The sequence below is a fragment of the Vibrio sp. Y42_MX_L11 genome (assembly GCF_024181785.1).
Classification (GTDB): domain Bacteria; phylum Pseudomonadota; class Gammaproteobacteria; order Enterobacterales; family Vibrionaceae; genus Vibrio; species Vibrio diabolicus.
The window spans coordinates 288,357-344,940 of sequence record NZ_JAMZAP010000002.1 but is presented as its reverse complement, the minus strand read 5'-3'; the positions used below and the strand labels follow the sequence as shown (position 1 = coordinate 344,940).

At 46.0% G+C, this 56,584-nt stretch carries 61 protein-coding genes and 1 pseudogene (2 of these 62 only partly in view); 20 read left to right on the top strand and 42 right to left on the bottom strand.

Going from position 1 to position 56,584, the window contains the following annotated elements:
* The 27 genes and pseudogenes from flhB to NL643_RS03320 all read right to left on the bottom strand — a co-directional run.
* Window positions 1-377, bottom strand: partial view of a flagellar biosynthesis protein FlhB gene (gene flhB / locus NL643_RS03450; protein ID WP_006741705.1) — the 5' portion only. 754 nt of this gene lie to the left of the window's left edge; the window shows 377 of its 1,131 coding nt (coding positions 1-377); it begins with the start codon at window positions 375-377; its stop codon lies beyond the left edge, outside the window.
* A gap of 3 nt (window positions 378-380) precedes the next feature.
* Entirely contained in the window at window positions 381-1,163 is a 783-nt protein-coding gene (gene fliR / locus NL643_RS03445) for a flagellar biosynthetic protein FliR (protein ID WP_046875542.1), read from the bottom strand.
* 8 nt (window positions 1,164-1,171) lie between these two features.
* Window positions 1,172-1,441 (bottom strand): flagellar biosynthesis protein FliQ, encoded by a 270-nt coding sequence (gene fliQ / locus NL643_RS03440; RefSeq protein WP_012841532.1) that lies wholly within the window; start codon window positions 1,439-1,441, stop codon window positions 1,172-1,174.
* Between the two features lie 24 nt (window positions 1,442-1,465).
* Window positions 1,466-2,335 carry a flagellar type III secretion system pore protein FliP gene (fliP, locus tag NL643_RS03435; RefSeq protein ID WP_253643905.1) on the bottom strand — a complete coding sequence of 290 codons (870 nt, stop codon included), beginning with the start codon at window positions 2,333-2,335 and terminating at the stop codon, window positions 1,466-1,468.
* A complete protein-coding gene (gene fliO, locus NL643_RS03430; protein WP_046875540.1) occupies window positions 2,322-2,735 on the bottom strand; it encodes a flagellar biosynthetic protein FliO in 414 nt (137 codons plus the stop codon). Before fliO ends, fliP begins: the two co-directional genes overlap by 14 nt.
* Before the next feature lies 1 nt (window position 2,736).
* Window positions 2,737-3,147, bottom strand: a complete 411-nt coding sequence (gene fliN, locus NL643_RS03425) for a flagellar motor switch protein FliN (protein ID WP_012841530.1) — start codon at window positions 3,145-3,147, stop codon at window positions 2,737-2,739.
* 59 nt (window positions 3,148-3,206) lie between these two features.
* On the bottom strand, window positions 3,207-4,253 hold the full coding sequence (gene fliM, locus NL643_RS03420; protein WP_006741703.1) for a flagellar motor switch protein FliM: 1,047 nt from the start codon (window positions 4,251-4,253) through the stop codon (window positions 3,207-3,209).
* 7 nt (window positions 4,254-4,260) lie between these two features.
* Complete coding sequence (gene fliL / locus NL643_RS03415; RefSeq protein WP_012841529.1) at window positions 4,261-4,764, bottom strand: flagellar basal body-associated protein FliL; 504 nt, start codon at window positions 4,762-4,764, stop codon at window positions 4,261-4,263.
* A gap of 85 nt (window positions 4,765-4,849) precedes the next feature.
* Window positions 4,850-6,733: a flagellar hook-length control protein FliK gene (locus NL643_RS03410; RefSeq protein WP_253643904.1), complete on the bottom strand. Its 1,884-nt coding sequence runs from the start codon at window positions 6,731-6,733 to the stop codon at window positions 4,850-4,852.
* Window positions 6,734-6,917: 184 nt separating this feature from the next.
* A complete protein-coding gene (gene fliJ / locus NL643_RS03405) occupies window positions 6,918-7,361 on the bottom strand; it encodes a flagellar export protein FliJ (protein ID WP_012841527.1) in 444 nt (147 codons plus the stop codon).
* 6 nt (window positions 7,362-7,367) lie between these two features.
* Complete coding sequence (fliI, locus tag NL643_RS03400) at window positions 7,368-8,687, bottom strand: flagellar protein export ATPase FliI (protein ID WP_046875538.1); 1,320 nt, start codon at window positions 8,685-8,687, stop codon at window positions 7,368-7,370.
* 3 nt (window positions 8,688-8,690) lie between these two features.
* On the bottom strand, window positions 8,691-9,491 hold the full coding sequence (gene fliH, locus NL643_RS03395; RefSeq protein ID WP_006741700.1) for a flagellar assembly protein FliH: 801 nt from the start codon (window positions 9,489-9,491) through the stop codon (window positions 8,691-8,693).
* Window positions 9,492-9,562: 71 nt separating this feature from the next.
* Window positions 9,563-10,618 carry a flagellar motor switch protein FliG gene (gene fliG, locus NL643_RS03390; protein WP_253643903.1) on the bottom strand — a complete coding sequence of 352 codons (1,056 nt, stop codon included), beginning with the start codon at window positions 10,616-10,618 and terminating at the stop codon, window positions 9,563-9,565.
* Window positions 10,611-12,353, bottom strand: coding sequence for a flagellar basal-body MS-ring/collar protein FliF (gene fliF / locus NL643_RS03385; protein ID WP_006741698.1), 1,743 nt, complete (start codon window positions 12,351-12,353; stop codon window positions 10,611-10,613). The genes fliG and fliF overlap by 8 nt, the downstream gene beginning before the upstream one ends.
* A 14-nt stretch (window positions 12,354-12,367) precedes the next feature.
* Complete coding sequence (gene fliE, locus NL643_RS03380; RefSeq protein ID WP_012841525.1) at window positions 12,368-12,679, bottom strand: flagellar hook-basal body complex protein FliE; 312 nt, start codon at window positions 12,677-12,679, stop codon at window positions 12,368-12,370.
* Window positions 12,680-12,801: 122 nt separating this feature from the next.
* On the bottom strand, window positions 12,802-14,211 hold the full coding sequence (locus NL643_RS03375) for a sigma-54 dependent transcriptional regulator (protein WP_046875536.1): 1,410 nt from the start codon (window positions 14,209-14,211) through the stop codon (window positions 12,802-12,804).
* Window positions 14,212-14,247: 36 nt separating this feature from the next.
* Entirely contained in the window at window positions 14,248-15,279 is a 1,032-nt protein-coding gene (locus tag NL643_RS03370) for a PAS domain-containing sensor histidine kinase (protein WP_253643902.1), read from the bottom strand.
* Window positions 15,280-15,475: 196 nt separating this feature from the next.
* Window positions 15,476-16,941 (bottom strand): annotated as a pseudogene (locus NL643_RS03365) (sigma-54 dependent transcriptional regulator).
* A 289-nt stretch (window positions 16,942-17,230) separates the two neighbouring features.
* On the bottom strand, window positions 17,231-17,641 hold the full coding sequence (fliS, locus tag NL643_RS03360; RefSeq protein ID WP_012841524.1) for a flagellar export chaperone FliS: 411 nt from the start codon (window positions 17,639-17,641) through the stop codon (window positions 17,231-17,233).
* Between the two features lie 12 nt (window positions 17,642-17,653).
* Window positions 17,654-17,959, bottom strand: coding sequence for a flagellar protein FliT (locus tag NL643_RS03355; RefSeq protein ID WP_012841523.1), 306 nt, complete (start codon window positions 17,957-17,959; stop codon window positions 17,654-17,656).
* Between the two features lie 3 nt (window positions 17,960-17,962).
* Window positions 17,963-19,954 carry a flagellar filament capping protein FliD gene (gene fliD / locus NL643_RS03350; RefSeq protein WP_253643901.1) on the bottom strand — a complete coding sequence of 664 codons (1,992 nt, stop codon included), beginning with the start codon at window positions 19,952-19,954 and terminating at the stop codon, window positions 17,963-17,965.
* A 21-nt stretch (window positions 19,955-19,975) separates the two neighbouring features.
* A complete protein-coding gene (flaG, locus tag NL643_RS03345; RefSeq protein ID WP_047008849.1) occupies window positions 19,976-20,410 on the bottom strand; it encodes a flagellar protein FlaG in 435 nt (144 codons plus the stop codon).
* Between the two features lie 92 nt (window positions 20,411-20,502).
* A complete protein-coding gene (locus tag NL643_RS03340; protein WP_065645184.1) occupies window positions 20,503-21,633 on the bottom strand; it encodes a flagellin in 1,131 nt (376 codons plus the stop codon).
* Between the two features lie 288 nt (window positions 21,634-21,921).
* Window positions 21,922-23,055 carry a flagellin gene (locus NL643_RS03335; protein ID WP_005393103.1) on the bottom strand — a complete coding sequence of 378 codons (1,134 nt, stop codon included), beginning with the start codon at window positions 23,053-23,055 and terminating at the stop codon, window positions 21,922-21,924.
* Window positions 23,056-23,318: 263 nt separating this feature from the next.
* Complete coding sequence (locus NL643_RS03330; protein WP_046875529.1) at window positions 23,319-24,452, bottom strand: flagellin; 1,134 nt, start codon at window positions 24,450-24,452, stop codon at window positions 23,319-23,321.
* Between the two features lie 143 nt (window positions 24,453-24,595).
* Window positions 24,596-25,498 (bottom strand): Dyp-type peroxidase, encoded by a 903-nt coding sequence (locus NL643_RS03325; protein WP_048625862.1) that lies wholly within the window; start codon window positions 25,496-25,498, stop codon window positions 24,596-24,598.
* A gap of 45 nt (window positions 25,499-25,543) precedes the next feature.
* A complete protein-coding gene (locus NL643_RS03320; RefSeq protein WP_253643900.1) occupies window positions 25,544-26,029 on the bottom strand; it encodes a DUF2919 domain-containing protein in 486 nt (161 codons plus the stop codon).
* A gap of 143 nt (window positions 26,030-26,172) precedes the next feature.
* On the opposite strand from NL643_RS03320, the gene NL643_RS03315 reads away from it, so the two are divergent.
* Together NL643_RS03315 and NL643_RS03310 are read left to right on the top strand one after the other, a co-directional pair.
* Complete coding sequence (locus NL643_RS03315; RefSeq protein WP_253643899.1) at window positions 26,173-26,526, top strand: DUF2956 domain-containing protein; 354 nt, start codon at window positions 26,173-26,175, stop codon at window positions 26,524-26,526.
* Window positions 26,527-26,529: 3 nt separating this feature from the next.
* The gene (locus NL643_RS03310; protein ID WP_082244950.1) at window positions 26,530-26,862 is read left to right on the top strand and encodes a DUF4156 domain-containing protein; all 333 of its coding nucleotides are present in this window, start codon (window positions 26,530-26,532) and stop codon (window positions 26,860-26,862) included.
* Between the two features lie 34 nt (window positions 26,863-26,896).
* Here the strand turns inward: NL643_RS03310 and NL643_RS03305 are convergent, their stop codons facing one another.
* Complete coding sequence (locus NL643_RS03305; RefSeq protein ID WP_005380433.1) at window positions 26,897-27,184, bottom strand: helix-turn-helix domain-containing protein; 288 nt, start codon at window positions 27,182-27,184, stop codon at window positions 26,897-26,899.
* Window positions 27,185-27,476: 292 nt separating this feature from the next.
* On the opposite strand from NL643_RS03305, the gene NL643_RS03300 reads away from it, so the two are divergent.
* Genes NL643_RS03300 through NL643_RS03285 form a run of 4 tightly spaced genes read left to right on the top strand, consistent with a single transcriptional unit; the run spans window position 27,477 to window position 29,895 of the window.
* Window positions 27,477-27,827 carry an ArsC family reductase gene (locus tag NL643_RS03300; protein WP_048625863.1) on the top strand — a complete coding sequence of 117 codons (351 nt, stop codon included), beginning with the start codon at window positions 27,477-27,479 and terminating at the stop codon, window positions 27,825-27,827.
* An 18-nt stretch (window positions 27,828-27,845) separates the two neighbouring features.
* Window positions 27,846-28,982, top strand: coding sequence for a succinyl-diaminopimelate desuccinylase (gene dapE, locus NL643_RS03295; protein ID WP_047008854.1), 1,137 nt, complete (start codon window positions 27,846-27,848; stop codon window positions 28,980-28,982).
* A 14-nt stretch (window positions 28,983-28,996) separates the two neighbouring features.
* The gene (locus NL643_RS03290) at window positions 28,997-29,695 is read left to right on the top strand and encodes a M15 family metallopeptidase (RefSeq protein ID WP_253643898.1); all 699 of its coding nucleotides are present in this window, start codon (window positions 28,997-28,999) and stop codon (window positions 29,693-29,695) included.
* Window positions 29,692-29,895 (top strand): DUF2897 family protein, encoded by a 204-nt coding sequence (locus NL643_RS03285; protein ID WP_012841517.1) that lies wholly within the window; start codon window positions 29,692-29,694, stop codon window positions 29,893-29,895. The genes NL643_RS03290 and NL643_RS03285 overlap by 4 nt, the downstream gene beginning before the upstream one ends.
* Before the next feature lie 106 nt (window positions 29,896-30,001).
* Here the strand turns inward: NL643_RS03285 and bamC are convergent, their stop codons facing one another.
* Complete coding sequence (gene bamC, locus NL643_RS03280; RefSeq protein ID WP_253643897.1) at window positions 30,002-31,021, bottom strand: outer membrane protein assembly factor BamC; 1,020 nt, start codon at window positions 31,019-31,021, stop codon at window positions 30,002-30,004.
* A gap of 80 nt (window positions 31,022-31,101) precedes the next feature.
* Window positions 31,102-31,980, bottom strand: coding sequence for a 4-hydroxy-tetrahydrodipicolinate synthase (gene dapA, locus NL643_RS03275; protein ID WP_012841516.1), 879 nt, complete (start codon window positions 31,978-31,980; stop codon window positions 31,102-31,104).
* Between the two features lie 477 nt (window positions 31,981-32,457).
* Between dapA and NL643_RS03270 the strand changes: the two genes are divergently transcribed.
* Window positions 32,458-33,000 (top strand): glycine cleavage system protein R, encoded by a 543-nt coding sequence (locus NL643_RS03270; RefSeq protein WP_012841515.1) that lies wholly within the window; start codon window positions 32,458-32,460, stop codon window positions 32,998-33,000.
* A gap of 16 nt (window positions 33,001-33,016) precedes the next feature.
* Window positions 33,017-33,487 (top strand): thioredoxin-dependent thiol peroxidase, encoded by a 471-nt coding sequence (bcp, locus tag NL643_RS03265; RefSeq protein WP_005380418.1) that lies wholly within the window; start codon window positions 33,017-33,019, stop codon window positions 33,485-33,487.
* A gap of 78 nt (window positions 33,488-33,565) precedes the next feature.
* On the opposite strand, the gene NL643_RS03260 is transcribed toward bcp, so the two are convergent.
* Window positions 33,566-34,639 carry an AI-2E family transporter gene (locus tag NL643_RS03260; RefSeq protein WP_006741685.1) on the bottom strand — a complete coding sequence of 358 codons (1,074 nt, stop codon included), beginning with the start codon at window positions 34,637-34,639 and terminating at the stop codon, window positions 33,566-33,568.
* A gap of 1 nt (window position 34,640) precedes the next feature.
* The gene (locus NL643_RS03255; protein ID WP_046875522.1) at window positions 34,641-34,877 is read right to left on the bottom strand and encodes a sulfurtransferase TusA family protein; all 237 of its coding nucleotides are present in this window, start codon (window positions 34,875-34,877) and stop codon (window positions 34,641-34,643) included.
* Between the two features lie 257 nt (window positions 34,878-35,134).
* Here NL643_RS03255 and NL643_RS03250 point away from each other — a divergent pair, with 257 nt between their 5' ends.
* The 4 genes from NL643_RS03250 to NL643_RS03235 are packed head-to-tail and all read left to right on the top strand — an operon-like array spanning window position 35,135 to window position 37,986.
* Window positions 35,135-36,586: a M48 family metallopeptidase gene (locus NL643_RS03250; RefSeq protein ID WP_253643896.1), complete on the top strand. Its 1,452-nt coding sequence runs from the start codon at window positions 35,135-35,137 to the stop codon at window positions 36,584-36,586.
* 16 nt (window positions 36,587-36,602) lie between these two features.
* Complete coding sequence (arsC, locus tag NL643_RS03245) at window positions 36,603-36,953, top strand: arsenate reductase (glutaredoxin) (protein ID WP_005380410.1); 351 nt, start codon at window positions 36,603-36,605, stop codon at window positions 36,951-36,953.
* Window positions 36,954-37,523: an NAD(P)H:quinone oxidoreductase gene (wrbA, locus tag NL643_RS03240; RefSeq protein WP_253643895.1), complete on the top strand. Its 570-nt coding sequence runs from the start codon at window positions 36,954-36,956 to the stop codon at window positions 37,521-37,523.
* A 22-nt stretch (window positions 37,524-37,545) separates the two neighbouring features.
* Window positions 37,546-37,986, top strand: a complete 441-nt coding sequence (locus tag NL643_RS03235; RefSeq protein WP_012841511.1) for a DUF2069 domain-containing protein — start codon at window positions 37,546-37,548, stop codon at window positions 37,984-37,986.
* Between the two features lie 140 nt (window positions 37,987-38,126).
* Here the strand turns inward: NL643_RS03235 and NL643_RS03230 are convergent, their stop codons facing one another.
* Window positions 38,127-39,335: a DUF2066 domain-containing protein gene (locus NL643_RS03230; protein ID WP_065645522.1), complete on the bottom strand. Its 1,209-nt coding sequence runs from the start codon at window positions 39,333-39,335 to the stop codon at window positions 38,127-38,129.
* 365 nt (window positions 39,336-39,700) lie between these two features.
* Between NL643_RS03230 and NL643_RS03225 the strand changes: the two genes are divergently transcribed.
* Window positions 39,701-40,954: a uracil-xanthine permease family protein gene (locus NL643_RS03225; RefSeq protein WP_047008859.1), complete on the top strand. Its 1,254-nt coding sequence runs from the start codon at window positions 39,701-39,703 to the stop codon at window positions 40,952-40,954.
* Window positions 40,955-41,075: 121 nt separating this feature from the next.
* On the opposite strand, the gene upp is transcribed toward NL643_RS03225, so the two are convergent.
* The gene (gene upp, locus NL643_RS03220; RefSeq protein WP_041852906.1) at window positions 41,076-41,702 is read right to left on the bottom strand and encodes a uracil phosphoribosyltransferase; all 627 of its coding nucleotides are present in this window, start codon (window positions 41,700-41,702) and stop codon (window positions 41,076-41,078) included.
* Window positions 41,703-41,881: 179 nt separating this feature from the next.
* Between upp and purM the strand changes: the two genes are divergently transcribed.
* Together purM and purN are read left to right on the top strand one after the other, a co-directional pair.
* Window positions 41,882-42,922: a phosphoribosylformylglycinamidine cyclo-ligase gene (purM, locus tag NL643_RS03215; RefSeq protein WP_054867197.1), complete on the top strand. Its 1,041-nt coding sequence runs from the start codon at window positions 41,882-41,884 to the stop codon at window positions 42,920-42,922.
* A 151-nt stretch (window positions 42,923-43,073) separates the two neighbouring features.
* On the top strand, window positions 43,074-43,730 hold the full coding sequence (purN, locus tag NL643_RS03210) for a phosphoribosylglycinamide formyltransferase (protein ID WP_253643894.1): 657 nt from the start codon (window positions 43,074-43,076) through the stop codon (window positions 43,728-43,730).
* A 372-nt stretch (window positions 43,731-44,102) separates the two neighbouring features.
* On the opposite strand, the gene NL643_RS03205 is transcribed toward purN, so the two are convergent.
* Window positions 44,103-44,948, bottom strand: coding sequence for a class II glutamine amidotransferase (locus tag NL643_RS03205; RefSeq protein ID WP_006741678.1), 846 nt, complete (start codon window positions 44,946-44,948; stop codon window positions 44,103-44,105).
* A 51-nt stretch (window positions 44,949-44,999) separates the two neighbouring features.
* Window positions 45,000-45,575, bottom strand: a complete 576-nt coding sequence (lpcA, locus tag NL643_RS03200) for a D-sedoheptulose 7-phosphate isomerase (protein ID WP_005380392.1) — start codon at window positions 45,573-45,575, stop codon at window positions 45,000-45,002.
* Between the two features lie 376 nt (window positions 45,576-45,951).
* On the opposite strand from lpcA, the gene fadE reads away from it, so the two are divergent.
* Window positions 45,952-48,396: an acyl-CoA dehydrogenase FadE gene (gene fadE, locus NL643_RS03195; protein ID WP_253643893.1), complete on the top strand. Its 2,445-nt coding sequence runs from the start codon at window positions 45,952-45,954 to the stop codon at window positions 48,394-48,396.
* A 211-nt stretch (window positions 48,397-48,607) separates the two neighbouring features.
* Window positions 48,608-50,383, top strand: coding sequence for a SulP family inorganic anion transporter (locus NL643_RS03190; RefSeq protein ID WP_253643892.1), 1,776 nt, complete (start codon window positions 48,608-48,610; stop codon window positions 50,381-50,383).
* A gap of 73 nt (window positions 50,384-50,456) precedes the next feature.
* Here NL643_RS03190 and NL643_RS03185 read toward each other — a convergent pair whose 3' ends face one another.
* The 5 genes from NL643_RS03185 to dnaQ all read right to left on the bottom strand — a co-directional run bounded on the left by NL643_RS03185 (window position 50,457) and on the right by dnaQ (window position 54,137).
* Window positions 50,457-50,867, bottom strand: a complete 411-nt coding sequence (locus NL643_RS03185; protein WP_085342912.1) for a GNAT family N-acetyltransferase — start codon at window positions 50,865-50,867, stop codon at window positions 50,457-50,459.
* An 83-nt stretch (window positions 50,868-50,950) separates the two neighbouring features.
* A complete protein-coding gene (locus tag NL643_RS03180; RefSeq protein ID WP_114323538.1) occupies window positions 50,951-51,343 on the bottom strand; it encodes a DUF1353 domain-containing protein in 393 nt (130 codons plus the stop codon).
* A 51-nt stretch (window positions 51,344-51,394) separates the two neighbouring features.
* Window positions 51,395-51,952 carry a hypothetical protein gene (locus NL643_RS03175; protein WP_199803513.1) on the bottom strand — a complete coding sequence of 186 codons (558 nt, stop codon included), beginning with the start codon at window positions 51,950-51,952 and terminating at the stop codon, window positions 51,395-51,397.
* A gap of 203 nt (window positions 51,953-52,155) precedes the next feature.
* Entirely contained in the window at window positions 52,156-53,406 is a 1,251-nt protein-coding gene (locus tag NL643_RS03170; RefSeq protein WP_253643891.1) for a TIGR03503 family protein, read from the bottom strand.
* A gap of 8 nt (window positions 53,407-53,414) precedes the next feature.
* Window positions 53,415-54,137 carry a DNA polymerase III subunit epsilon gene (dnaQ, locus tag NL643_RS03165; protein ID WP_005380385.1) on the bottom strand — a complete coding sequence of 241 codons (723 nt, stop codon included), beginning with the start codon at window positions 54,135-54,137 and terminating at the stop codon, window positions 53,415-53,417.
* 59 nt (window positions 54,138-54,196) lie between these two features.
* Between dnaQ and rnhA the strand changes: the two genes are divergently transcribed.
* A complete protein-coding gene (gene rnhA / locus NL643_RS03160; protein ID WP_012841509.1) occupies window positions 54,197-54,661 on the top strand; it encodes a ribonuclease HI in 465 nt (154 codons plus the stop codon).
* On the opposite strand, the gene NL643_RS03155 is transcribed toward rnhA, so the two are convergent.
* On the bottom strand, window positions 54,658-55,404 hold the full coding sequence (locus NL643_RS03155; protein WP_253643890.1) for a class I SAM-dependent methyltransferase: 747 nt from the start codon (window positions 55,402-55,404) through the stop codon (window positions 54,658-54,660). The two genes, rnhA and NL643_RS03155, sit on opposite strands and share 4 nt — an antisense overlap.
* A 37-nt stretch (window positions 55,405-55,441) precedes the next feature.
* On the opposite strand from NL643_RS03155, the gene gloB reads away from it, so the two are divergent.
* Both gloB and NL643_RS03145 read left to right on the top strand, forming a co-directional pair.
* A complete protein-coding gene (gloB, locus tag NL643_RS03150; protein WP_048626002.1) occupies window positions 55,442-56,200 on the top strand; it encodes a hydroxyacylglutathione hydrolase in 759 nt (252 codons plus the stop codon).
* A gap of 255 nt (window positions 56,201-56,455) precedes the next feature.
* On the top strand, window positions 56,456-56,584 hold the 5' end (the start) of the coding sequence (locus NL643_RS03145) for a LysM peptidoglycan-binding domain-containing protein (protein ID WP_104969700.1). The gene runs 1,455 nt beyond the window's last position; only the first 129 of its 1,584 coding nucleotides appear in the window; its start codon is at window positions 56,456-56,458; the stop codon falls past the right edge of the window.

Below are 56,584 nucleotides of genomic sequence, written 5' to 3'. Positions count from 1 at the left end.
GACAGCTTTGGCATAGCCGCTTGAGCAGAAAAACTGATTCCTCCCACACCCGCAGCACCAATCATGGCGGCAGTAAATAACGTAGCTAGCACCAAAAATAGAGGGAACAACAAATCGGTCATCGCCCCTAAAGCAATGTCAAATAGCTTTGCCGTATCGAAAATCTCTTCTCGTTGAAGATCAAATAAACGGCTCATGATGGAAAACAGTGAGCGTGCTAACGCCTCGCCAAACCACATCAGTGAAATGGCGCCAACGATCAGTACAGATGCTGATGCGAGTTCTTTAGACCGAGCAACCTGCCCCTTTTCTCTGGCTTGTTGTAACCGCCGGGGCGTGGCTTCTTCGGTGCGTTCCTGACCGTCTGATTCTGCCAATTCTTAGCACTCCAAGCGAATGAGTCGACAAATCTGCGCCTCACCCACTGTCCAGAACATTTCATAATGACTATAAAGGCCAGCCAGTATGTACCAACACAGTAATAGACCCACCATCAACGCAAACGCAAAACCAAGCGAAAAGATATTCAGCTGTGGTGCAGCACGGGTCATTACACCAAACGACAAGTTAATGGTAAGTAGCGCAATAATGCCAGATAGCGACATACTCAGTGCCGTTTGGAACATAATACCAAGCCAGCCTGCCATTTCACGAAAATCGACCGCAGTAAGCGTCCCGGACCCAATTGGCAAGGTTTTAAAGCTGAACACTACCAGTTGCAGCATTTTCAAGTGCCCATCGGTGGCAAGGAAAAACATTGTCGTCAAAAACATGAATAGCTGACCAAGCAATGGCGTGTTCTGACCATTTGCGGGATCAACCATAGAAGCGAAACCCAAACTTGACTGCATACCCAATATTTGTCCCAACAAGACAAAGGTTTGAATCATAAATTGAGTGACCATACCCATCGCAATACCGATGATCATTTGCTCGGCAATGGTCATAAAACCCCGAAACGAGAGCAACTCAATGTCTTGAGGCACTGCAGGGATCGCTGGCATGACGGCAAAAGTGATGGCTAACCCGAGGTAAAGGCGGATTCGTGGTGAGACAAATCGAGCCCCAGTTACCGTCATCACCATCAGCATGGAAGAGATACGAACGTAGGGCCAGAAATAGTTTGCGATCCAATCTAAGACAACGCTAGTGGGGTACTCCATAGGCGCCTCTAATAAAGCACCTGAGGTAAGCGCTCAATCAAGCCATAGAAATATTCCATCAACATTTGCGTCATCCAGTGACCAAATAGCATTAGAGCCAAAAGCGTGACTATCAAACGCGGCAAGAAGCTCAATGTTTGCTCGTTGATGGAAGTCGCAGCTTGGAAAATCGCAACAATAAGGCCGATAAGCAAACTTGGGATGATAATGGCGCAGACCATGATAAGCACCATCCAAAGTGCTTCACGGAAAAGCTCGACAAACATTTCTGGTGTCATGTCTTATCCTCTATCTGCGCTTATCTAAAGGGCGAAACTGCCCGCGAGTGTCGAAAGTATCAAGTTCCAACCATCGACCAATACGAACAGCATCAACTTGAACGGCAACGAAACAATCATTGGTGACAACATCATCATACCCATTGCCATCAGTACCGACGCTACCACGAGGTCAATAATCAAAAACGGCAAGAAGAGCATAAAGCCAATCTGGAATGCAGTTTTTAGCTCCGAGGTGATGAAAGCAGGAATCAACACCGCCATCGACACATCTTCTGGGTTCTCAACTTGCTCTCCTGACATGGTTACAAACGTCTCCAAGTCTTTGATTCGGGTTTGTTTAAGCATGAAAGCTTTCATTGGTGCTTGTGCAGCATCAAACGCTTCTCTCGCAGTGACTTGCTCATTCAAATAAGGCTGAACGGCTTTATCGTTGATTTCGTTCAGGACGGGAGACATAACAAAGAAGGTCAAAAACAGCGCTATACCAATGATGACCTGATTAGACGGCGTTTGTTGCAAACCCATTGCCTGACGCAATATCGACATCACCACAACAATTCGAGTAAACGACGTCATTAGAATCACCATGGCAGGCAAGAAGCCAAGCATGGTCATTAACGTTAGGATTTGTAGCGTAACCGAGTAATCTTCACTGCCATCTGGGTTTGTGGTCATGGTAAACGCAGGGATGCCACCACCACTAGAAACGGACATAGCACGACTGGCGCCAGTATCACTTTGCATCGCCTGAACAGTGACGCTACTTCCATCAGCCAAGTTGTCAGGCAGAGCAGACTCCTCTGCCTCAGCAAACGAAAATGAAGAAAACAGCACGCCGACGAAAAGCAACAACGTGCTCAGGAGCAAACGAATCGGGTTACCCTTTGTCATGTTTTTTGATCAGTTGGCTAAATTGAGTCGCAAAAGCATTGGTCGCCAACTCTTCCTCTTTCAGTGGCTTATCTAACTTGGCTAACGTTTGGATTGATTGGCTGGTAATTCCAACCAAAAACTGCTCTTCACCCACTTGAACTACGGCGATTCTTTCTTTGGTGCCCACTGGCAACTGACTCACAATACGCAAGCCTTTTTGTTGTCCCATCGCCGGCACTTGCATACGTTTAAGTAGCCAAGCCAACAAAAGAATCACACCGATCACAAGCACAAGCGAGCCCAGTGTCGTCGCAAGATCCAGATTATTTGGTGCGGCAGCAAATGCATAAGGAGCACTCAGCATTAAGCTCAGTGCTCCAGTGATTTGCGTCAATCGCGTTTTGATTGAGCGGCTCATCTTAACGTAGCTTCTTAATTCGTTCAGTTTGGCTGATCACATCCGTCAAACGGATACCAAACTTATCGTTCACGACCACGACTTCGCCATGCGCAATCAGTGTACCGTTGACTAATACGTCCAATGACTCGCCCGCTAGACGATCCAACTCAACAACCGAACCTTGGTTCAACTGCAATAAGTTCCGAATGCTGATTTGTGAACGACCGACTTCCATCGAAATCGTCACCGGAATATCCATGATGGTGTCGAGTTTACGACGCTCATCTTCGGTAATTGGGCTTGAAGTGTCTTTTAGCTCTTCCAGTGGCGCGGCCAATACTTCATCTACGTCAACAGAAGGTGCAGACGGGTCTTCGCCAAGAGCGGCTGCCCATTCATCTGCTAGCTTTTGATCGTCACTTGGTTCCATTTTTCTATCCTGTGTTAAGCCTTATTTAATGCCAAAGCATGTCTGTTCAATAAGGTATCTTAATCGTCTATATCGTCTTCATTCTCAAGCTCAGACATGATGTCTTTGCCCAAGAAAGCTAAATCTGTTTTGACTACATGTGGGCGCTCAATTTCCTCAGAAATTTGCACCGCTAATTTGTCTTCCGAACGGCCCATTTTTACGCGATAGGTCGGCAGGTCTTCCACAAACATTGTCGCATGTTCTGGCATTTCAATCGGGATGATGTCACCCGGTTGCAATTCCATGAGGTCACGCAAAGAGATGTCTTTTTCAAGCAAGTTAACGCGAAAGTTAACCGGACAATCCATAATCTCTTCACGTAATGCTGAGCTCCAACGGACGTCTGTCTCCATCTTGTCGGACTGAACACCTGCATCCAACAGTTCACGGATCGGCTCAACCATGGAGTAAGGCATAACAACATGAAAATCGCCGCCGCCACCATCGACCTCTATGTGGAAAGAACTCACAACAATCACTTCTGTCGGGCTGACAATGTTAGCCATACTTGGGTTTACTTCTGAGTCGAGATATTCGAACTCCACCCCCATCACTGGCGACCACGCTTCTTTGTAGTCTTCAAATACAATCTTCAGCAGAAGCTGAATGATGCGGCGTTCCGTTGGGGTAAATTCGCGCCCTTCGATTTTGGCATGGAATCGACCATCCCCACCAAAGAAGTTTTCTACCAGAATAAAGACTAAGCGAGCCTCCATGGTGATCAACGCTGTACCTTTTAACGGACGAAAACGCACCATGTTCAAACTGGTTGGCACGTACAATGTGTTTTGGTATTCGCCAAACTTCATCATCTGCACGCCATTGATCGACACTTCTGCCGTTTTACGCAGCATATTAAACAGGCTAATACGCATGTGTCGTGCAAAGCGCTCGTTGATAAGTTCGAGCGTCGGCATTCGACCACGTACAATCCTGTCTTGCGACGAGAAATCAAAATTGACGGCACCTTCGTTGTCGTTTTCTATCGGTTCATCGACGTCATCAACATCGTCAACCCCGTGTAATAGCGCATCAATTTCGTCTTGGCTTAATAGATCGGTCACGTTTTACCTATTGAATAACAAAATCTGTAAACAGTACTTTTTCAATCACTGGCTTACCGACCGCAGCGTTTAGCGCTGCTTTGATATCTTCGGAAGCACGATCGCGCAATTCCACTCGTCCCGTTGGAGAACGCAACTGATCAACCGTCGCCGAAGCAAACGTTGATAACAAAGAGCTCTCAATCAGTGGCGAATGGTACCGCGCCAACTCTTCATTCTCTGCACCGCGAACCATTAACTGCGCTTTAATTTGTACCAGTCTGTCGCGACGGTCCCCAGTAACGTTAAATACAAATGCCTGAGGAAGATTCACGTAGGCAATGGGCGAGGCATCAGATGCCTTCGCTTGAACCTGTTGAGACGCTTCAGCCTGAGCTGGTTCATCAGAGCCCATGAGAAAGAATGCTGCTGCACCACCGCCAAGTAGCAATACCACAACAGCGATTATGATGATAAGTAACTTACCTTTTCCTTTCGGCGCATCGGCCCCTTGTAACTGTTCTTCTGCCATTGTTGTCTCTTATTGTTCTTTTAGGTTACCGAGATGCTTAAGGAAGTCGTTTGGTAACCTTGTATTATTGCCTTTAAACGGCCTGTTATGCGTAAAAGCTAATTCCATCACGCTTTGAAGCCACATTCAAATCCAGATTGACGTCAGCATCAAAGCTCTCTTCTGATTGTCCAGAAAAACCGCTGCCTTGAGCGCTTTGACCATGTTGCTCAGCAGTATACCTACCTTGCTGCTGCCCGCTGTTTTGTTGCTGAACAGAAGAATCAGCCAATTGCATGCCCTGCTGCGCCAACATCTCTCTCAAGCGAGGAAGCGTCTGTTCAATGATGTCACGCGCTTGCGGGTTGTTCACCGTAAAATGCACATTAGCTACATCGTTGTTCATCGTCATACGAATTTGCATACGACCTAATTCTGGTGGATCAAGACGAATATCGAGGTTTTTTAGGTTCTTCGACATCATCATTTGCACTTTTTCCGCCACTTGCTCATTGGCTAGCTCTTTGGTCAGTTGCAACGGAAGCTGAGCTTGCTGCGCGGCATCAATACGCGCTTGTTGCTGCACGTTTGTTCCTTGTTGACCCGCCATCGCCTGAAGCTGCCCTGCTAAACCATGTTGAAGTTCTGGTTTATCTTGCTTATCCGCTGTCGCTTTAAGTGCACCAGCAGCCAATGCGGCATTCACAACTTTCTGGTTAACCTCTCCATCCTTCACGCCTTGAAGCGCAGTCGGCAAATGAGCTGCGGCCAACGCATCTGGCATCGGAGATACTGCGACTTTATCTGCACTCTGAACAGCTTGCGGCTGAGCTGATTGAGTCGCAAAATTAAGGGCTTGCTGAGACATCCCCATAGGCGCAGCCTGGCGAGCCAAATGATGTTGTACTTGCTGCTCGGCGAGAACCTGTTTAACGTCAGTAGGAAGCGCAACAAACTGGGCAAGATCTTGCTCTGGAATATCGGCAATGACCGTCCCTTTTTTCAACCCTTCTATGATCTCAGTTTCTTGCTGAGTCAGTGGTTTTCCCTGCGCCAGTTTGGTATCTATGAGTTCGAGTTCATCCAAGGAAACACGCTGAAGCGCATCAATTTTAGAGCCATCCAAACCCACCTCCAGTGGCGATAGTTCATTGGCAACGTCACCACTGACCATGCCCTTCTCGGTTGGGTGACTGACTTGTTTAGCCATACCTTGCCAAGTAGCAAACTCAGACGAGAGCTTATCGACATCGATAGGTTGACCATTCTTATCTAAAATTGGCTCTAAGCCTTGCCCAGCCATTGCCTGCACTTGTTCAAGCGATTGAGCTGATGGCATTTCATTCAAAGCAGGTTCATCAATGTCTGTTGTTTGCTCGTTAAACGAGTGCTCTAAACCCGCTCGTTGAGGCAAAACTTTGCCACTATCGATGGATGCATTATTCGCTTTCAAGGTTTGATTCGCTTGTTCAATACGACCAAGCAGCTGTTGTCCTTCACCCATCGCGCTTTTTGCGCCATTAGCAGCTGAAGGGGCGTTCGAGAGTGAACCGACTTTCTCAGTGACATCAGCATCATTTTGCGAGTGCGCGCCTTGTTTGGCTTCCAGTAGGCTTGCTTCATCACTGTGAATGGTGTTCGCATGCTCTGTCAGCATGTCGCCAGAGCGGCTTTGCTCTTGAATAGCAGTATCTTGGCTTTCTTGCGCCAGCAACTCTTTGGCGTCGTTACTGCTCGCTTGAGCCACGTCTGTGACCGCTTCTTGGCTATCAGCTTTTCCAGACGAAAGCTTGTTAATCTCGACACTGTTTTGTTCTTCACCGTTTAGTGATTTCGTTGCTACTTTTTCTGACTTTTGTGAACCTGAAAATGCATCCGTCAAGGTTTCCAAAAATCCCTTGCTCTCCGCGTTTTCTGTAGGTGCTTGTGCGGCAGAGTCAGACACTGACGTCTTGCTCGTCGCAGAAACATTGGACAAATTCACATTCATATAGAAATTCTCATTATCAGCAACTTCGAGCGCTAGGCCGCTGCTAAATTGCACACGGTGGCAAATTTAGGTTATTGGGATGATCATCTACAAAGTTATTTGCAAAAAATTACGCCAATAACAAGCTCATTGCCGCAGTGACAAATCGAGCGCTATAAGTGGAAGCAACATCAACTTTTAAACATTAAAAAGGCTTCGCTCGACGGCTGTAAAGCAACGTTGAAAACTCATCCATTTGCTTTTGTTCCCGTTTGGCTTCCGCAAGCTGCTTCTCTTTCTCTCGCTTTTCGATCATCCACTCATAGGATTTGCGTTCTTTGCGTACTGTTAACCAGTATTCTTGACAGTTTTCTACCTGTTCTTTGAAATGACTTTCCGCTTGTTTCTGCTTAGATAACGTTTCGTCTAGCTGGGTGAGAAAGCGATTTAAATGCCCATATTCGCTTGCCGTTAAGCCCGCCTGCCCACGGTCGATAAGCTGTTGGCAATAATCAAGGCGATACTTTTCGATTTGCTCAACCTGACGGTAATAATCTTCAAGTTCAGAGCGCGCTTTGTTCAGCGCAAGTACGGCTTGATCTTCACGCTCTTTAGTCTGCTCAAGTAGGAACTCCATCGCATTGTTCATGCGCTATCACCCGCCCAAAATGTTTCTAAGCATGTTGACGCACATATCGTATGGCACCGATTCTTTCATGCTCTGCTGTAAGTATTCGTCTAACTTTGGCTTCAATGTAAACGCGCCATCGATAGCAGGATCGGTGCCCGGTTTGTACGCCCCAATCGAGACCAAATCTTGGTTCTTGCGGCAAATCGACAAGACCTGACGTACCGCTTTCGACATCAGAACATGTTCTTCAGTGGTGATTTGCGGCATAACACGGCTCACCGACTTTTCGACGTCAATCGCAGGATAATGGCCTGCATCCGCCATTTCACGGGACAGCACAATGTGACCATCAAGAATTGCCCGCGATGCATCCGCAATCGGGTCTTGTAAATCATCGCCCTCGGTCAACACGGTAAAGAACGCCGTAATTGAGCCTTGTTCGGCGCTTCCGTTACCCGCACGCTCAACCAAAGCAGGTAGCTTGGCGAACACAGATGGCGGATAGCCTTTTGTCGCTGGCGGCTCACCAACAGAAAGGGCGATTTCACGCTGTGCTTGCGCAAAACGCGTCAAGGAATCCATCAATAACAGAACGTCCAAACCTTGATCGCGAAAGTACTCTGCAATGGTTAAGGCGGTTTGACAGCCTTTCAAACGCATCAATGGTGAAGCATCGGCAGGCGCAGCCACCACGACAGAGCGACGTCGTCCATCCTCACCTAAAATCTCTTCGATAAACTCTTTAACTTCGCGTCCACGCTCACCTATCAGACCGACTACAACAACTTGTGCGGTTGTACCTCGCGTCATCATGCCAAGCGTGACCGATTTACCCACACCAGAGCCGGCAAACAGACCGATACGCTGACCTTTACCTACCGTCAATAATCCGTTAATCGCTTTCAAGCCCACATCAAGTGGCTCTGAAATTGGCTTTCGAGCCAGCGGGTTGATTGGCTCAGCATTAAAAGAGGCGCGATGATCGGTATACAACGGGCCAAGTCCATCAAGCGGATTACCAACCCCGTCAATCACTCGACCAAGCAACTCCATGCCAACAGGCAAGCCAGCGTCACTGGTTAATGGCGTCACTCTAGCGCCAGGCAAAATGCCCGTAATTTGCTCGCTTGGCATCAAAAATAGGTTATCACCTGAAAAACCGACGACCTCGGCTTCCATCTGACCGGACATGGTTTCCACTAAGCATAAACTGCCAATTGGTGCGCGACAACCTGTCGCTTCCAACGTTAACCCAACCACTCGAACCAGTTTGCCAGAGGCAACTGGGCGCGTCGTTAAGCCTTCAACTTTGTAGTTTTTTAAACGGTCAGCCAATGCTTGCATGGATTACTCACCCTCTTGATGACGGTTTGCACCACAAAAACTGTGCAACACGCTTTTGACGCGCTCTTCCATACGGTAGTTAATGCTTGACTCACCCGCTTCAATCTGGACGTCGCCTCGATTGAGTGATGGCTCAGCAACCAACGTCCAGTTGCGGCAATCAAGGTCTTCTTCGCCGTAAGCTGAGCGAATAATCGCAACGTCTTCTGGATTCAGGTGCAAGGTAATGGGATGACCTGATATTGGCAGCGCTTCAACCGACTGCTTAACCGTGTCTAAAATAATTTGAGGGTTGGTTTGTACTTCGACATGCACGACTTCTTTAACTAAACAGAGCACCATGTCCACCAGCTGCTTTTCAACCTGAGCATTCATTAGCTCTAACGGCTGAGCAAACTGGTTCGCTAAGTTCATAAAGGTTTCGACTTGCTGCTGAATATATTCTTGACCTGCGGTCACGCCTTCGGCTTTTCCAAGCTCCAGCCCTTCAGCATGGCCCGCTTGCAGGCCTTCTTCTTTGCCTTTGTCGTAACCTTGCTTAAAGCCTGCTTCTTGACCTTGATACAAACCTTCCTGATAAGCGCCTTGCTTGATCAGCTCTATCTGCTCTTCGGTTAGCTCAAGTGCTTGCTCTTCTTCTGGTTCTTCAAGATTCGGTACCCAACCCGGGTCATAGTTAAACGCGGTTTGTTTTGCTTGCTTGGCTTTGGGCTCGCCGTAATCAGGCAACCCCCAACGTTGTGGTTCGATCATCGAATCATCTTCATCAGGACGGATAAATCCACGTTTTCTTTCGCCAGCCATGGGTTACCTATTATGTATTCGATTAAGAAGTGAGGGCACTCCGCAATAGGATAATCGCGGAGCAATAGAGATTATAAGAATTCGTCCGCACCGCCAGACAACATGAGGTCGCCTGCATCGGCCATGCGACGAGCGATCGCCAGGATTTCTTTCTGTGCCGCTTCGACATCCGCCACGCGAACTGGCGGCATCGCTTCGATGTCATCACGCATCATCTCAGCCGCTCGTTTCGACATGTTCTTAAATACCTTCTCACGCAGAGAATCGTCGGCACCTTTAAGTGCTTTTTGCAACACGTCTTGTGGTACATCACGCAGCAGTTTCTGAATACCTTGATCGTCCACTTCGACTAGGTTTTCGAAGACAAACATCAAGTCTTGAATTTGCGTCGCCATGTCTTCGTCTTGATCGCGAATCTGTTCCATCAACAAACCTTCGACGTTGTTGTCTAGATAGTTCATGATCTCCGCTGCCGCTTTCAGGCCGCCAATCTTGGCTGCTTGAGCGCCAGCTTGGCCCGCGAACTGTTTCTCCATGATTTCGTTCAGCTCTGCCAGTGCCGATGGCTGAACTTCTTCAAGGTTGGCAATACGCATCATCAGGTCCAAACGCACGCGCTCAGGGAACTGAGACAAAATCTCCGCGGATTGGTCTGCTTCTAAATAAGACAATACGATGGTTTGGATCTGCGGGTGTTCGTTGACAATGATGCTCGCCACTTGTCGTGGGTCCATCCATTTCAGCGAATCCAAGCCTTTTGAACCCGTACCAAGTAGGATCTGGTCAACCAAGTTGTTGGCTTTGTCTTCACCAAGAGCCGCTACCAGTGCATTACGCATGAAGTCTTCGCTGCCCATGCCGATGTTGGTGTATTTCTGGATGTCCTCCAAAAATGCACGGTGAACGGCTGACACCTTGTCTTGGCTGAGATCTTTCGCCTTAGCCATCGCACTACCCACACGCTGGACCTGTTTTGGCTCTAGGTGACGAATAATGCCAGCGGCATCTTGTTCATTGAGACTCAGTAGCAAAATTGCTGCTTTTTCTTCGCCAGTAATGGTTGAGACATCCAGCTCAACTGGCATTCCCGCGGCGTTGTCATCTTGAGGTACGATATCGTTAGCCATTGTCATTCATCCAGTTTTTCACTACTTGAGCAGCCAGTTCAGGTTCATTCGCAACCAGAGCGCGAACCGCTTTCAATACATCTTCATCTTTATGAAGGTTTGGCAAATCAATACTTGAACCAAACTCAAACAGTTCGCTGCTTTCAATGTCGCTGCCAATCAGGCTAGTTTCACCATCTGCACCAATCGGCAAGCCGTCTGGTCCGTACATTTCGTCTTCGTCATCACTGGTAGGGTTAAGCAATTTCTTCATTGCTGGGCGAACCAGAACCAACACAACAACGATGATCACTAATGCACTTGCGAACCAACGAACCCAGTCGCTGAAGTTAGGGTGCTCCCAAATTGGTGGTTCTTCCAGCTGTTCAGCCTCAGGCTCTGCAAACTTCACACTCAGTACATTCAACAAATCACCACGGCCTTGGTCAAAACCGACCGTACCAATTAAGACTTGGCGAATAGCATTAATTTCCGATTCGGACATAGGGGTATAGGTCACTTCTCCCGTATCTGGGTTGACCTGACGACGGTCCTTAATCGCAACAGAAACTGTCTGACGAGCAACCGTCCCTGTCTGCTTACGCTCATGGCTGATGGTGGTATCAAGCTCAAAGTTACGCGTGGATTCTTTACGCACCGAACCCTGTCCCATGACAGAACCGTCTTTCATCTGAGCCACATCTTGCGGAATAGAGGCATCCGCTGGAGGCTGATTACTTAACGCCCCCGGAATACCCGCTACCATATTGCCGTTATTGTAATCTTCTAATGCGTACTCACTGCGGGTTGCAGGGGTATTGGGATCAAAGCGTTTGCGAGTTTGTTCAACCGCGCTGAAATCCATTTGGATATCGACCTGCGCCGTGTAGTTGCCATAACCTAAAATAGGTAATAGCACTGAATCAATTTTTTCACGCAGCGCTTGTTCCTGGCTACGCTCTAATTCTTGCTCTTTGCGTCGCGCAGCAGAAGCAGGGTCTTGAGAGCCTGAACTGAGCAAACGACCATGCTGATCTGTGACGGTAATGCGGGAAGTTTTCATTCCCGGAACGGCACTCGCTACCATGTCGACGATAGAATCAACTTCTTGCTGTTTGAGGTTCGTACCAGTCGACAGTGTCAAAAATACGGACGCTGATGCTTCTTGGTTATGACGCACAAAAACACTGTGCTTTGGTAGCGCCAATAAGACTCGCGCTTTACGAACTTGCTTCATTTCCTCAATCGCTTGAGCCAACTGACGTTCTCGACTGAGTTTAAGGCGCTCTTGCTCTAAACGTTGTGATACGCCAAAGCCCATATCTTGCAGCAAAATATCATCGCCCGCCTCTGTGGCTTGGTTTACGCCCGAGCGAACCATGCCAAGTTTGATCGAGTTGTATTCGCTCGATTCAACAGAAATGGTATTACCATCAAGCTTGTAATTGATTTTTTGCTGGTCCAGATAATCCAAAACGGGGATCAACTCTTCGGTCTCATACGCACCAAGCGGGCGCATCTCCGGCTCTTTGACCCAAAAGAACAGCATCACGATCAATGCAACACAGATGGAGATTGACAGCACAAGTACAACTTGACGAAGTAAATCAAGGTCACCCACTGCCATATCAAATTTTGACGCACTGCGCTCCTCTAGATCTGGATTTTGACTCTCCACATCTACGTCGGAACTTGCTACCAGTGCACCATCTGAGCCGCCTTCAGTGACGGTTAAATCTGTAGACTTGTCTGCCACACTTATTACCTAAATTACACTGGCATGTTCATGAGGTCTTTATACGCCTCAACGAGTTTATTGCGAATTTGAACCGTCGCATCAAAAGCGACACTAGACTTGTTACGAGCAATCATAACGTCAGAAAGGGAAACATCGGCATCACCACGATCAAAACGGGTTTGTAAATCACCGGATGCTTTTTGAAGTGTGTTCACGTTATTGATGGCTTTAGTTAGGAGATCATTAAAATCTGCTCCAACTTTCGCCCCACTTGCAGTAGGAGCAGTATTGGTTGCTTCTACCATCATGGCGCGCATTTCTGCCTGAATACCATCAACTTTCATTAGCACCTCTAAGCCAAAAGATTGACTATTAACAAAACTGATTATTAACACAGCAATTAACGTGCCATAAGACATTAGTTAGCGGTTTGCTTACACTTTTTGTCTTATGGCGATTGCACATGTTAATTTGGGATATCTATACCAGCATCACGCATTTTGGCAAGTTTGTAGCGCAAGGTTCGTGGGCTTATGCCCAGTTTCTCCGCCATTTCTTTGCGTCGGCCGTTACACTCCACCAAGGTTTCCAAAATAATGGCGTATTCTTGGTCACGCAGCTCGCTGCCCAAGCCTTCCCCGCCAGATACCGGACGGTTCACACTCTCAGGTTGAGCGACTGGCTTAACATTAGGTACCACCATCTCTGCATTTTGCACCACATGTTGCAAGCTATTGGCATCTTGCCAGTCCACCCCTTCTAGTAAGATGTGTTCAGCGTCGATATCACCATTCTCACTTAAAATAAGAGCTCGTTGCACCACGTTATCCAGCTCACGAACGTTACCTGGCCAAGGGTATTGCAGCAGCTTTTCTACCGCAACGGCTGAAAATTGAGGCACTGGCATCCCCATCTTGCTGCAATGACGCTCAGCAAGATGCTTGGCAAGTGGCGCAATATCGCCTTTGCGTTCGTTCAGTGCTGGCCACGCAATTGGGAACACATTCAAGCGGTAGTATAAATCTTCACGGAAGTTGCCTTCTGAGACATACTGCTTGAGATCACGGTTACTGGTCGCGAGCACGCGTACATCCAGCTTGATACTCTTACGACTGCCAAGGCGCTCCACTTCACGCTCTTGCAAAACACGTAATAGTTTCGCTTGCAGGTTTAAGTCCATTTCGCTGATTTCATCCAGTAAGATTGTGCCGCCTTGTGCTTGTTCAAACTTACCCGGACACGCTTGAACCGCACCAGTGAACGCGCCTTTCTCGTAACCAAATAGTGTCGCTTCCAGCATGTTGTCTGGAATCGCCGCACAGTTGATCGCAACGAATGGACCATCTTTACGGTTTGATGCGTTGTGAATATAACGCGACATCACTTCTTTACCAGAGCCACTCGGACCTAGCACCATAACATTCGCATCTGTACGTGCCACTTTATCGGCCAATGCAAGTAGGCGCAGACTTTTTTCATCTGCAACGACCGCGTCACCATTGTCATCGCTTTTGATCGGTGCATATCGACTGACCATGTTCAGCAATACTTCCGGTGCAAATGGTTTCGCCATGTAGTCAATCGCGCCGTCTTTCATTGCCGACACGGCATCTTCAATGTTGGCGTACGCCGTCATTAACAGTACTGGTAAGTTAGGCCAATTCTGCTTGATGTTTTTGAGCAGAGCCAATCCGCCCATACCTGCCATTTGCACGTCAGAAACGACGATATCGACAGTATTCGATTTGAGTTTTAGTAGTGCGTCTTCCGCACAGTCAGCTTCTAACCACTCATACCCTGCCAGAGCCAGAGTATCCACTAGGGCTTCACGAAGACCTTCATCGTCTTCTACGATCAGCACTTTGCTTTGCGCCATTCTGATTCTCCAGTAATTGTTATTACCAGAAGCTGCTTACTGCGCTTCTGGTTGCACTCGCTCTAGCGGAATGCACATGGTAAAGCAGGCTCCATCACCCTGCTCTGAAATAAGTTCCAATCGACCGTCATGGGCACGGCAAACCATTTGAACAACAGCCAGCCCTAACCCGGTTCCTTGAGAACGCGTGGTAAAAAATGGCTCCATAATTTTGGCTTGTAGTTCTTCAGGTACACCCGGTCCGCTATCTTGCACTGAAATGCGCAACTCGCCATTTACCGGGCGGAAAAAAATATCGACTTGCGACTCTTTACCAGACATCTGAATCGCATTCATGACAAGGTTGCTCAACGCGGATGCAATCGCATTCGCATTGCCTAGCAACTCAGTTTGTTCTTCTTCCACTTCTAGGCAGTAATCAATACCGTTATTTTTTAGCGCGGTTTCGACCATCGGCTGATATTCCGCCACCAACTGAGCAATCGTAAATGGCTTAATGACTTTATTATCACCACCTTTAGCAAAAAGCAGCATATCATTAACCTGCTTTTCCAAATCGTGCAGTCGATCCATTAATTTGGTTTGAAAGCGATCCCTTGTCGCTGGTGGAAGGTTTGGCGCTCCCAAATTGGATGCATATAGCATAGCGCTCGATAGCGGCGTTCTTACCTGATGAGCAAGCGACGCTACCATACGCCCTAACGAAGACAAGCGTTGTAAATCACTCACACGAGCTTGAAGTAAGCGAGTTTCGGTTAAATCGGTAATCAGGATCAATTGACCTGTCGTAGAAGCCGAAATGGCTAATCGAACTTTACGACCATTCCGCAGGGAAACTTCGTGACCATCATCCTCACGAGGATCAAACACCACCTGAATAATGTTGAACCATTTTTCATTAACCAGTGGAATCTCAAGAATTCGGTGCGCCTCTGGGTTTGCTTCACGCACTATGCCGTACGTGTCGAGCAGAATCACTCCGGCAGGCATCACATCAAGCACCTGCTTATAGCGCTCAACCTGATTTTCTACGGAATCTAAATGGGATTGGTTGGTGTTGTTATCCATTACTGCCTGTCGAAATATCGCCGCTAAAACTAAAATAGCTTGGTAAGCAATTAGCGTACCAAGCTATTTTTTATATTTATCATGACGTTAAGTCATCGACAATAAGTTGACACCCTCAGATAACGGTTTTTGGTGTCAGAAAAACGATGCTAAATAGCCCAAATGATTTAGATATCGTCTTAAATCTCAACGTTGCCTAGCGTTGTAAGTTGTACTTACGCATTTTTTCCACCAACGTTGTGCGTCGCATACCCAGCATATCAGCGGCTCGTGCCACGACTCCACCTTGTGCTTCTAACGCTTGGCTGATCATATTAACTTCTAAATCAGCCAACAGCTCTTTCAGATTTACACCTTCAGGCGGCAGCGCTTGCGGAGCGTTCATGCTGTGGTCAAGATCGTCTTGATCATCAAAGCTAAAGTCTTCTGAGAAGATGTCTTGGAACACATCACGCTCTTGTTCTTCAACCGAAATAAACGGATTACTTTCTGGTTGGAACTCCGGGATATCACTGTAGCGATATTTGGTTGGTAAGTGGTTTACATCGACCAAGCTATTTGGGTACAGAATGATCATTCGCTCAACAAGGTTGGCTAACTCACGTACGTTACCCGGCCAGTTGTGCTCCATCAGTGAATTGATCGCACGAGGGGTAAAACAGATAGGCTGGCCACCCTCCGCTTCCAGACGCGTCATCAACTCTTGCAGCAGCAATGGAATATCTTGTTTGCGCTCTTTCAGCGCAGGCATCTCGATTGGAAACACGTTCAAACGATAGAACAAGTCTTCTCGGAACGTGCCTTCTTCAATCATACTTTCTAGATTACGGTGTGTTGCCGCGACAACTCGAACATTGACCTTGATGGTGCTATTGCCACCCACGCGTTCGAAACAGCGCTCTTGTAATACGCGAAGTAGCTTCACTTGCATCGACATCGGCATATCGCCAATCTCATCAAGAAAGATCGTGCCACCGTCTGCGAGCTCAAATCGACCTTTACGTGCCGTTAACGCACCAGTAAACGCGCCTTTTTCGTGGCCAAACAATTCACTTTCTAGAAGCTCCGGTGGAATGGCACCACAGTTAATGGGCACAAAGGCACCACTGCTGTACGACGAATGATAGTGAATGTTACGCGCAACGACTTCTTTACCGGTACCAGATTCACCCAAGATCAACACGTTTGCCTCAGTGTCTGAGACTTGCTCGATCAGGTGACGAACTTCTTGAATACCTCTGCTTTGACCAACTAAGCTGCGAAAAAGCGTGTTTTTTCGTGCACTAGCAACGACATTGACCCCTTTTCGACCCAGAAAATCTTTGCAGTGGCGTAACGCCTCACTAAGCTGTGGGTAATTAAGAGGTAGTTCTAGCTCACCTACAAAATTTGGAAGATCATCCACGGGCAACGGAAATCGGCCCATGACTAAAAGTGGGATGTGGTAGGCGCTGTTTAAATGAGAGATAACCGTATTCGCCGCTTGACCTGCTGGAATGTTACCAACAATACAGCACGACCATACGCTAGACCAATCAACATCGCTGAGCTGATCAGAACTGACCGCTTCGCAATTTTCTCCAACAAATTCCAATATATTGCTTAAATTTAAACGACTGATGCGTCATCATCAATTACAAGCAGCTTTGCCAAACCTTGCATAAGTAAGAATGATTGCCTTTATTTTAGGTGCGTTGCGGCCAAACCTTGATTTGCGCAATTGGGTGCTAAAAGAAGGCAGAACCACCACACTCAATTTACGATAGACAAAATAGGAAAATCAGCAACAAAAAAAGCCATTAGGGCTACTAATGGCTTCTATTTTATTTGAATATAAAAATAAGGCAACCAAGCAATAAAGAGGTGTGAGCTTGATAGAAACTTTGCTACACAACTCGTTGCGCAATTGACAAATATATTCCTCTAATATCTTAACGCGTTGTTTTGGTTATTAAATACCGACTTCAGCTGCTGTAAGATTATGAAACTCTGTAGGGATTTGGTCCCAAGCGGATTTGATCTCACGGATAATGTCGATAACGTCGTCGATCAGTTGAGGATCATTTTGATGGTTAGCAGCTGAAATTTGCGTGATCATAAACTCATAGAGTGAATCTAAGTTTGAAGCAATATCACCACCGTCATCCATCGATAGACAGCTACGTAGCGCAATAATGATGTCTAGCGCTTTACCTAAACGCTCACCTTTTGCTGGAATGTTGCCTGCTTGCATGGCCGCTTTACCTTGAATAAGGCGCTCAATCGCACCAGCCATAAGCATTTGAATGACTTTGTGCGGAGAAGCCGCGCTTAGCTGGCTGTCGACTGATACCTTTTTGTATGCTTGCAAAGAACCGCGCATAGTAATCCTCTTTTAAATAAATTTTTTGTACTGCTGAAGCGAACGCTGGCCATAACGAAACTTATGAAGTTCTTTTCCGACCTTTGACGTTTCCGATTGCATCAGCTCGACAATTCTTTTGGTACGAGTAAGCAACGCTTGCCACTCTGCATCCTGCTTAACCAAAGGATTTTGATGAATAATTGGTAACAGGTTTTGCAATAACCGTTCCCTGATATCGACCAAGCGAAGAATTTCTTCAGTACTAAAGTCGACTTTTTCCAATTCTTGCGTAATTAGTTGATCTATATCACTAATATCTATGAGTTCTTTTTGCATTTATTAACCCAACGCACTCATTAAGGCACCTAACTGACCTTGCATTTTGCCAGTCGCATCTTGCATGGCGGTAAACTTCGCGTGAGTGCGTTTTTCTAGGCTTTCCATCCGGCGATCTAATGCCGCTTGATCATCACTCAAACGATAATTTTGTTCTGTGAGACTTTTTTCTCGAGTACGAATGCTGCCTGTAATGCCTGTAATACCATGAATCGCATCTTCGACTCGTTTAGCAAAACCTGTGTTGCCACCGAAGAACTTTTCTAGCTCGTTGAAGTTGTTGTTCAACTGACGATCTAACATGTCATAGTTGATTTCTAAGGTACCTTGACGCGTGGTAGTAATGCCAAATTCAGTTAATGACTTTAGGTTTTCAGGCGCTTTATCAATTTGAGTGGAAAATACCGATTTTAATCGTGAGTCTGCGCTGCGTACGGTACTGTCACCCGACAACGGTCCTTTTTGACCAGTGACCGGATCCACACTCGCCAACGCTTGAGACGTTTGATAAAACGAGTTGTACGCCGCAACAAAGTTTTCGATGTCGTTACGCACACTCTGACGGTCGTATTCGACGCCAATTTCAGCAGGTGGCTTGTTCGGTTCTGATTTGCCTTTAAGTGTTAAATCAACACCTTCTATGGCATCTTCAATCACATTGTTGTGACTAGAAAGCTTTGCTACTCCATCAAGCAGAACTTCTGAATCTTGCCCTGCTTGTACCTCTGTCATACCAAGGTATTCTTCAAAAGCAGATTGCGCTTTTGCGATTTTCGCTTCTGCTTCATCAATTTTTTCTAAACGTTCACGCTCTTGAGGATCCAGCTTAGCGCGATGAATTTGTTTCGCTTGCTCTTCTGTCAATTCACCACGTTCAACTTTTGCGTCTAGCGCTTGTTTTTCACTCGCAATTTTTTGCTCAATTTCAGCTTTTTCTTGCTCAAGAAGCTGCTTGGCCTCTTTCGTCGTAACGTAAGAGTCGGTTAATGTGCCTGATGCCGCATTGCTCCAACCCGGTACATCTGGTGCCTTCTCTATTGCTTTCTCGTCGAGTTCAAGCTCTGGCTCTTCATAAGAATCCAGCAAAGTGCCTGACGCAGTTTCTGTCCACCCTGGAATTCGGTCTTCAGGGCGCAAACTCGCGCGTCGGTTGGCTTCATCAATCGCTTCCTGCCCAGCTTTAGCAGCTTCTGCACCCGCAGCAGAGATTGGCTCTTGGGAGCCATCATATTGTCCATTTTCTGCCGCTTTTTGCTCTTCTGGAGGTAGAGGATTGCCGTTTGCATCCAGTTCTATTGGTTGCTCGGGGAATTGAAGAGGACCTAACACTTTTTCCGCCGCTGAACGAGCTTCTTCAAGCGCGTTAACACGGTCTTCAAGTGTTTGATATTCGAAATACTTTAGAGGGTTGCCTTTGTCGGCCTCCACACTGACTCTGATTTGATGATCCTTACCAGAGAGATTTGAGGCAAGGATAAGGCGTGGTCCTTCAACGTCGTTAATGAGAGATGCTCGAACACCGGGATTGTCTTTTGAGCCGTTGATGCCGCGTACGACATCTGCGAGCTTGGAGCTCGAACGAACGTTCACGTTGAAGGTGTCATCACCAAGCGAAATCTGCAGCTTACCAGGGCCAAACTTTGCGTCTTCTGGCAGTACGTCAGAAGCGACTTTGTGGCTCTGGGCAAGCTGCAACACATCGATAGCATATTTGCCAGCGATAGCATCTGTAGTTGCAGTAGCAGATACGATATTGTCGTCTGTCGTTTCAACAGTACGAACGGCAAACGCTTTCTCTTGACGAAAGTTCGCCATGAGATTTTTCATCGTATCCAGTGATTCTCTGAGTCGCCCATAGGCACTGATACTGGCATTAATTGTCGTGCGCTCGTTGTCAATGCGTTGCTGCTTTGGTACGCGTTCGGCATCCACAATTTTGCTGACCATGGAATTGATATCCATGCCGCCAGACATCCCCAAAGGGCCTAAACTCATCAAATCACCTCTAAAAACGACTTACACTTTTTCAGTCAACAACCCGCTGTTGGCTGTGTGCTCAGCTAGGCGACGCAATACCACTAGCATCTCTTCATCAGGAATTTGACGAATCACGTCGCCCGTTTTGGCTTCGTAAATCGTCACCACATCTCTCCCGGATTCCTCATCCACTCGAAACGCGACTCCTTTGTTTATGGACGTCACAAACTCATTCATTTGCGCGACCAATTTTTCACGTTCTTCTTTGTTCAGCTCTTGACGGCTTTCCGCCATCTCGATCGCTGCTTGAACAGAGAAGTCGTATTCGGTGTCTTTCGCTTTTTGCGGCGAAACCTCACCATTTGAATTTGCTGGGCTAGACGTGCCTATATCATTGCCATTTTTATTTGCAAACTTTGTGCCACTTGGCGTGCCGTAAGGCTGGATGTTCGATGCGTAGGAGGATATATCCATTACAATCTCCCTTCCACCTTATGGGCTAACGATAGAATCTATCGCTTTGGTGCCCCAGCACTAAGGTGTTTACCTCAGGCTGGGTCAACCACTTAGCCCAACAAGCTTAGCGCTGCAGATGGAGACTGCTTCGCTTGAGCCAGGATTGAAGTACTTGCTTGCTGAAGAATTTGCGACTTAGTCATCGCAGTGGTTTCTTTCGCGTAATCAGTATCTTTAATACGGCTGTTAGACGCATTAACGTTCTCGTTAATGTTGTCTAGGTTGCTGATTGCGTGGTTGAAGCGGTTTTGGAAAGCACCAAGTGACGCACGTTGGCTGTCTACTGACTTCAGGGCACCGTCGATAACAGCCACAGCTTCTTGAGAGCCTGCTACTGTTGTTACGTCGATGTCTTTCACTGTTACGTCTTTCGGACCGCCAAAGCCGATCTCGTCCGCTAGGTTGCCAGAGAACTCAACATCACCTTGAACTTTTTGAGAAGAAGCAAATACTTGTAGCTTGCCATCTTCACCAACAGACGCTTTTACATCATCGTTTTGACCGTTGATGTACGTTGCTAGCTGCTCAATGTCGTCGCCTTGTTTTGCACTGATCGATAGCTCTTTCTCTTCACCTTGTTTGTTGGTGTAGCTCATTTTGAACTCAGTTTTATCACCAACAGTCCAAGATGCATCTTTACCCTCTTCTGCTGCGTAGCTCTTGCCACCCATTGCAGAAGTGTCTGAGCGCAAGCTACCCATAGAAAGCATCACAGCTTCACCTGAGTCTGCACCGATTTGGAAAGATTGCGTACCGTATGTACCGTTTAGCAACTTGTTACCACCGAAAGAGGTAGTTTCAGCAATACGGTTTAGCTCGTCATTTAGCGCTGTTACTTCTTCTTGGATCGCAACACGTTCTGCTTTTGAGTTAGAACCGTTCGCAGATTGAAGCGATAGGTCACGCATACGTTGTAGGATGTTGGTAGATTCATTCATTGCACCTTCAGCAACCTGTGCAATAGAAATACCGTCGTTTGCGTTTTTCACCGCCATGTCTAGGCCACGGCTTTGTGCATTCAAGCGGTTTGAAATCTGTAGACCTGCAGCATCGTCTTTCGCGCTATTGATTTTATAACCCGAAGACAAACGCTCCATTGATTTTTGTTGACCGTCAGCTGCCTGGTTTAGGTAACGCTGTGCAGTCATCGCAGAAACGTTAGTATTAACGTTAATCGCCATAATTGATCTCCTTAAGGCTTTAGTGAATGTACCGTCGTGTCTCTCACCTCACTTAGGTACATCTCATTTCTCTCAGTCCCTTTAACGGCGACCGATGAATATCCTTTAGAAGAAATTTTCAATTTTTTGCGATTATTTTCTTTGGCTTACTGAAATGTGATGAAGCTCTAATGTCGTGATTCGCAGAAATCCTGAGTCCCTAAAAGACAGAAAAAAACCCAGCCGAAGCTGGGTTTACTCGCTCATCTCTCACCACGAGCCAATGAGGTTCTCGTCTTAGGTTTGAAATTAACCTAGCAGACTTAGCGCTGAGTTTGGCGCTTGTTTCGCTTGCGCAAGGATTGAGCTTGACGCTTGCGATAGAATTTGTGACTTGGTCATTTGAGTCGTTTCTTTCGCGAAGTCAGTATCTTTGATACGGCTCTTCGACGCGTTCACGTTCTCGTTGATGTTATCCAAGTTGCTGATTGCATGATTGAAACGGTTCTGGAATGCACCCAGCTCTGCGCGGTGGCTGTCTACGTATTTCAGTGCCGCATCGATGATAGCCACAGATTCTTGTGCGCCACCAACTGAGGTTACGTCGATAGTATCTACCGTTACTTTTTTACCTTCGCCCAAACCTAGCTCGCCAGATAGGCCGCCTGAAAACTCGACTTCGCCTTCGACTTTGTTGTTGCCAGCAAAGATTTGCAGTTTACCGTCTTGGTCTACTGAGGCTTTCACTAGGTCAGTTTGACCGTTAATGTAAGTCGCAAGCTCTTCGATATCGTCACCTGCTTTTGCGCTGATGTTGATTTCTTGCTCTTGACCGTAGCTGTCCGTTAGGTTGATTTTTAGGTCGTTCTTACCTTCAGCAACGTTCCAGTCTTTACCTTTACCACTTTCAGCTTGGTAGCTCACACCGCCCATCATTTTGTTGTCTGAACGCATGTCTTTTAGCTCAAGCATCACGGCTTCACCGTTATCCGCACCGATTTGGAACGATTTCGCACCGTGTGTGCCGTTTAGCAGCTTGTTACCACCGAAAGAAGTGGTTTCTGCGATACGGTTTAGTTCGTCATTTAGCGCGGTCACTTCTTCTTGAATCGCCACACGCTCTGATTTCGAGTTTGAACCGTTTGCTGATTGTAGAGACAAATCACGCATACGTTGAAGAATGTTAGTGGTCTCGTTCATTGCACCTTCAGCGGTTTGTGCAATTGAGATACCGTCGTTCGCGTTGCGAACCGCCACATCCAAACCACGGCTTTGTACGTTCAAACGGTTCGAAATTTGTAGACCCGCAGCGTCATCTTTTGCGCTGTTGATTTTGAAACCCGAAGACAAACGCTCCATAGAAGTTTGTTGAGCTGAGTTTGCGTTGTTTAGGTAACGCTGAGCGGTCATCGCTGATACGTTAGTGTTTACATTCACTGCCATGGTGATTTCTCCAATTGATTTTCCGGTATAGCGGTTTCCGACGTCTCGGAAAACCAAGTAGTTCTCTCAAAGTTACTTTTATTAACGGCGCTCAAACTGATTTCTTTAGGGAATTCTTTGGATTTTTTTGAAAAAAGTTCATTTGGAGAAGGAATCGTGATGAAGCAGATAAAAAAGCAAAAAAACGTCAAACTTTCGCTAAAGCTTCTTTTCGAGCTGTCGATACAGGCAGGTTTTGCGTTAAATTCGAGCGAGGTCGATCATTAGCCAAGTAAGGTTAATGCTAGGTTTGGCGCTTGTTTTGCTTGTGCAAGAATAGAAGTACTGACCTGCTGCAAGATCTGCTGCTTCACCATTTGCGTGGTTTCTTTCGCGTAGTCAGTGTCTTGGATACGACTGTTGGAAGCGGCTAAGTTTTCGTGGATGTTATCCAGATTATTGATCGCGTGATTAAAGCGGTTTTGATACGCGCCTAACTCAGCACGATGGCTATCAACGTACTTCATCGCAGTATCTAGGACGGCCACGGCTTGTTGCGCACCACCGACAGACGTAATGTCGATGTTATCAACCGCATCGTAACCTTTTAGCTGTAACCCCAGTTCACTCGCTAAGTCACCTGAAAACGATAAAGTGCCTGAAGTTTCTTCTCCAGCCATAAATAGCTGTAACTGACCTTCTTCATTCACCGATGCCGTGACTTTGTCAGTTTGACCATTGATATAAGTCGCAAGCTCTTCGATATCATCGCCAGCTTTGGCATTAATTTGAATGGTTTCCGTCTCACCAAAACGATTCGTAAATGACATACTAAGATCATTCGCACCGTCTTTTACTTTCCAATCAGAGCTTGCACGTCCGTTTGCAATGTAACTAAAGCCGCCCATATCAATGCCATCACTGCGCATCGACTTTAATTCAACTTGCACAGCTTCACCTGACGCTGCACCGATTTGAAATGCCGACTTACCAAAGCTGCCATTGAGCAGTTTACGCCCACCAAAGGAGGTCGTTTCGGCAATGCGGTTTAGCTCATCGTTAAGTGCCGTCACTTCTTCTTGCAGTGCAGTGCGTTCCGCTTTGCTGTTTGAACCATTGGCTGACTGTAGCGACAAATCACGCATACGTTGCATGATATTGGTCACCTCATTCATCGCGCCTTCCGCAGTTTGCATGATGGAAATGCCGTCATTCGCGTTGCGAACCGCAACATCCAAACCACGCATTTGCGATTGCAGACGGTTGGAGATTTGCAGACCCGCAGCGTCATCCTTTGCGCTGTTAATACGCTTCCCTGAAGACAAACGCTCCATGGATTGATTCAGCATATCCGTTGCACTGGTCAAATGACGTTGTGCGACAAGTGCTGCAACATTGGTATTAACGGTGATCGCCACGAATAAAGGGTCCTAAAATTAAGGCTTTGAGTACTTATCGACCAAGTAACAGAAAAGTTTAGTGTTTTTTGAAAAGAGATTGGAATAGAAATAGAAAACAAAAGCCCTCCAATTGGAGGGCTTAAGAAATAAAGTCTGAGAACTTACTTGATGGCTAGCTCTGCGAGCATTTCTTGTGAAGGAGCGAAGAAGTACGCACCAGTTACCGCTTTTGTGAAACGAAGCATTTGGTCTGTTTTACCATCTGTCACGCCGTACATACTTTCTAGCATCACTTTAATGTTATGAAGTGTATTACAGTAAGAGATAAACAGCAGGCCATGAGGCCCTGTCACCGTCCCGTATGGCAAGCTATGACGAACAATCTTGAGACCTTTTCCTTCTTCTTTAATATCAACTCGACCAACGTGTGATGCAGCAGGAACGTCTTCTAGCTCGATAGAGTCTGGTTTGGTACGACCAATCACTTTTTCTTGCGCTTTGACATTCAAGCGATTCCAAGCGGCAAGGTTATGTTCGAAGCGTTGAGCCATGACATAACTACCTCCAGCAAATGGGCCCTCTTTTACTAGAGCCACATCAGCGCGAGCCTCCCCTTTCGGGTTTTCTGTCCCATCAATAAAGTCTGTCATATCACGCGCATCAAGGTAACGGTACCCATACGTTTCGTCCACAATGGTGACATCTTCTGCCGTCTCTTCTAGAAACTTACGCAGAACATAAAAGTGCAAGTCGTGACGAGTAGAGTGACAGTGAATCAGCACATCAACATCCGTTGCAGGCGCTACGATATCCCCTTCGCCAAGTTGAGTAAAATCAATAAGCTCTTCTGGCGCGTCTACATTGAGGTGTTGCCAAAACGATTTTGTGAATGCGATAGAAAGGGTCAGCGCCGCGCCTGGCTGGGTAATATTTAACTCTTCCACTAACTTTGGTAGTGCTTTCAGCTTATCCAATACGTTTTCACGGTTTTGGTTCACTTTAAGTTGAGTGTACAGTGCAAATGGCCCTGCTTCTGGCACGATCGCCGTTTGAGCTTGTGACATTGAGGTTTCCTCTATACTTTGCCCCGGTGTGGGAAGTTATTGTTTTTAATTCTTCGAAGGCTGCTCTTCATTGCGCTCCAATTGTGGCACATGAAAACAGTCTTTTACCCATCTTCCATTTAGAAGATAGATCATAAACCAAGCTAATAAGGTAATGGTAAGGGCGTTTGCCCAGTTGAATACACCATGTTCCAGATACACATGATACATGGTCTGAGCCAGTTGGATACCGCACAAGATCAAAGTGATCTCTCGACCATAGCGAGTAATTCTGTTTACCCATTCTCTATCGGGTTGACGGAGCCCCATCAACCACATGAGAAGCAGGCTTGGAATGCCCATAGCCAAACCCAAATACAGCGTACTTGAGTCTGGATAAACAATAGCGAGTAGCTTACTGCCACTATCACGACTTACGCCTGCCATCGCAAACACAACCCATGAACGTACAAGAAACATCCATCCAAACCATAAAATAATCGGCGCTTTTAAAAATCCATGGGCGTCATATTGGTCAAACGAGTAGCGCACAACATCTTCTTCTTAATGTGATAAAACGCCACTTTAACCTATCATTTCAGAGTTGCAAGCCAGCAAAGATGAGAACTAAAGTTCATTTCATCATCTTACACAGGTAAACTAAACAAAGATTTACAATGACGTTGATGAGAAACATGAAAAAAAGAACTCCAGCTACCCCAGCGCCTTCTCAAGAAACTCAAGCCGAAGCGATGAGAATTGCCAAATCCACACAGAAACCGGGGCAAACCAAAGAGCAAACCAAGCTGATCGCTCAAGGTATCGAAAAAGGCATCGCTCAATATAAGAAGCAGCAAAAAGAGCGCAATCGTCAAGCCGATAAAGCAAAGAAAAAACAGCAACGTGAAAAGCAACGTCAGCATGAAGAAGCTATCGAACAAGACAACATCACCAACGATGCGCCAAACCATGCATCAAGCAAACTGCCTTGGGTACTGCTCGCTCTGAGCTGGATTGGTTTTGCTGCTTACATAGTATTGGGGAAATAGCTGATGAGACACCTATTACTTGGACTTTTTGTCGTACTTCTCTCTGGTTGCACGATGCCTTCTCACCTTACTCATGCTCAAAGCCAAGATGTTCATATTCGCATTGACGCTCAGTTCAACCCTGATCGATGCGAATACAAAGGCGAAGTCACCGGAAGTGAGGGTCACTGGTATAACTACATTTTTATGACTAATGACGCGATGATGCAAGGTGCGATGAATGATTTAAAAAACAATGCCGCGGCTATCGATGCGGACACCGTTTTTATGGTCTCCCCGCAAGATTTTATCACCTCATTTAGCGTGCTGGGCTCCGCTTACCGCTGCAATGGATGACGCCTGAATATGAAAAAAGCCAGCAATTGCTGGCTTATGCACGAAATCCAAGACTGCTAGCGATATCTCTCTCCCGCTCTAGAACCCATTGGCTATCAAAAGGCCCCCAATCTGAAAGTTGATAATAGCCGTCATTATGACGTCGGCCATCTTGAACGAATATGAGTTCAATGCCGATCCCAGGTAACGCCTTGAGTACATCTTGAATTGTACGACGAGGCCACCCCGTTTTTTCGATCAACTTTGGCACATTCGGCCTTTCTAGGTTTTCCACCAACAAGGCCAAATATAGCCGCCTTGCAAAAACAGGACTCAATTCCATTGACACCTCCTAAAATTGTGCTGATTCATTATTTCGTTTTTGCTCAGCGAGATGTTGCGTTTGATCAATAACTCGACTTTTCCATTTGATTTAGACGATTTTTTATTCGATTTATAGTGCATTCATCGTAAATAAGTTACGTAACATCAGTTATCTCAATCTATCTGAAAATATTTTCCACCGCATTTTGTCAGTTTGATTGCTTCTTGATAGGATGCTATAGCAGCCCAAATCACTTAAGTGCGTCTTAACCGCGCCAGTGAAAAATAGAACAAAGAAAAAAGGAAACACTATGTCGATTACCATGTTTGGTATTCCCAACTGCGATACGATCAAAAAAGCCAAAAAATGGTTAGAAGCTGAGGATATTACTTATGACTTCCATGACTACCGTAAGCAAGGCGTTGATGTAGCTATGGTAAGCGAATTTTGTCGCGCTTTAGGTTGGGAACAGGTGCTCAACAAACGTGGCACGACCTACCGCCAACTCACACAAGAGCAGAAAGACACGCTTAACGAAGAAAACGCGATCGCTCTTTTGGTAGAAAATCCGGCGATGATCAAGCGCCCAATTTTAAAAGTGAATGATCAACTTCATATCGGTTTTAAAGCTGATCAATACGCTACCATTTTCAACTCTTAAATAAAGGAATACTCAAGGATGACAGACAGTCCAGTATTGGCACTTGCTAAAGATCTGATCAGTAGACAATCTGTAACGCCGGAAGACGCAGGTTGTCAGGATTTGATGATCGAGCGCTTAAAAGCACTCGGGTTTGAAATTGAAGTGATGGTATTTGAAGACACCACGAACTTCTGGGCTCGCCGTGGTTCAGAAGCGCCACTATTTGCGTTCGCTGGCCACACCGATGTGGTACCTGCTGGCAAACTGGAGCACTGGGATACACATCCGTTTGAACCAACTATTATTGATGGTTACCTACACGGTCGCGGTGCAGCGGACATGAAAGGGTCGCTAGCTGCTATGGTCGTTGCTGTCGAACGCTTCATTGCAGAGAACCCAGACCACAAAGGCTCAATCGGCTTTCTAATTACGTCGGATGAAGAAGGACCATTTATCAATGGTACTGTTCGTGTTGTAGAAACGTTGATGGCACGTGGCGAAAATATCGACATGTGTATCGTCGGTGAACCATCCAGTACCGAAGTAGTTGGCGATGTGGTGAAAAATGGACGTCGCGGCTCTATCACGGGCGATTTGACGGTAAAAGGAACACAAGGCCACGTGGCCTATCCTCACCTAGCCAATAACCCTGTGCACGAGTCTCTACTCGCCATTCATGAACTCGCAACAACCGAGTGGGACAAAGGAAATGATTATTTCCCACCAACCAGCTTCCAGATCCCGAACGTATCGGCTGGCACTGGTGCGTCTAACGTCATTCCTGGCGAGTTCCATGTTCAGTTCAACCTACGTTTTAGTACTGAGCTTAACAATGACGCAATTGTTCAGCGTGTTACCGAAACATTGGACAAGCATGAGCTGGACTACGACCTAAAATGGACATTCAACGGCGACCCATTCCTGACCGATACAGGAGCGCTGCTAGATGCGGTTGTTGCTGCTGTTGCCGACGTGAATGATACGAAGCCAGCACTACTTACAACTGGCGGTACATCTGATGGTCGCTTTATCGCTCGAATGGGTGGTCAAGTCGTAGAGTTAGGCCCTGTTAATGCTACGATTCATAAAGTGAACGAATGCGTGAAAGTGGACGATCTAGAAAAGTTGACTGACATGTACGAGAACACGTTGAAACACCTGTTAGCGAAATAATCAGCGAGAACACCATGACACCAGAGCAACTCACCGGCACCACAGATTCTCATCTGCAATCCACTTTAGTGGGTCAAAAAGCGTTTCTACTCCACCCTGAAGTAGCTGACGATCTGCTAAAGATGATTGAAGCGGCAACAGAAGCAGGTTTTAAAATGGAAATCGCCAGTGGTTTTCGTGACTTCAACCGCCAAAAAGCGATCTGGAACGGGAAGTTTTCTGGTGAGTTGCCAATTCTCGACGTCAACTCCCGCCCTTTAAACAAAGCAGAGTTAAATGACGAAGAGAAGTTGATGGCCATTTTGCGCTGGTCGGCACTGCCTGGAGGAAGTCGTCATCATTGGGGTTGTGATTTTGATGTCTATGCGCGCAATTTATTGCCTACTGACACCAAACTCAAGCTGGAACCTTGGGAGTACATTGAAGGCCACCAGCAAGCGTTCTACCAATGGTTAAAAGCCAACCTTGGTCGATTCGGCTTCTTCTTCCCTTATCAGCAAGATTTAGGTGGCGTTTCGATTGAGCCTTGGCACATTAGCCACCGCACTATCGGGCAACAGTGCCTCGAGCAGTTGACGCTTGATGTACTCAGAAGCCAGTTGATTCAGCAAAATCAGACCGATAACATTGCAGGGATTGACGTCATACTGAATAATTTGGATAACGTCGTTGCCAAATTTATTCACAATATCACGCCGCCGGAGGCTCTATGATAGAAATACTCACCAATCCTTGGGTCATTATCATTGTAGTGTTGAGCGTGGTCATTGGTAACATTGCCGCACTCAAATACACCGCAAAAATGAAGTTTGGTCAGATGGATAAAAGCCGTAAGAACGATTTAGATAAGCTGAACACGTTGGATAAACAGCGCTCCGCTGACGAGGAGAGCAACAAAGACGAGCCTCGTTAGTTAAACACCTACTTTATCCCGACACGCCGAATATAAGCATCAAAAAAGGGACCACTGGGTCCCTTTTCAATTATTGTGTAAACGTATCGCGTTAAGTTCGCTTTGGTTACTGCTTCACCGTCGCAGCCAATACAGGCGCTAGTGATTTCAAAAACTCTTCTTCTACTGGCTTACCAGAGGAATCCGTAATATTGATAGATGTACGGTTGCCTAAATCACCAAGTAAGAATGTGTACTTACCAGCATCTAACTCCACTGGTTTAACGCCGATATCGTTCCAGAATTCATCATCCGGAGACGCATATTTCGCAGTGATTGTGCCCTGAGACTGGCTACGCTCTTCAATCTTAAAGCCCATCTTAGGTAGAATATTAGGCAGACGTTGCCAAAGCATGTTGTATTGCGCACGCGCGACAATCACAGGAAGCCCGCTGCGGTCTTTACCCATTGTAATTGGGATCTGTTTAACCAACTCTTGCGCTTTACGTTGTGCTTCTTCACGTACTTCTTGATCGTAGCGAGCGGTTACCAAGTTCGTCATGAACACATTGTAGCGCTCACGGTTGGTCGCCGTTACTTCTTTCACTTGATTGCCTTCACGCCAGTCAATAAGACTCACTTTAAAGCCGTGTCGACCATTTGCTTCAGCACGTACGATCTCATATCGGCTACCAATTTCCAGCTCTTCGTCTGGCGAATCCCACGTCACCCAACCTGTCTCGATGCGAGAATCTGTTTGGCTTTCAACTGGAATCTCGTTGGCCGCGACCATGTTTTGTACCGTTTGCCAAACCTTGTCTAGTTCATCTTTACGAAGTAGCCAAAGTGTCACTTCACCATCACTACTGCGGTCCAGACGTGCACCAGGAATAAGCTCTAGGACTTGTTGAGGTGGACGAATGTCGACATTTTTACCTACACCACCAGCATAGTTACCCTGAGGGATCTCATAGTTAGGGTAAAACTGAGGCTGTGCACCCTGTGGGACATTCCACTCACCCAAATTGGGGGAGTTCAAATACTCGAAGTCATCTTTTGCTTGACGACGTTGATTGGCACCACCTGAACAGGCAGTCAATACGAATACAGCTAATGAACTTAACACTAACTGGCTTGAAAGCTTCATCTATACTCCTAAAACACCGAGGGCGCTTTGGCCCCCAGTATGAACTTCAATCCTAGTAACTCAATCTTAATAGCTCAATTTTAATAAATACCGGCGTCGGTTAACGCCTGTTCAACGATCGGCTGCGATTTTTCAGAAAGTGTGGTTAAAGGAAGACGCAAACCACCTTCTTCAATTAAACCAAGCTTTTGCGCTGCCCATTTTACTGGGATAGGGCTTGCTTCAATGAAAAGGTTTTTGTGTAGAGTCATCAAGCGTTGGTTAATCGCTTCTGCTTCTTCGTACTTACCTTCACTTGCCAAATGGAACATGTCTGCCATGTCTTTAGCTGCAATATTGTTCGTTACCGAGATAACACCATTGCCGCCAAGTTTCACAAAATCGAGACCCGTCGCATCATCGCCACTTAGTAAGATAAAATCTTCGCCACAAAGTTCACGGTGAATTGCAATTCGGTCCAAATCGCCCGTTGCATCTTTTAAAGCCACGATATTATCAAGCTTTGACAAGCGTGCCACTGTTTCTGGCTGCATATCAACAGCAGTACGGCCTGGTACGTTGTATAAAATTAGAGGCACATCACTCGCTTCAGCAATTGCCTTGTAGTGCAAGAACAAACCTTCTTGAGTTGGTTTGTTGTAATACGGTGTCACACTCAGGAAGCCAGCAATACCAGAATCAGCCAGTAATTTGCTAAATGTTACTGCCTCGTGGGTTGCATTTGCACCCGTGCCAGCAATCACAGGGATGCGACCGTCGGCAAACTCAACAGTTTTATTAACGACCTTTACATGCTCTTCAATGGTCAGTGTCGCTGACTCACCTGTTGTGCCTACTGCCACAATACCGTCTGTACCCGCTTCAACGTGGTACTCTACTAGCTTTTGCAGACTGTCAAAGTCTACTTCGCCATCTGCTTTGAATGGCGTAATCAGCGCTACGATACTTCCTGAAAACATGTTTATCTCCCTCATTTAACTCTTTCTGCATGGTACTGTAATGCGATTGAAAAACACAAGAGCGTAAACTCGCTTACAAAGTACAAATGAATGAATAATTATCAGTTGTTAGAGGTCTAGCAACTTAATTGCTCTATTTGGTTTGATTAGCGGCAATATTGATAATCGTGTTGGGCTTTCGAGTGACTTTAGAATCTATCAGTGATTTGGAAAATACTGAAGTGCACAAGCCAGGAAAATATACTCTTGGGTCGTGCTCACCAAGTCAGACCTGAGTGAATAAAAAGACCAAACAACACGCAAGCACATCATGCAAACGTTTTATTCCCCCAACTCCCTCGTTTACTGCTTGCCTCCAATCGTTCACCTCAAGAGCCAACCTGCTTTTTTGTAAACTAAAAAAAGAACTGACTCGATATTTCTCCGCAATATCTGTGCTAACATCTCTCTATTGAAGAAAGGACAAGAAGCTCATTTATGAAGCAACATCTGGTACTTACAGCAGTTGGAACGGACCGTCCAGGCATTTGTAACCAAGTCGTACACCTCGTTACTCAAGCCGGTTGTAACATAGTCGATAGCCGTATCGCTATCTTTGGAAGTGAATTTACCCTGATCATGCTCCTAACTGGGAACGCCAGCAGTGTGACTCGAGTAGAGACGCAATTGCCCCTACTTGGCCAAGAGCATGACCTGATTACGATTATGAAGCGTACGTCGGCGCACGAATTGCTCGACAACAGCTACACAATGGAAGTGTTTATTGAGTCTGAAGACCGCCCAGGTCTGACTGAAAAGTTTACTAAGTTCTTCGCGGATCAACAGATTGGTTTGGACTCTCTTAGCGCCCAAACTATCAGTAAGTCGAAAATTCAACTTGATGCGGACCAATTCCACATTGCGATTACCGCATCAGTAAGTGCGGATTGTAACTTAATGCAATTACAAGAAGATTTCGATGAACTTTGTCAGTCGCTCAACGTACAAGGTTCTCTGAATTTCATTAAAAACACACTATAAAGTAAAGGAAATCACCATGAATACGCTGACAGCAGGCTCGCCAGCGCCAGCCTTCTCTTTGCTCGACCAAGACGGAAATACCGTTTCTCTTGAAGACTTTAAAGGCAAGAAAGTACTTTTCTACTTTTACCCTAAGGCGATGACTCCGGGTTGTACTACACAAGCAAAAGGTCTTCGTGACATCAAAGCTGAACTCGATGCGCACAACGTGGTCGTACTTGGCGTAAGCATCGACCCTGTAAAACGCCTAGGCAAATTCATCGAGCGTGATGATTTAAACTTCACCCTGCTTTCTGACGAAGATCATGCCGTTGCAGACCAATTTGGCGTTTGGGGCGAAAAGAAATTCATGGGTAAAGTATACGATGGTCTTCACCGCATTAGCTTCCTGATCAATGAAGAAGGCGTAATTGAACACGTGTTCAACAAGTTCAAAACCAAAGATCACCACGAAGTCGTATTAAATTACCTCAACGAAAACGCATAAGCGCGATCCGTTCTTCAAATAGCAAGAAAGCCCAGCAAACTGCTGGGCTTTCTTTTGAGCATCGTACTTTGGTAACGCCTACTCTTGTTCGACTGGTTCGTTTTCTTCCGTACTTGGTAAGGCATGCCATACGGCTTTAACTAGTGTCGCCAACGGAATGGCGAAGAACACGCCCCAAAAACCCCACAAGCCACCGAAGACTAACACTGCCACAATGATGGCAACTGGGTGTAGATTTACCGCCTCAGAAAACAGAACAGGAACCAACACATTGCCATCCAGCGCTTGGATAATACCGTAAGCAAGCAGCAACCAATAAAACGGAGGCGCAAGGCCCCATTGGAACAGACCAACGATGGCGACAGGCACAGTTACAGCTGCTGCGCCGATATATGGAATTAACACAGATAGACCGACTGCTACGGCAAGCAGCGCCGAATAGCGAAGATCTAAAATGGCAAAAGTCACATAACTCACGCCACCCACGATTAAAATCTCGAGCACTTTACCGCGAATGTAATTGGAGATCTGCTCGTTCATTTCATGCCAAACTTTATTCGCGAGTTTACGGTTTTTCGGCAAAACACCACTCGCGATTCTTAGCATCTCTTCTTTGTCTTTCAGTAAGAAGAAGATAAGTAGTGGCACTAAAATCAGGTATACCGCTAGCGTCGCAATACTGACTAATGACGCAAGTGAGCCTTTTACTACACTCTCACCAAGTCCCAACGCTTGGTTTTTGGCATTTGTCACCACGGTTTCTACAATTTCTAAGTTTGCTAACTCAGGATGACGTTCTGGTAGCGTGACAATAAACTTTTGTAACCCGTTGTACATGTTTGGAATATCGTTAATTAGATTACCGACCTGAGTCCAAATCGTCGGAACCAAACCAAACAAAGCGATCAACATCAATCCGACGAACATTAAGATCACGATGATGACCGACAAAGTGCGCGGCACGCCCATGCGACACATTTTTACGACTGGCCATTCAAGTAAATAAGCCAAAACGATCGCGACAAGCAATGGCGCAATCAAATGCCCAAAGAAGTAAATGGTGATAAAACCAAACAGCAAGATCGCGACGAGACTTACTGCATGAGGGTCTGAGAAACGTCGTTTATACCAACGACTAACCATTTCAAACATCTTATGCGGATTCCTTATTGAATACAGTCAATGTGTAGTGCTCTGATGTAGATTGGCAATCAACTGAGTACCCTTGGGCACTGAGATAGTTCACAATGTCTCGTTTAGAGCTGTTATCCACCACTTGAATAACAAGTTGATGATACTGCTGCGTTTCTCCTTGAAAGACTTCAGCAGCGTGACGCTTTGCAAGTAACAGTGCCATAGGGCAACGTTGTTCACGCAAATCAAGTAACATGGATTCCATTGTATTGCTCTGCACTTATGATAGGGTTGTATTGTAACGGCTTTTTGAGCTGGTGCTAGCACTTCTGACATGATTTAACCACATGCTGAAATGACTCGGATATAAAATAATTTACGAAACCAATTCATTTATTTCCGGTCTTATTGCTAGCTTATATCCTCGCGGATAACCAAAACGCATGTGGCGCTGTTGAGAGGTTCTCAGCCTCTAACCACATGCTTATGTATTTTGGAGAACCTTTTAAACGTATGTTAAAACGCACTCGCTCGCTAGTTTGCTTATGTCTTGCAGCTGCAATCAGTTCGCCGACAACTTATGCTAATAGCATTGACTTACCAGACATTGGTACGGCTGCTGGTGGCACGCTCTCAATAGACCAAGAGTTGATTTACGGCGACGCCTATATGCGTATGCTCAGAGCCAGTAAACCTATCGTTAATGATCCTGTTATCAATGAATATATTGACGCTCTCGGGCACAGACTAGTAGCCAATGCGAACGATGTAAAAACGCCGTTTCACTTCTTTATGATTCGCGACCGCAATATTAACGCGTTCGCGTTTTTTGGTGGTTACGTAGCGTTGCACTCTGGGTTGTTTCTTCATGCACGTTCAGAAAGCGAGTTAGCCTCTGTTGTTGCTCACGAGATTGCGCACGTCACACAACGCCACCTTGCGCGCAGCATGGAAGAGCAAGCACGTCGCTCTCCGGCCACATTGGCTGCACTCGCTGGCGCATTACTGCTTTCGATAGCCTCACCAGAAGCGGGGATGGCTGCAATTACGGCGGCAACCGCAGGTAACATGCAAAGCCAAATCAACTACACTCGCGCAAATGAGAAAGAAGCGGACCGCTTTGGTATTTCGACACTGGCAAAAGCTGGTTTTGATGTTCAAGCAATGCCACGTTTTTTTGGCCGTCTTGCAGATGAATATCGTTATGCGAGTAAACCGCCGCCAATGCTACTGACTCACCCACTACCTGAAGATCGAATTACCGATAGCCGTGCGCGAGCAAGGACCTATCCACCAATGCGAGTTGTGCCTTCAATAGACTATCACCTAGCGCGTGCGCGCATTGTTGCGCGGTACGCCGGCATTGACGGACAATCTGCTTTGGGCTGGTTTGAGCGAACTCAAAAGAAAGCCTCTGCGGACATCACACCTGCTTTTGACTATGGGCGAGCACTCGTACATTTAGACAGCAAACGCTTGTCTCAAGCGGAACCTATTTTGAAAAAGTTGCTGGAGCAGGACCCAAGTAACCCGTTCTACCTGGATGCTATGACGGATTTATATATCGAGAAGAAGCAGCCAGAAAAAGCAACCGATATGCTCCGTAAAGCGTTATCTCGGAACCCTCAAAATAAAGTATTGACCATTAACTATGCCAATGCGCTACTTGAGGACAATAAAAACGCTCAAGCCACGCGAGTTCTTCAGCGATACACTCATGATTATCCTGAAGATACAAATGGCTGGCACCTAATATCGAAGAGCTACCACGCGCTAGGACGTAGTGATGAAGAGTTGGCTGCGCGAGCGGAAATTTTGGCGTTGCGAGCAAACTGGAATAAAGCGATTCAATATTATAGTGAAGCAAGTAAAATGGCCAAGTTGGGCAGCTTAGAGCAAGCTCGATACGATGCCCGTATTGACCAACTCATGATCCAAAGAGATCGATTCATGGCATTACAATAACGAAATGGAGAAAACCATGTCAGTCGTGATTTATCACAACCCTCGTTGCTCAAAGAGCCGTCAAACACTTGAACTGCTTGAGCAAAATGGTGTTACACCGGAAGTCGTCAAATACCTAGACACACCACTTAACGTAGATGAGCTAAAAGCGCTGTACGCACAACTTGGCTTTTCATCTGTACGTGAAATGATGCGCACCAAAGAAAGCGAATACAAAGAACTTGGCCTAGGCGAAGACTCTGTTAGCGATGAGCAATTGTTCGAAGCAATGGCGAAAAATCCAAAATTATTTGAGCGTCCGGTGGTAGTTGCCAACGGCAAAGCGAAAATTGGTCGACCACCAGAGCAAGTGTTGGATATTCTATAAATGGATTGCCAGATCCTTATTTTGTATTTCAGCCGTCACGGCTCGACAAAACAACTGGCAAGACAGATAGCAAGAGGAGTCGAATCGACTCCTCAATGCCAAGCAATTTTGCGTACAGTTGAAGAATTGTCACCTCACTCACACTCCCCTTCTGATCCAATTGTTACTCTAGAGGAACTGAAAACGTGCGACGGTCTAGCGTTTGGCAGTCCCGTCTGGTTTGGCAACATGGCTGCGCCTTTAAAGCACTTCTGGGATCAGACTACATCTTTATGGGTCAGTGGTGACTTAATCGATAAGCCAGCTTGTGTCTTTACCTCTTCCTCTTCGATGCATGGTGGTCAAGAAACAACGTTACAAAGCATGATGATCCCTTTATTGCATCACGGGATGATGGTTTTGGGCATTCCTTATGCCGAACCAGAGCTACACACTACGCAGTCCGGAGGCACTCCGTATGGCGCCAGCAGTGTAGGCCATGAGGCAACCCTCAGCAGTGAAGAGATTCGTCTGGCACAACAATTAGGCAAAAGGCTGGCAACTGCAGCGTTAAAACTAAAAGTCTGTTAGTAAAATCAAGGATAGTTAATCGATGTCTGACTCTTTAGACCAAACACCACTCGGTACACAGGCTAAAACCTATCGTTACCTGGCTTTATTTGGCAACTTAGCCTTATTAGCCTGGGTCGCAATTTGGCAGCTTGCGTTGTCCCCTCACCCTCACCTTAGCAGCACAACACTTGCTATTGCTTGGTGTATTCCGCTATTACTTCCGTTGCCTGGTATTTTGGCTGGTAAGCCTTACACTCATGCTTGGGCTAACTTTGTTCTTATGCTGTATTTCTTGCATGCGCTGACCATCCTTTATGTGGATGGTGGAGAACGTTGGCTTGCGGCAGTAGAGTTGCTCCTGACTTCACTCGGTTTCGCTGGCAATATTTTGTTTGCTAGAGCGAGAGGCAAAGAGCTAGGTCTTAAGTTGAAGCGCCTCTCTCAAGTAGAAAAAGAAGAAAAAGCGAAATTCAATAAATAACGCCAATCTCAGTCAATCACTGAGCATTGGTTCGAATACGAATTTAGAAAACAAAAAGAGTCGCTATTGCGACTCTTTTTTACGCTTACCACATTGGTGTTTGATCCTTGCGCTTGACGCCTGGAAAGCTATCAATGCGATTACGATGCCGAGCGCCACTCGTAGATCAAGTCATACTGTTCTCGGACAGGCTCCACAATCATAGGCTGAGTTGGTTGCGTTTCGTCCTTTGCTTCCGCCGCGATATCCGCAGGCACTTCAGACTGCACTTTTTCTACCATAGCTGTATCTTTAGCTTCATTCATCGGAGCAATTGGCTCTGCTTCTTGAGTTAAAGCTGGGGCATCAACTTCACCCAAAGGATCTTCAAAAACCATTAATTGAGAAATAGAAGAAGCTTCTTTCTCAAAAGCTTGTTGAGATGCCAAAAGATGGATGTTGAGCGTCAGCTCATCACCTTGGACACGCTTAATTTCCGTACCCGCAACCGAATTAAGTTGTTTTAACGCATTCTCTAAACGGAAGAAGTCCGTGGCAGACGTTACATTAAGGACTTTCACCGCCAACGCTTTTGAAGATTTTCCAGATACTACCACTGCGCTCTTACTCGCGTAGTAGTCAGCGATGCCATCAACCATCTCAGCAATGGCATTGGCGCCTGATGCGGAACCGTTACGCGGAGAGCGCTGTGCTTCAACAATTCTCATTGGTGATTGATCGTATAACGTCCAGCGAATTTGTTCACCTTGAGCGCGCACAACTAAAACGGCATCCGCTGGGTAGCGCTGGCTCGCTTGGCCAATTGGCTCAATAAAGCCGCCCCAAAGATCAGAAACATTAACACCAGTTACATCATCAAAATCACCAACCGGGATCGTGATCGGCAAGCCTCTCGATTTCGCAGCACTGCGAAGTGCTACAGCGTTTGAAGAGTCGGAATGCTCCCAAGCAATATTACGATCGTATCCCTGTTCTTCCACCATCCAAACCAAAATATTGGCACGATTTGGCGACCAAGATGGCAATTGAGCTTGTGTTAAAAGCGAGCTGATTTGGTCGCTGTTAAACAACATTTTTAAGCTCGCTTTTCCATCAACCTGCCCATAGCTCAGTTGGGAAATGTAACGCGCACTTGAACCAAGTGCCTTTTTAATCACTGGATTGCTTAAAGAGGATTGAGAACCGGTCGCTCGAACAATCACATCCTGCATACCTTGTTGACGAGCCAGAGACTCACCGTCGTTCTGCTCACTGTCGATAACCACTTCGGCACGATAGATATCCACCTGAGTTAATGCATATACTGGTAGGGACAACCAACCTATCAGTAAGAGAGCTAAATAGCGCATAGTTTTTATAATCCTCTGAACAAGAACCCGAATAATAAGCAACTATCAAATCTTGAGCAAGGTAAGTACTGAGTAAATTGTCTGTATTATGACCAGCTTTGTTAACTCGGGCCTCAACCAGCGCTTCAGTGCTATTTTTTATAATAAATTCATTGCTTATTAAGCTATCTCAACAAGTTAGGCTGTCTATTTTTCATCTTCACGCAAGACTCGTAAAAGAGACCAATTTGCAAGCAACTAACTCTCAAAAATGCTATTTATGGGAAAGATTCAATCGAAAGTTTGATCCATGCAACGTTGCAAACGATTGCAGGATGATAGTATTCGCCGGATTTGTCTGCGTATCTTGAAAATAGGGAATTATTATGAAAAACGCGTTACAAGGCGCTCAAATGCTCTTTGTCGCTTTTGGTGCTTTGGTGCTTGTGCCGCTGCTAACTGGCCTTGATCCAAATGTCGCCCTCTTTGGTGCCGGTGTCGGTACTCTCCTCTTCCAATTAATGACTAAACGTTCTGTTCCCATCTTCCTTGCCTCTTCTTTTGCGTTTATTGCTCCTATTATGTTCGGTATCCAAACTTGGGGTATCGGCGCAACGATGGGCGGCTTAATGGCAGCGGGCCTGGTTTATGTGGCTCTAGGGGCGATGATCAAAGTGCGTGGTGTTGGATTTATCCATAAAATTCTCCCGCCTGTTGTCGTTGGCCCTGTGATCATGGTGATTGGTCTTGGCCTTGCTCCAACAGCAGTGAACATGGCGGTAGGTAAAACCGGTGATGGTGCTGCACAGCTTGTTAATGGTGATGCTGCGATCATCATCTCGGCGGTCTCACTGCTCACAACCATTGTACTAAGCGTGTTTGCAAAAGGCTTTTTGAAGCTCGTTCCAATTGTCGGTGGTATTCTTGCAGGTTACTCTGTTTCTCTATTCTACGGGGTGGTTGATTTCACTCCAGTAACACAAGCGGCTTGGCTAGCTATGCCAAACTTCACCGCGCCAGAGTTCAACATAAACGCAATCTTGTTCATGATTCCTGTCGCTATCGCACCTGCGGTAGAGCACGTAGGTGACATGCTTGCTATCTCAAACGTTACAGGTAAAAACTACCTGAAAAAACCTGGCCTTCATCGCACAATCGCAGGTGACGGGGTGGCAACTATCGCAGCCTCGATGGTGGGTGCTCCACCAAACACCACTTACAGTGAAGTTACAGGAGCGGTAATGCTAACCAAAGCATTTAACCCTGTGATCATGACTTGGGCTGCGATCACTGCAATCGTACTTGCATTGGTAGGTAAGCTAGGCGCGGTTCTTCAAACGATTCCAGTACCTGTCATGGGCGGTATCATGATTCTGCTGTTCGGCTCTATCGCCACAGTAGGCCTCAACACACTGATCAAGAATAACGTTGATTTACATAAGTCTCGCAACCTAGTGATCGTTGCCGTAACACTTGTATTTGGTATTGGCGGTATGGCTTTCGGTATTGGCGAGTTCAGCCTACAAGGTGTGAGCCTATGCGGTATCGTGGCAATTATTCTTAACCTTGTGCTACCAAACGATTTAGGTGAAAACCACGTTGTAGATAACGCACAAATGGAAGAAGAGAACGCGAAATAGTGCGTCTGCGCTGCTTTACTGAGTGGCGCATTTTATTCTTCTCGTATTATAGATATAAAAAAGGCTTGGTTTTCACCAAGCCTTTGTTTTTTCTGTTCAGTCGTAGTAATACATTAAAGAATTACTTAGTACCGAAGATCTTATCACCTGCATCACCTAGACCCGGTACGATGTAGCCTTTGTCATTTAGCTTCTCATCGATTGCCGCAGTGTATAGCTCCACATCTGGGTGTGCTTTTTCTAGCGCTTCAATACCTTCTGGTGCAGCAACAAGTACCAACACTTTGATTTGGTTACAACCTTTCTCTTTTAGAAGATCAATCGTAGCAATCATAGAACCACCCGTTGCAAGCATTGGGTCAACAACAAGCGCAATACGCTCATCGATGTTAGAAGCAAGCTTGTTGAAGTAAGGAACTGGCTCAAGTGTTTCTTCATCACGGTAAATACCAACAACACTGATACGTGCGCTTGGCATGTGCTCAAGAACACCGTCCATCATGCCTAGACCTGCACGTAGGATTGGTACTACGGTTACTTTTTTACCTTTAATTTGGTCTACTTCTACCGGACCGTTCCAACCATCAATGGTCACTTTTTCTGTTTCAAAGTCTGACGTTGCTTCGTAAGTAAGTAGGCTACCGACCTCAGTCGCTAACTCACGAAAACGTTTTGTGCTGATGTCACCTTCTCTCATTAGACCAATTTTATGTTTTACTAGAGGGTGCTTTACTTCAACAACTTTCATGTCCATCTCCGGCTATAGTTGGCAATATTTAAACAAACCTTCAGATTATACATGATTTTTACACGGATATCAGGATAAATCACTAAAGAAAAAAACAGACGCAAACGTTTGCTATCTATGTTTAAGCACTGTTAGAATAGCGCCGTTTTCATATCCAACTTAATACCGAGGACTTCCCTGTGAGTGGTAACAACTCTTCTCTTAGCTATAAAGACGCTGGTGTAGATATTGATGCAGGCAACGCGCTTGTGGATCGTATTAAGGGTGCGGTAAAACGTACTCGTCGCCCTGAAGTTATGGGTGGTATCGGTGGTTTTGGCGCGCTATGCGAATTGCCAACCAAATACAAACAACCTGTACTGGTTTCTGGTACTGATGGCGTAGGTACTAAGCTTCGCCTAGCACTGGATATGAACAAGCACGACACTATCGGCATCGACCTTGTTGCGATGTGTGTAAATGATCTTATCGTGCAAGGCGCAGAGCCACTGTTCTTCCTAGATTATTACGCAACAGGCAAACTAGACGTTGATACCGCAGCGGATGTTGTTTCAGGTATCGCTGAAGGGTGTGTTCAAGCAGGTTGCGCCCTAATTGGTGGCGAAACTGCGGAGATGCCTGGCATGTATGAAGGCGAAGACTACGACGTTGCTGGCTTCTGTGTTGGCGTCGTCGAAAAAGAAGACGTGATCGACGGCACGAAAGTCGCTGCTGGTGATGCACTTATCGCTGTTGGCTCAAGCGGCCCACACTCAAACGGTTACTCCCTTATCCGTAAAATCCTAGAAGTATCTGGCGCAGATAAGAACGAAGAACTAGCAGGTCGCACTATCGGTGAGCACCTACTAGAACCAACTAAGATTTACATCAAATCAGCACTTAAGATGATTGAGAAACACGACATCCATGCGATTTCTCATATCACTGGTGGTGGTTTCTGGGAAAACATCCCACGTGTTCTGCCTGAAGGCACAAAAGCAGTTATCGATGGTAACAGCTGGGAATGGCCAGTGATCTTCAAGTGGCTACAAGAGAAAGGCAACGTCGACACACACGAAATGTACCGTACGTTCAACTGTGGTGTGGGTCTAATCGTTGCACTACCTAAAGACCAAGCGGAAGCCGCGGTTGCTCTTCTTCAAGAAGAAGGTGAAAACGCATGGGTTATTGGTCAAATCGCGCAAGCTGAAGCGAACGAAGAGCAAGTTGAAATCCAATAATTTGCAAATCGAGCTCACAAGATAAAAAGAATGAGGACACTAGATGACTAGGTCCTCATTTTGCTATCTAGAACACTAAAAACCATTCTATTAGTAGGTAGTTTAGAAGCTACATAACTCCAACCTACCATACCAAGGCACTCTCGACATCATGAAAAACCATACCCTAAAAAACATTGTGGTCCTCATCTCGGGTAACGGAAGTAACCTGCAAGCTATCTTGGAAGCTTGCGAAGACAGCATGCCAAACGCACGAGTGGCAGCCGTGTTCTCTAACAAAGCCGATGCTTTTGGTTTAGAACGTGCAAAAAACTTTGATGTAGACGGTCACTTTGTCGACCCTAAAGCATTCGACTCGCGTAAAAGCTTTGATGCAGAGCTAATGAGTCAAATCGATGAGTACCAACCAGACGTGATTATTCTGGCGGGCTACATGCGTATTCTGAGCAGCGAGTTTGTTTCTCATTACATGGGTAAGATGATCAATATCCACCCTTCTCTTCTACCAAAATATCCTGGGCTACACACACACCAGAGAGCAATAGATGCTGGCGACAAAGAACATGGTACGAGTGTGCACTTTGTAACGGAAGAGCTTGATGGTGGCCCTGTCATACTGCAAGCAAAAGTTCCGGTGTTCGAAGACGATAATGCTAGTGTACTTGCAGCACGTGTGCAGGCTCAGGAGCACCGAATCTACCCTATGGTGGCTAAGTGGTTGGTAGACGAGCGGTTGATCATGAAGGATGGTAAAGCCTATTTAGATGGCGCAGAACTTGGCGCACACGGCTACGCCTCCGATGAGTAGTCCTGAATACCAAACTCCAAACACAAAAGAGCAGCCTGAGAGCTGCCTTTTGTTATTTTGAAACATATAAAACTGATTCAAGAAAACCGTAGTGAGACTAGAAACCTAAAACCCAACATTCTAAAAAATCCCATAACCACTTGAGTAACACGACACTCGGAAAGTAGATTCTGAATCTGGTTCGTTCCTCACCGTTCAGAATGACGTGGTGTTTTATGAGAAATTTCTATCAGTTACGTCTTTCCGGCAAGCCTTAGCGAGACTAGGAACCTAGAAAGTATGAGAGTTCACCAGTATACGCATTCGGTTAAAAAACGTATAAAAATAAAGCTCGCGATTAAGCGAGCTTTACGAGTTGTTCCGAATTAACCGCTATTCTAACGGCTCAGTTGGCGCCTGATTGCCCGGTTTCGCCGCTGCAAACGGCACATTCACCAGTTCAGAGGCATTGTTTTTCACAAGTTCACCTAGGTGAAACAAGCCGTATTCGCCAGGTTTCATCCGCTGCCAAGCTTCGTTACCCGTTAAAGGTTGAGTCGCGATCACAGAAACAATGTCATGTGGCGTTGTTTCTTCTTGGAAGTTAATTTCCACATCTTCATCAAGCAAAGCGGCTTTACCAAACGGTGCGCGTCTCGTGATCCAATACAAATGATTGGTGCAATACGTCATTACATACTCACCATCACTCAGAAGCATGTTAAATACACCCTTCTCTCTTAGCTCATCACAACATTTAGCAACATATAAGAATACAGATTCCATATCCTTTGGCGGCTCAGGATATCGATCTTCCATTTGCTTCAGCAACCAACAAAAGGCCAGTTCACTGTCTGTCTCACCGACAGGTCGATGTCGGCCCGTATGCAAGTCTTGGTAGCCAGAGAGCTGACCGTTGTGCGCAAACGTCCAATACCTCCCCCACAGCTCACGTGTAAAAGGGTGAGTATTTTCTAAATTAACGCCGCCACGATTCGCCTGTCGGATATGGCTAACGACAGCGCGACTTTTGATGGGATAATTTTGCACTAACTCTGCAATTTGCGACTCACAACTTGGCTTGGGATCTTTGAAAGTTCGAAAACCTTTCCCTTCGTAGAAGGTAATTCCCCATCCGTCACGGTGTGGGCCAGTTCGACCTCCACGCTGCATGAGCCCGGTAAAACTGAAACAAATATCCGTCGGAACATTAGCGCTCATACCGAGCAATTCACACATGATTTAAAAAACTCCCTAACAACACAGCTCGAAAAGGTGGCCGTGAAACGACTATTCCATCTCTTTTTCAATCAACTGAATGATGATATGAATAATCTTAATATGAATTTCCTGAATGCGGTCCGCATAACCAAAGTGTGGCACGCGGATTTCAATATCGGCAAGCCCTGCCATTTTGCCGCCATCTTTGCCTGTTAGCGCAATCGTCTTCATGCCTTTCGCTTGCGCCGCTTCAATCGCTTTCAGGATGTTACCTGAGTTACCTGAAGTCGACAGACCGAACAATACGTCACCTTTTCGGCCAACCGCTTCTACATAACGGGAAAACACGAAGTCATAACCAAAGTCATTACTCACACAAGAAAGGTGGCTTGGATCTGAAATAGCAATACCAGCATAGCCAGGACGGTTTTCTCGGTAACGGCCTGTTAACTCTTCGGCAAAGTGCATCGAATCACAGTGAGAACCACCGTTACCACATGACAGTACTTTACCATCTTGCTTGAATGAGTCAGCAATCATTTTCGCCGCTGCTTCGATTTGCGCAATGTTATGGTCATCGCTTAAAAATTTGTTGAGCACTTCAGCAGCTTCGTTTAATTCACTTCTAATCAGATCATGGTACATAAGACGTTCTCTTTATTATTTCGGCTTCAGTCAGTCCTAGATTCACTGAGCAAATTGTTCTGATACCAATTTGGTATCGGACATTTCATAAACCTGAACTCGGGTTTGATTACTCTGAGTTTACCCACAAACGAGAATTAGTGTCGATAGTGAACCAACAGATTTAGATTGGTGATGGTAATAAACTTGTCAACTTGCTCATGAAACCATCACTCAAATCGCAACTTTAGAACTTTAACTCTACTTAGATCACTTTTTATCCAATCTTATGTTTTACATTTCCTTAATATTTTGATTACACTTAAACCAACTGGTTAGACCTCTTACCTAACATACAGACGTACAACACTTATAAAGTCTGAAAAGGAAAATACATATGGACATCTTGCTCTCAATCATCACGATGACGGTCGTGCTAGGCATTACGCTCTACCACCGCATGTCTCTCGTGAAATCTATTAGTTTACTCACAGCAGCTATGTTAGCTCTCACAGTAATAGGCGCGGTTGGCGTTACTGGTTGGACGATTTACATTCTTGCTGCCGCTGTATTCGCGGTTCCTGGCGTACGTCAGTCTTTGATAAGCCGCAAAGCATTAACGCTTTTCAAGAAAGTGCTGCCAGCTATGTCTCAAACCGAAAAAGAAGCGTTAGACGCAGGTACCGTCTGGTGGGAAGCCGAGCTATTTAAAGGCAAACCAGAGTGGCAAAAGCTTCACGCAATTCAAGCACCTAAATTAAGTGCAGAAGAACAAGCCTTTTTAGACGGTCCAGTGAATGAAGTGTGTGCCATGGTGAGCGATTTCCAAGTGACTCACGAACTCGCAGACTTACCGCCAGAAGTATGGCAATACCTGAAAGATCACAAATTCTTCGCCATGATCATTAAGAAAAAGTACGGTGGTCTTGAGTTCTCAGCATACGCTCAATCACTAGTACTACAAAAACTAACGGGTGTTTCTGGCGTTCTATCGTCTACCGTTGGTGTTCCTAACTCTTTGGGCCCTGGTGAGCTACTGCAACACTACGGTACTGAAGATCAGAAAAATCATTACTTACCGCGCCTAGCTGAAGGTAAGGAAATCCCTTGTTTCGCCTTAACGAGTCCAGAAGCAGGCTCTGACGCTGGCTCTATTCCAGATTACGGTGTGGTTTGTAGAGGCGAATGGGAAGGAAAAGAAGTACTGGGTATGCGCCTGACTTGGAACAAGCGCTACATCACCCTAGCGCCAGTCGCAACGGTACTAGGCTTAGCATTTAAACTTCGCGATCCTGAAGGTTTGCTAGGCGACAAAAAAGATCTTGGCATCACTTGTGCGCTTATCCCAACTGATGTCAAAGGTGTTGAAATTGGTAACCGACACTTCCCGCTCAATGTGCCATTCCAAAATGGTCCAACGCGCGGTAAAGACATCTTTGTTCCTATCGATTTCATCATCGGTGGTGAAAAAATGGCGGGCCAAGGTTGGCGTATGCTGGTTGAGTGTTTGTCGGTTGGACGTGGTATCACACTACCTTCAAACTCAACAGGTGGTATCAAAACTGCCGCAATGGCCACAGGTGCTTACTCACGCATTCGTCGCCAGTTCAAACAGCCAATCGGTCACATGGAAGGCGTAGAAGAGCCATTGGCACGTCTTGGTGGTAATGCTTATGTGATGGATGCAGCAAGTAACTTAACCGTGGCAGGTATCGACCTAGGTGAAAAACCTTCGGTTATCTCAGCTATCGTGAAGTACCACTGTACTCATCGCGGTCAGCAAAGCATCATCGACGCAATGGACATCGTAGGCGGTAAAGGGATCTGTATGGGACCTTCTAACTTCCTAGCGCGTGGTTACCAAGGTGCACCAATCGCGGTAACGGTTGAGGGTGCAAACATCCTAACTCGTTCAATGATCATCTTTGGTCAAGGTGCGATTCGTTGTCACCCTTACGTTCTTGAAGAAATGAACGCAGCATATTCTGAGGCTGGCGATGCAGTTGAGAAGTTCGATAAAGCGCTTGCTGGTCACGTGAGCTTTACAATGAGTAACCTCGTGCGCAGTATCTGGTTTGGTTTGAGCGATGGTTTAGGTTCTTCATCACCAACCAAAGATGCAACCAAGCGTTACTACCAACAATTGAACCGTTACAGCGCAAACCTTGCTCTGCTATCGGATATCTCAATGGCAGTGCTAGGTGGCTCTTTGAAGCGTAAAGAGCGTCTATCAGCGCGTCTTGGTGACATTCTAAGCCAGCTATATTTGAGCTCTGCGACGTTGAAACGTTTTGAGCAAGATGGCCGCCCAGTCGAAGATTTACCATTAGTACACTGGGGTCTACAAGACAGTTTGAAACAAGCGGAAGTGGCGGTAGACGAATTCTTAGCAAACTTCCCGAACAAAGTGATTGGTCGTGCACTGCGCGTGTTAATCATGCCATTCGGTCGTGTACGCAAAGCGCCAAGCGATAAACTAGACAGCAAAGTGGCGCGCATTCTACAAACGCCTAGTGCAACGCGCTCACGCATTGGTCGCGGTCAGTACCTTGAACCAACCGAGCACAACGCAGCAGGTAAGATTGAGCTTGCCCTGTCAGTCATTCTTCAAGCTGAGCCAGTGTTCGACAAAGTATGTAAAGCGCAAGGCAAACGTCGTCCATTCCTACGTTTGGATATGATTGCTCAGGAAGGGCTAGAGCAAGGCTTGATCACGCAAGAAGAAGCCGACCTACTAAGAGAAGCTGAACAGCATCGTCTGGATACAATCAACGTTGACGACTTTGAGCCGGAATTGCTCGCCGCAAAGCCGCTATACCCTCAGATGGATAGCGTTGCCTAACTTTCTAATCTGAAACCATAAAACGGGAGTAACAACTCCCGTTTTTTTATAGCTACCAGAATAGCGTTCATAACACCTCACACCACGAAGAACCTCTGCGCAAGCGCAATAAAATCCACGCACTCCGAACCTTCCCCCGATTTCCAGTGATAACTAACTCACAGACGTTCCAAGCAAGCGGTGTATACTTTTAAGTAACTCACTCACATATATGGTAAATCCGTTGGCTAAAATATTATTCGCACAGTGGTTCCCTGGGCTTGTTCAGCTTAAGCATTATCAAAAAGAATGGTTTGTTAACGACTTTAGAGCCGCCTTTTCTGTTGTCGCGGTTGCCCTGCCAGTTGCCATAGCTTATGCACAGCTAACCGGTGTATCTGCAATTGTCGGTCTGTACTCGTGTGTACTGCCAATGTTGGTATACGCCATGATGGGCACATCTCGACAACTCATTGTCGGACCCGATGCAGCAACCTGTGCAGTGATTGCCGCCGTTGTTACGCCGCTTGCCGCGGGTGATCCTACAAAGCATTGGCAGTTAGTCATGACCATGACAGCGATGACTGGTATTTGGTGTGTACTGGCCAGTCGTTTCAAGTTAGGGGTGTTTGCAGACTTCCTTTCTCGCCCGATTCTTTTGGGTCTACTCAACGGTGTCGCTCTCACAATTATCGTTGGTCAGTTTGCCAAAGTGGTCGGTTTGAAATACGAACAACGTTATTTGCTGGAACGCTTATGGGAGGCTCCACAACGATTAACCGAGCTTCATTGGCCTACCGTAACTCTGAGTATCGTGACGGTTGTCGTTTATTTACTCACCAAACGCTACCGACCAACTTGGCCTGCTGCCATGCTGGCGATACTCGTGACTACCGCGTCAGTTTGGTTTTTCCATTTAAAAGAGATGGGCGTATCCGTAGTTGGGCTCACTCAAGGTGGTTTCCCTCAGTTTCAAACGCCGGAGTTTGAGCTAGGTGAAGTTCGTGAGCTAGTGGTCCCGGCGCTCAACCTTGCGATTGTCAGCTTTGTTAGCATGATGCTCACCGCGCGCAGTTTCGCCGCTAAAAACGGTTATGATATTGATGCAAATAAAGAGTTTCAGGCGTTGGGCTTTGCCAACATTGCCTCAGCGTTTTCGCAAGGTTTCGCGATAAGCGGCGCTGACTCACGCACAGCGGTAAATGATGCAAATGGCGGTAAATCTCAATTAGTTTCGATTGTCGCCGCAATCACCATTGCCATTATTGCGGTATTTATTTATGAGCCTTTACAGTTTATTCCCATCGCATCACTTGGTGTCGTGTTGATCATCGCATCCCTGTCGCTGCTCGATCTCAAAGCCATTTGGAAATTAAAATCTCGTGACAAAGATGCGTTCTATCTAGCAATCATCACTTTTATTTCTGTTTTGATCGTAGGCGTAATACCGGGGATCACTTTGGCGGTACTGCTAGGGCTGTTTCAATTTTTACGTATTGTCATGCGACCGAGTGATCAGCTACTTGGCTTGGATGAAAAAGGCACCATTCGGACCATCGACGACTCAGGAAAAGCTTCGCCTATTCCTGGAATGGTGATTTACCGCTTTAACTCGCCGCTGACTTACTTCAACGCACCTTACTTTAAACGCCGAGTGTTAGAGCAAGTAGAACATCACAAAGACGCAAGTTGCGTTGTCATCGACGCCGTATCGAGCTTTACTCACTTAGATCTCAGTGTGATGGCAACACTGACAGATATTCACAATACTTTAAAAAAGAGAGGCGTACGCTTAATCCTCGCAGGAAGGAAACGACGCTTACGTCAATGGTGTGAGCTTACTGGTATCAGCACCAGTGAAGGAGGCATCTTACTGCGAGCCGATATGTACCTTGCCATTAAACTTAGTGGCTGTTACATCAGTGCTGTGGGTGAGGGACAAATTCCTACTGTTCAAAAAGAGCCTGATTTAGAGCAGCCACCCAAACCAATTCCAGAAGTGGCTTAAATGGAAATTTAATATAGAAAACAGGAGATTAAACTCCTGTTTTCAAGTGCTTATCTTCACAGCTGAATACGTATTACGCCTTCGGCTTAAACTTTTTTGTCATCCCTTGGCTTTTAGGAGCCACCAGCCTATAACCAAGCTTTTCGTAAAAGACCGGCTCATCAGCAATCATAGAAACGTAAGAGCCTTCAAGTGCAACAGAAGAAAGATAACCGTCGATGTATTCCATGACTTTTCTACCTAAACCGTTACCTTGATAATCAGAATCAACGGCAACGTCGACAATTTCGAAGTTACACGCCCCGTCACCAACAATCCGGCCCATTGCAATGAGCTTTCCTTCATCCCGGACAGATACGCCATACAACGAATTGGGTAGACCAATTTCAGCAGCTTTCAACGATTTGGGTGATAGCCCGGCTTTGACGCGCATATCACAGTATTCTTTCGGGCTTGGCACATGCTCTTCATATCTTATTGTCATTATGTACGACTCCTTTGTATCACCTTGGAGCTTACATAACCAAACTGTATAAATAAACAGTTAAAATTGGAAAGATGTTCCCATTAAGCACACAAAGTGTCGGGTCTGGAAAAGAAGCCACCGACAACTCTGACGCCATAATAGATATAAGTCGCTCTGAAGCTAGACATTCCTTTTTCTAAACATGTTTCTCTCAGCAACATATCCGCATGCTTTCGAGCACTTTGTGGCAACACCTCTTCCCTCATGAGTTGGTAAAGAGCATCATGAACTAAAGAAGCTTTCATAATGTTTTTTGTGTCTAATGCTGGCCCACTCGCTCCATCCCATGCATAGCCCTTTTTAATCGTTAACACGCCTTGTTTGGACAAACTAAGAAAAGGGCTGTCATACACCTGACTCACTGAAATGCGAGTCTCAATCTTTTCTTCAGAGTGGAGAGTGTATTTGTACTTCTGACGCTTTTTGTATTTCATAACCTAACCGCCTAGCTAACTTCAGTGGGAGGGACGGAGATGACTCTCAAATTAGAGTTTCTCAGAGAGTTTTTTCAAGTAGGACTTAGCAAGCTCATGGTTATCTCTACTCAACCACTTAATACAATCAAAGAGTTCCCAGATCAGGCCTTGATCACCACTGGTATAAACTGGGAAATCTTCATGCTTTGGCGCAGGTTCATCAGTAACCATGCCCGCAATCACATCAGCTTTATCAAATAAAGTCTTAAATGGCTTAGAAAGTTTGAAGGGCTCACAGAGATCTAAACAATGAATCTCTGCACTGGTTAGGTCATTAAAAATGTATTTTTTGAAACACGCATTTTCGTTGTGCTCTCCCTCAAGTCGATAAAAAATGTCTTTATTTGCTTCAAAGTGGGTAAAGCAAGGCTCTGAGGCTTTATGGAAGTTGTTTTGAGTAAAGACAACAACATCAGCGTCCGAAATACGGTCACCTTTTCCTGATGACAATGAACCAAGCAATACCGCAGCAACAACGTCTTTTTCAGAATAAAAGGCATCATAAGCAGACTCAACCAAGGCCTTTTGTCGTGGTAAATGCTCTAGTTCTAACGCTCCAATTGTCATAACTCACTCCGTCGATACGCACTAAAATCAAGTCGAAACGTAAAGAGTATCACGCGAGCTTTATTATGATTAATCAACGTTAAATCATGGTGTTACTTTAAAATAAAATGATTAATGACCATGAGAAACATCAAATTCTGTCTCAAACTTAAACTGAAAAAAACGGAGCCGATTGGCTCCGTTTCTAGGTTTACGTGTTACTACTATTTCTTTGGCACTTCTAACTGCATCTCTGGCATGGCATCGCGCTTCGCTTTAATTTTGCGCCAGACTATCCATGCAATGATCACAATCAGCAGCATTATCACGTTACCCACCGCGATAATAATCATGCTGCGCTTACGCTCAGCCTCCCGCTCAGCGATAATTTGCTTTTCCATTTCAATACGGCGCTGCTCGGCTAATTCAGCTTCTTTTGCAATTCGAGCGGCTTCTAGATCAACGTCATCAACAACACTGAAAGTTTGCTCTGGAATAGGAAACACCAGTGGACGTTGCGTCGCAAAATCAGTGGCAAAGATCTCGCCGCGCCATGCGTATTTACCAAGCTCAGCGTCGTTATTGAGGTTCAGCGTGGTTCTCATTCCATCTTTAGAAACCTGGCCTTGGCTGTAGCTAACAAAGCCATCGGGTGCATCTTGTTCCACCGTGACTGCGATTGAGCCTGGCGCGATCATACCTTGCTCACCACTCACCACCAATTGGTGTGGTTTGTCAGGATTGCGCGCCTGAATAAAAGTACGAGAAATAGGGTTCGGATAAACTAAGATGACTTGCTCTTGCGCTCGTAAGAATACGCCATTACCAGAGGTGATTCGCGCACGGTACTTACCGGGCTCAACATCTATTGGTAGTTGGACAGTGAACACACCATCCCCTGCTTTTTCATCCAAGCCGCGGCCATCATCAGCAAACTCACCCACAACCATCGGCACTGGACGTGCTTCTTTGATCAACTCATCTTCATTTTCGACAAACTTGGTAAATGTCACGCGTAGATTCACGCGGTCAAGGAAGTCGCGCAGTACAAAAGGTTTGTCGTCGGAGGTTAGGCGAGCTGTAAATTTAAGCGCTTCCCCATTATATAACCGGTTTGGGAACACATCCGTGCTGAGCTTTAAGTGAGAAATTAAGCGGATGTTATTTTTAGGAGTGACTTTCCCCACAGCCTGCCATGGGCCTGGCATAGGGTTGTCAACGGAGATAATATCGAGTGAAGCTTCTTGGTACCAACGTACATTGTCGTAGGCGTCCCAAGCATAGTACTTTTTACCGTCAGGGCGGACTAAAACAACTGGCTGAGAACTTTGCTCACGATAAACTAAAAAAGTGATCTGCTCGATGGTTGGATCCACTCGAAAGCGATTGTCTAACAAAGACATAGCAGATTCACTCGATGCACTCGAGAGACTACTCCATATCGCTAAAAACGCGACCAACAAAGCCCTCAGCATAGCTTCTCCTATTGATGCCAAATACAGTCGTTCACCAACTCTAATCTTTTTTGGTGAGCTTCTAGTTCATCGGCACTTGCGCGCAAAACCTTTAGCGCTTTTCTTCCTTCAATACGACGAATGGTTTCTACCCCACCCTCTTGTTTATTCGCGTTAAATTCTAGACTCGTTTGACCACCCGTCATAAAGAGGTAAACGTCGGCTAGAATCTCCGCATCGAGCAAAGCTCCGTGGAGTGTACGGTGCGAGTTATCAATACCGTAGCGTTCACATAAGATATCAAGGTTGTTTCGCTTGCCAGGGAAGATTTTCTTCGCCATAGCAAGGGTATCGGTCACCTTGCAGTAGTCGTCCGTTTTGCCGATGTTGGGATCGAGCATGCCAAACTCGTAATCCATAAAGCCCGTATCGAAGGGTGCGTTGTGGGCAACAAGTTCTGCGCCTTTAATAAACTCAAGAAACTCTTGGTGCACGCTCGCGTATTCCGGTTTATCAACCAAGAATTCATCCGTAATACCGTGAACTTCAACCGCTTCTGGTTGGATTTCACGATCGGGTTTTAAATAAACGTGGAAGTGACGACCAGTCAGCTTACGGTTGATGATCTCCACGGCACCGATTTCAATAATGCGGTGCCCCATGTAGTGAGGACCACCCTCGCGGTTCATACCTGTGGTTTCGGTATCGAGAACGACAATGCGGTTATATTCAGAATTGCTGCTGGTATTCATAAGGTTATGTATGTCAGACTATGCTTTATTAAATGTTTCGGCTAATAGTACCAAAAAATATGACCAAACACGTTGAGATTTTCACTGACGGTTCTTGTTTAGGTAACCCAGGACCAGGTGGTTACGGCATTGTATTGCGTTACAAAGACGTAGAAAAGACGCTTTCCAAAGGCTACACGTTAACCACCAACAACCGTATGGAAATGTTGGCGGCTGTCGTCGCGCTGCAGACGTTAAAACAACCTTGCAAAGTCACTTTAACGACTGACAGCCAATATGTGCGCCAAGGTATTACTCAGTGGATCCATAACTGGAAGAAGCGTGGCTGGAAAACAGCGGATAAAAAACCCGTGAAGAATGCCGATCTATGGCAAGCTCTAGACAAAGAAACTGCACGCCATCAAGTTGAATGGCACTGGGTAAAAGGCCACGCTGGTCATCGTGAGAATGAAATTTGTGATGAGCTAGCCCGTACCGCCGCAGAAAACCCAACCGAGGAAGATACTGGTTACCAACCCTCTTAACGAGATTCTTTCCTCATAGTATTGCCCTCTCGATTCATCACCCCTAGTGGTGTGAGCTTTTTCTTCAAACGCCAATGCGGTTTGATAGGCTTGAGAGGGTATGTTCGTTTCCGTGCCACAATGTAATACAAACTCCCTGCAGGTGACGCCCAATCACCGAGACTGTTTTCCAACCATGTCCACATCGTACGGTAACGCTTCATCGGAAACAGCGCGTAACGATCGCAATGAATCACTTGATAATTAAGTAACCCTAACCAGTCGTTGATGCGGTTCGACGTAAACATTCGTCCACTCCAAGGCAAATTATGTTTACGCCATGGAAGCAAACTCGCTAATCCAGTCAAACTTAGTGGGTTAAATCCAGTGATTATCAAATAACCATCATCCATCATCACTCTATCGACTTCCCGTAGCAAACGGTGTGGATCGCTTGCATAGTCGAGCTGATGAGCGAGTATCACAACATCAAAGCTTTTTTCCAAAAAGGGCAATTCGTAACCATCTGCAATCACATTATGCAACGGGTTCTGGATATCTACGTTGACTTGGTGTTGAATGTTACAATTACAGCTGGTTAGCTCACAGCTCAACCCGCCCTGTTTGAGCATATGGTAACCGAAGAGTTTCGGACACCATTCATCAAGTCGGGTCTGGATTGACTCAAGCACCCACGGACCGTTGTTCATTGCTGACCAAGTCGACGGGTGTGGTATAGTTTTGTTGCTGAGTGCTGGTTTCATTAACCACCTGACTAAAATGGGTGACGGAGAACGAATCGTGTTAGAGATCAAAAGCATACCCGCATTTAATGATAATTACATCTGGCTGATACAAAATAGCGATAAGCGTTGCGCAGTCGTTGATCCGGGCGATGCGAAGCCAGTGTTAGAATACTTGCAGGCTAACGAATTAACTTTAGAAGCGATTTTAATTACGCACCACCACAACGATCACATTGGTGGCGTTCCAGACTTAGTGCGTGCCTTTCCTGAAGTCGCCGTTGTAGGCCCGAAATCTGAGCCAATTCCAACCCTAACCACCCCCATGGAAGAAGGCGACAAACTGGAGTTATTTGGCGAAATCTTTTTGGTGCTGGGTTTACCAGGCCATACTTTGGGCCATATCGGTTACGTTGGAGACGGAAAACTGTTTTGCGGTGACGTGCTGTTTTCCGCAGGCTGCGGTCGTATTTTTGAAGGTACGTCAGAGCAAATGTTTGAGTCACTTAACAAACTAACGTCTCTACCAGAAGAAACTCAAGTCTTCTGCGCGCATGAATACACCGCGAGTAACGTGGCGTTTGCTTTAGCGGTTGAGCCTGATAATGAGCAGCTCCGTCAATATCGCGATGATGTAAACCGACTGAGAGCCCTAAACATTCCGACACTTCCAACAACAATACGCAAAGAAAAGTGGATTAATCCGTTCTTGCGAACCACCAATCCTGACGTGGTTCAATCTGTTGCTAGTCGCATTAAAAATAGCGATCCATGCTCGGTTTTTACGGCTTTGCGTGAGTGGAAGAACGAATTTTAACCATTTTCTGCTTGTAAGTTTGCAAGACCCCAGTATTATCAGGGGCTGATTTTTCGAGAAGCGCCACTGGCGCTTCTCTTACGTTTGGGGTTGATATAAATCTATTTGAATTTCTCCCCATTGCATAATTTAGAAGCTCTTTGCCTCTATTAATTAGTTAGTGTTTAAAAGATGTCTATTATCTTGCGACTGCCACGCACATTGTGTTGCGCGACAGGCAGGTGAAGATAAAAAGGCCCTAAATAGGCTGAATCCATGCGTTTGAAGTATACCTGGGCGTTGGCGTTGTTATTATCTGGCTGTCAATTGACTCAGTCAGACTCAACGTCTTCTACACCAGAAACCAATAAATCTGAGCAGACTGCAAAACAAAATGCAGCGAAG

What these genes read in the sequence shown, in the direction of transcription:
- NL643_RS03185 (WP_085342912.1), bottom strand. Translation starts at nt 50,867, where the DNA reads ATGACAATAAGATATGAAGAGCATGTGCCAAGCCCGAAAGAATACTGT.
- fliJ (WP_012841527.1), bottom strand. Translation starts at nt 7,361, where the DNA reads ATGAACAATGCGATGGAGTTCCTACTTGAGCAGACTAAAGAGCGTGAA.
- fliH (WP_006741700.1), bottom strand. Translation starts at nt 9,491, where the DNA reads ATGGCTGGCGAAAGAAAACGTGGATTTATCCGTCCTGATGAAGATGAT.
- NL643_RS03175 (WP_199803513.1), bottom strand. Translation starts at nt 51,952, where the DNA reads ATGACAATTGGAGCGTTAGAACTAGAGCATTTACCACGACAAAAGGCC.
- dapA (WP_012841516.1), bottom strand. Translation starts at nt 31,980, where the DNA reads ATGTTTTCAGGAAGTATCGTAGCGCTGATTACGCCATTCAAAGCAGAT.
- NL643_RS03235 (WP_012841511.1), top strand. Translation starts at nt 37,546, where the DNA reads ATGTCTGACTCTTTAGACCAAACACCACTCGGTACACAGGCTAAAACC.
- dnaQ (WP_005380385.1), bottom strand. Translation starts at nt 54,137, where the DNA reads ATGAATACCAGCAGCAATTCTGAATATAACCGCATTGTCGTTCTCGAT.
- NL643_RS03310 (WP_082244950.1), top strand. Translation starts at nt 26,530, where the DNA reads ATGAGACACCTATTACTTGGACTTTTTGTCGTACTTCTCTCTGGTTGC.
- fadE (WP_253643893.1), top strand. Translation starts at nt 45,952, where the DNA reads ATGGACATCTTGCTCTCAATCATCACGATGACGGTCGTGCTAGGCATT.
- NL643_RS03255 (WP_046875522.1), bottom strand. Translation starts at nt 34,877, where the DNA reads ATGTTACTTGATTTGCGTGAACAACGTTGCCCTATGGCACTGTTACTT.
- fliQ (WP_012841532.1), bottom strand. Translation starts at nt 1,441, where the DNA reads ATGACACCAGAAATGTTTGTCGAGCTTTTCCGTGAAGCACTTTGGATG.
- fliS (WP_012841524.1), bottom strand. Translation starts at nt 17,641, where the DNA reads ATGCGCGGTTCTTTGCAAGCATACAAAAAGGTATCAGTCGACAGCCAG.
- arsC (WP_005380410.1), top strand. Translation starts at nt 36,603, where the DNA reads ATGTCAGTCGTGATTTATCACAACCCTCGTTGCTCAAAGAGCCGTCAA.
- NL643_RS03335 (WP_005393103.1), bottom strand. Translation starts at nt 23,055, where the DNA reads ATGGCAGTGAATGTAAACACTAACGTATCAGCGATGACCGCTCAGCGT.
- fliR (WP_046875542.1), bottom strand. Translation starts at nt 1,163, where the DNA reads ATGGAGTACCCCACTAGCGTTGTCTTAGATTGGATCGCAAACTATTTC.
- fliN (WP_012841530.1), bottom strand. Translation starts at nt 3,147, where the DNA reads ATGGAACCAAGTGACGATCAAAAGCTAGCAGATGAATGGGCAGCCGCT.
- NL643_RS03370 (WP_253643902.1), bottom strand. Translation starts at nt 15,279, where the DNA reads ATGGATAACAACACCAACCAATCCCATTTAGATTCCGTAGAAAATCAG.
- NL643_RS03315 (WP_253643899.1), top strand. Translation starts at nt 26,173, where the DNA reads ATGAAAAAAAGAACTCCAGCTACCCCAGCGCCTTCTCAAGAAACTCAA.
- NL643_RS03190 (WP_253643892.1), top strand. Translation starts at nt 48,608, where the DNA reads ATGGTAAATCCGTTGGCTAAAATATTATTCGCACAGTGGTTCCCTGGG.
- bamC (WP_253643897.1), bottom strand. Translation starts at nt 31,021, where the DNA reads ATGAAGCTTTCAAGCCAGTTAGTGTTAAGTTCATTAGCTGTATTCGTA.
- NL643_RS03355 (WP_012841523.1), bottom strand. Translation starts at nt 17,959, where the DNA reads ATGCAAAAAGAACTCATAGATATTAGTGATATAGATCAACTAATTACG.
- NL643_RS03170 (WP_253643891.1), bottom strand. Translation starts at nt 53,406, where the DNA reads ATGCTGAGGGCTTTGTTGGTCGCGTTTTTAGCGATATGGAGTAGTCTC.
- fliG (WP_253643903.1), bottom strand. Translation starts at nt 10,618, where the DNA reads ATGGCTAACGATATCGTACCTCAAGATGACAACGCCGCGGGAATGCCA.
- rnhA (WP_012841509.1), top strand. Translation starts at nt 54,197, where the DNA reads ATGACCAAACACGTTGAGATTTTCACTGACGGTTCTTGTTTAGGTAAC.
- flaG (WP_047008849.1), bottom strand. Translation starts at nt 20,410, where the DNA reads ATGGATATATCCTCCTACGCATCGAACATCCAGCCTTACGGCACGCCA.
- purN (WP_253643894.1), top strand. Translation starts at nt 43,074, where the DNA reads ATGAAAAACCATACCCTAAAAAACATTGTGGTCCTCATCTCGGGTAAC.
- NL643_RS03290 (WP_253643898.1), top strand. Translation starts at nt 28,997, where the DNA reads ATGACACCAGAGCAACTCACCGGCACCACAGATTCTCATCTGCAATCC.
- NL643_RS03270 (WP_012841515.1), top strand. Translation starts at nt 32,458, where the DNA reads ATGAAGCAACATCTGGTACTTACAGCAGTTGGAACGGACCGTCCAGGC.
- NL643_RS03375 (WP_046875536.1), bottom strand. Translation starts at nt 14,211, where the DNA reads ATGGCGCAAAGCAAAGTGCTGATCGTAGAAGACGATGAAGGTCTTCGT.
- NL643_RS03250 (WP_253643896.1), top strand. Translation starts at nt 35,135, where the DNA reads ATGTTAAAACGCACTCGCTCGCTAGTTTGCTTATGTCTTGCAGCTGCA.
- NL643_RS03260 (WP_006741685.1), bottom strand. Translation starts at nt 34,639, where the DNA reads ATGTTTGAAATGGTTAGTCGTTGGTATAAACGACGTTTCTCAGACCCT.
- NL643_RS03300 (WP_048625863.1), top strand. Translation starts at nt 27,477, where the DNA reads ATGTCGATTACCATGTTTGGTATTCCCAACTGCGATACGATCAAAAAA.
- NL643_RS03325 (WP_048625862.1), bottom strand. Translation starts at nt 25,498, where the DNA reads ATGTCACAAGCTCAAACGGCGATCGTGCCAGAAGCAGGGCCATTTGCA.
- lpcA (WP_005380392.1), bottom strand. Translation starts at nt 45,575, where the DNA reads ATGTACCATGATCTGATTAGAAGTGAATTAAACGAAGCTGCTGAAGTG.
- fliO (WP_046875540.1), bottom strand. Translation starts at nt 2,735, where the DNA reads ATGAGCCGCTCAATCAAAACGCGATTGACGCAAATCACTGGAGCACTG.
- NL643_RS03305 (WP_005380433.1), bottom strand. Translation starts at nt 27,184, where the DNA reads ATGGAATTGAGTCCTGTTTTTGCAAGGCGGCTATATTTGGCCTTGTTG.
- NL643_RS03225 (WP_047008859.1), top strand. Translation starts at nt 39,701, where the DNA reads ATGAAAAACGCGTTACAAGGCGCTCAAATGCTCTTTGTCGCTTTTGGT.
- fliL (WP_012841529.1), bottom strand. Translation starts at nt 4,764, where the DNA reads ATGGCAGAAGAACAGTTACAAGGGGCCGATGCGCCGAAAGGAAAAGGT.
- NL643_RS03155 (WP_253643890.1), bottom strand. Translation starts at nt 55,404, where the DNA reads ATGAAACCAGCACTCAGCAACAAAACTATACCACACCCGTCGACTTGG.
- bcp (WP_005380418.1), top strand. Translation starts at nt 33,017, where the DNA reads ATGAATACGCTGACAGCAGGCTCGCCAGCGCCAGCCTTCTCTTTGCTC.
- upp (WP_041852906.1), bottom strand. Translation starts at nt 41,702, where the DNA reads ATGAAAGTTGTTGAAGTAAAGCACCCTCTAGTAAAACATAAAATTGGT.
- NL643_RS03410 (WP_253643904.1), bottom strand. Translation starts at nt 6,733, where the DNA reads ATGAATGTGAATTTGTCCAATGTTTCTGCGACGAGCAAGACGTCAGTG.
- fliP (WP_253643905.1), bottom strand. Translation starts at nt 2,335, where the DNA reads ATGACAAAGGGTAACCCGATTCGTTTGCTCCTGAGCACGTTGTTGCTT.
- NL643_RS03230 (WP_065645522.1), bottom strand. Translation starts at nt 39,335, where the DNA reads ATGCGCTATTTAGCTCTCTTACTGATAGGTTGGTTGTCCCTACCAGTA.
- NL643_RS03205 (WP_006741678.1), bottom strand. Translation starts at nt 44,948, where the DNA reads ATGTGTGAATTGCTCGGTATGAGCGCTAATGTTCCGACGGATATTTGT.
- dapE (WP_047008854.1), top strand. Translation starts at nt 27,846, where the DNA reads ATGACAGACAGTCCAGTATTGGCACTTGCTAAAGATCTGATCAGTAGA.
- fliI (WP_046875538.1), bottom strand. Translation starts at nt 8,687, where the DNA reads ATGCAAGCATTGGCTGACCGTTTAAAAAACTACAAAGTTGAAGGCTTA.
- NL643_RS03340 (WP_065645184.1), bottom strand. Translation starts at nt 21,633, where the DNA reads ATGGCGATTAACGTTAATACTAACGTTTCTGCGATGACTGCACAGCGT.
- NL643_RS03285 (WP_012841517.1), top strand. Translation starts at nt 29,692, where the DNA reads ATGATAGAAATACTCACCAATCCTTGGGTCATTATCATTGTAGTGTTG.
- wrbA (WP_253643895.1), top strand. Translation starts at nt 36,954, where the DNA reads ATGGATTGCCAGATCCTTATTTTGTATTTCAGCCGTCACGGCTCGACA.
- fliD (WP_253643901.1), bottom strand. Translation starts at nt 19,954, where the DNA reads ATGAGTTTAGGCCCTTTGGGGATGTCTGGCGGCATGGATATCAATTCC.
- fliE (WP_012841525.1), bottom strand. Translation starts at nt 12,679, where the DNA reads ATGAAAGTTGATGGTATTCAGGCAGAAATGCGCGCCATGATGGTAGAA.
- NL643_RS03180 (WP_114323538.1), bottom strand. Translation starts at nt 51,343, where the DNA reads ATGAAATACAAAAAGCGTCAGAAGTACAAATACACTCTCCACTCTGAA.